Here is a 52,579-nt window from a genome sequence, read left to right as displayed (position 1 = left end):
ACCCGAAAACCAGACAAAACACGACATACCAAGAAGACTCTGTCGTGGTTTCGGCAATTCTTTGAGGCTCTGGAGAGGGAAATGTTGCAACCAGCCTGTCAGGTGATTACGGGAGGGTGAGCAAGTGAGGGTGGGTCAGATACTAGACCATAATTTTGAGTTTTTGTTTGCAACAATAAATGCGTTCAGGTGGGACGTGGTACAAGACCACGCCCCACCGTGTCCGAACGATGCGGGCTGACAAGTTGAGTCAGCCGTGGAGCAGTGGTTCCACCACACCGGCGCAGGCGCGAACTCGCCCGGCGTCGTCTTGCTCGGTGGTGAGCAAGATGTGGCTCACGGGGTGGCCGTAGCGAAGGTCGCGAACGGCGCTTTCGAGCTGGCTGGACGTGATGGGGCCGCCGATGGAGACAGCCGCCCACGCCCGAGTGCCGGCCTGGTTGAAGCTGGCCGACCCAGCGGCTTCGTAGCTCCCGGGGGAGGTATCGGGCAACGGCACGTAGGTGACGCCGGCGGCTTCGTAGGCCTTGGCCAGGACGGCGTTGGCTTCGGGGCCGCGGTCGGTGAAGCTGTCCAGCACGTAAATCCGCTGCTCAAGGCCGGCGCTCGTGAGGAGCGCCCGCCACTGGGCTGCGGCTACGCTGCCGGGTGAATCGCCGTCGCCGGCATTGCGCGGGGCAGTGCGGGCGTCGATCCAGAACGATTCGAGGTTGCCGGTGGCGTCGAGCGTCTTCAGGTAGCTGATACGCCCTTCGTCGTTGGGGAACCAGTCGAAGACCTGGTTGAGCACCAGGCTGGCGCGCAAGCCGTTGCATTCAGCCGTCCGGAACTCGTCGGCCAGCTGGCCCTGGGTAACGTAGGGACCATCGTAGATCACCTCGGTCACCAGCGAGCCCTTGAGGCGAGCCAGATACTGCGAGGCGGCACCGGAGCCGGCGGGAGCGCTGGTGAGCGCCGCCACGGCAATGGTGTCGCGGGGCGGAATGCAGCCGGCGGGCGGCGCCGTAGGCCGCGGATGGACCGGAGCGGACGGGCAGGGATGAGCCTTGTGACAGATGTTGATCGTGTCATCCTGGTTCCAAAACCACGCGCCCACGAACCCTGGGGTTGCTATCACTGCCGCTACGAACAGCACCCGGAGCCAGCGGCTCGGCAGGAGCCAGGCGGAACGGGTCTTGGTCTGCGGGATCGCCGGCACGGGCCTAGGGGTGTGGGGCGTGTGACCCGACATGCGGATCACTCCTCTCTGATCTCAAATTGTCAGTCCGGGGCGGCGGGATGCCGCTTCGGGATGCATCGTTGGACCAAAACATATTACAATAAAATTGCTAATTTGTCAATTTTATAGCATAAGAATTACTTACACGAGCGGCGATCAGTTGAAATCTGAAAATTGACCGGCTGAGGGAGCTTGGTGGTGCGAACGATGAGGTAGCGGTTGGTGACGGTTTGGGCCACCGCACAGGTGATGGTGGGGGTGATTTCGCTCAGATGCACGGTACTGCCGGCGGGGGTGGTCTGGATGCTGATAACTTTGAGGCCGTAGCCGGTGGTGGGCATGGGGCCGAGGCTGGCGCCGATGACGTCCGCCTGCGCGAAATCAACGGGGATGAGCGGCGGCAGCGTGGCGAGGCCGGCGTGCGTGGTGCGCCAATAGGCCTGCCAGTCGGCGTGGTCGGCGATGTGGGCTTGGCCGCGGGCCGGTAGCGCGACGCGGGTGTCGCCGTCGACCAGGATGTCGAAGGCGGCCCGGGTAGCGGCCGGGCGCTGGGGTGCCGTCGAAGGCGTGGGGCCTACGAACGTGTGCCGGCCGTCGCGACAGGTGGGTGGGGTGGTTTGGGCGGCGGGTCGGCCCGCGGCCACGCAGGCGGCGTACGAGTCAATGCGCGCGGTGGTGCCGGCGTGGTACCCGAGCGCGGCTAGCGCTGCGGCGGCCGCCAGTTGTGGCCAGCGGTGGCGGCGGAGGTACGCTTTTGCCCCCATAGCGGGCTACAGCTCGGTCGACAAATCGGGCAGTTTGGCGGCTTTGGTTTCGATGAGGGCGATGAGTTGGTCGACGAGCGCCACCGGGTCGCGGTCGAAAATAATGCCGGTGCGGGCGCGCTTGGCGGCCTTGAGCACGTGCTCCACCTCTTCGGTCATGCCGCCCGAGCCGAGCAGCACGCCAATGGGTTTGCGCTCCTCGATGGCGATGGTGAGCTCGTTGAGCGTGCCGATGCGGCCGCCCACCATCACCACGGCGTCGGCACTGCGCACGAGCAGCAGGTTGCGGCCGGTGTATTCGAAGCCGGTGAAGAGCACAGTGTCGAAGGCGTCGAGCGGGAGCTGATATTTTTTGACGTGCGCCAAGCGGCTGGAGGCGGGCGAGAAGCCGATCGAGCTGATGTCTGTGCCGCCCTCGATTTTGGCGGCCTTGGCGGCGTAATACGGCAGGCCGCGGGTGGCGCCGGTGAGCACGAGATGGCCGCGGCGCACGATCTCACGCGCCACCTCAGCTACGAGGCCTTTGGCCAGCTCGACGCTGTCGCCGCGGGCCGCGCCGGAGACGCAGATCTGGTAGCGCAGGTCGTGCTTACTCATGGCGGGTGAGCACCTCGGGCTTGATGACGGCGTTATTGAGTTTTTCGAGCAGCTCGTGTTCGAGTACTTTTTCGCCAAAGTAGCGGGCAAACACTTCATTCCACAAGGCCTCACGGAAGTGGTACAGGTAGCGGTCTTCGTAGGCGATGGCGTTGGAGTAGCCGAGCGAGATATCCATGAGATTGAAGGTAATGGTGTCGTGCGCCGGCCCCTTAGGTACCGCCACGTAATCGAGATTTTGCCAGAACTTCAGCTCGGGATCGATCTCGTACAATATGTCTTCGGCCCGCCGCCAGTGCAAGTCTTCGGGCTGCACGTGCGGCTCGAAAATCTCAGGATGCACTTCGGTGGTGAGCTTGCCAAAGTAACGCTGAATGACGCGCCAGTGGATGTGCGCGGTGTCGGTGATTTTGACATGCGCCGGATCGGCGATGAGGGTGTCAGAGATAATGGCGCCGAAGTTCTTTTTGGCTTGCATAAGCTTAAAGAACGAGCTGTAGAGGCGGATTTCGTTAAAGTAATGAAAGAGGAGCGGCATCACCTTGAGCGTGACGCCGGTCATGTGGGTCTCGGTCATGGGCATCACGGCGATGGCGCCCATTTCCTTGGAGTGGGTGATGTTGTGGCGCTTTTTTTGAATGAAGTGCTCGGCGATGTCGCCCCATTTGCTGGCGGCGAAGGGCACCACTTTAATGCGGCGGTGCTCGAAGTCGGCTGGGGTGAGGTCGAGGTAAAGTTTGTCGAAGTCATTGAGGAATTCGGGGGGTTCGGCGAAACGCAGGGCCAGGAAGAGCTCGAAAATGTCTTCTTCTTCGAGTAGGCGTGACACGAGGTGGTGGCCGAGGCGGTCCATGATGGCCATGGGCGGCATGCGGCGCAACATTTCCTTGGCCTTGTCGACCGTGAGGAACCAGCCGTCTTTGGGCAGCGGGGCGGCTTCGGCGGCCTTAACGATGAGCGGGATCATCTCGCGTAGGTCACTGGGGTCGGTGCCACCGATGGCGCGGGCGAGGTGGTCGTCGTGCTCCCCTACTTTTTTGATAAGTGCGGCGTAGAGCTCGGGACCGGTGGCGCTGGGGCTGAGCCCCAGCTGCTTGGTGCGGTGCGCGGCGGATTCGGCGATTTCGGCGGCCAGGCGCACGTCGAGGCCTTTTTGTTGGGTGCGCAACTCGAGCTGGTGCAGCGCGTGGTCGAAGAGCGGCTCTTTGGCCTGTAAAAAGCGGCCGATGGTGGACATTATTTACCCTCCAGGTTGCTAATTTTGAGCTTCATGCGTTTGATGCGGCTGGTTTTGAGAATGCCGGTTTTGGCGCCAATTTGGGCCACTACGCTCGTGGCATTGGCGCTGGCGAGCGTGAGCGCGTCTTCGACTCCCAGGCCCTTGGCGAGTGCGGAGACAAATCCGGAGCCGAAGGCGTCGCCGGCGCCGAGACGGTCGACCACTTTGACCTTCTGGTAGGCGCCGGCCTGGTACAGCTTGCCGGCTACGGCGGCGTATGAGCCGGCGGCGCCGTTGGTGCCGACCACATACGGGCACACGCCGTCGGCGCGGCGAATGGTATCGGAGAGGCTGTCGCCGCCAAACAGGCCGCCCAGCTCCTGCGCGTTGGCTTTGAGCACGGTGATGAGCGGCAGGAGGGCGCGGAGTTTTTTGGGCTGGGCGAGCTCAGCGCCACCGGGGTCGATGGCCACTTGGATGCCACGATTGTTGGCGTGCTTGAGCAGCTTGCCGAGGAGGTCAAAATTGCCGGCGAGCGAAGTGATGTAAAACCAGTCGGCTTCGAGCGTGCGGATGGCGACGTCTTTGGATCCCAATTCGTGCGAGGCGCCGCGGTGCACGAGCACGGTGCGTTCGCCGCCGGGGGCAAGCAAAATCGTGGAGTAGCCGGTAGCGCGTTTGCTGTCGTAGGCAACGTGCTCGGTGACTACGCCTTCGCGGCGCAGCACGCGCAGCACCTCAGCGCCGGCGGGGTCGTGGCCGATTTTGCCAATGTATTCGGCCTGCAAGCCCTGCCGCGTGAAGGTGACGGCTGCGTTGGTGGCGCCGCCGCCGGTGTCGAAATGAATGCCTTCGACGTCGATTTTGGCGCCCAGTGGGAATTGCTCCACATAGTCGCGGGTGCGCACATCGCGGCGAGCGTGGAGAGCCTTGCCGGTCAGGAACACGTCCTGAGTAGCGGCTCCAAATGTGAGAATTTTGACATTCACCTCGTGCATTGTATCTAGAATACCAGTTGTGCTTTGGGAATAATAGGCTTTCGTGAGGGGGCGTTTTGACACAAAGTGTCATTTTTTGCCGATGCAGCGGCGAAGTGGGGGTGTGCGAGCGCGTTACAAGTTATTGACATTTTGGCTCTATTGTGCTAATGTATGGCCAGTGTGAGGGTGCATTTTCGAATCAACTCTCCACGTACCGCGGCCACCCAGCTTGGGTGGAACCACCGCTACAACTCGATCGAGAAGAGGCTTTACGTGTTCGAGCCATCCGCCAGCTCGCCTCCCCGTCACCGCCGCCCGCGGGCGCCGCTCAACTGGATACCCGCGGCCATCGTTGCCGCGGCCATCGTGCTGGCCGTCGCTGGCTCTGTGGCGACGGCGGTCTTCGCCTACAACCAGCCGCCGGGACCGAACGGCCGGCCCGCCTACCCGACGCTCGGGTTCAGGGCCCCGACTTCGGCCCCCGCGGTCACGCCCTCCGACTCCCTGGTGCCGGTCTCGGCCTGCACCGAGGCCCAGCTGGCCCAGCGGGTGAAGTTCGACCTGCGATACCTGCTGGGGCCGGACGGCGTGTACGCGCTGTTCATCAACCACCAGGTGCAGGGCATGGACGGCCGGCCGCTCCTGGACGTCGGCGACGCCGCCAGCGCTATGGAGCGCCAGGTCGGAGACGGCCAGCAGGTGCTGACGCTGCACCTGGCGCCGCACCTGCGGGTGTTGTGCGTGAAGGCGCGTTTCACCGGGCCGGGCGCGGCAACGTTCGCTAAGCAAGTGTCAGACGTCGTCATCGACGGCTCCCCCACCACCGACCTGATCGGCACTGTGCCGTCCAAGACGAACGAGGTTGACGTGCTCCTGGTGGGTGCCGGCTGAACCACCTCTTTTCGGCGAGCGCCGGGGACCCCCACGGGTCCCCGGCTCAACCCGGATTTATAGTCCCCTGCCGCCTCTTTGCCGAGGCGGTATTTTTGTACTTTGGCTTTATGTGGCTATAATAGCCTGCGTGCCAAAGCGGCATGCACGACGTAGTGAGGGGAGTTTGGCAGCATGAGGCGAGAAGAATGGTGGTGGATTATCCCACTGGGGGCGATCTTTGCGGCTGGCATCTTGATCGTGGCCGAGCCGAAGACCAATGGGCCCGGCCAAATTGCGCCGCTCCCGCCGGCGCACGCCTACAGCGCAGCCCAGCTGAGCACCTGCCACGCCGATCACTCGGTGCAGGTCAGGGTGAAGCCCAGCGGCGGCCAGCCCAAGGTCTCGGTGGACGCCCCCGCGGCTCAGCGGAACGCCGTGAAGCAAGCGGCGGTGTTCCAGGGCGATGCGAACAGCATTTCTTGGGGCGTCAGCGATGAGGAGCTCACGCTCTGCGCGATAAGGGTGACGTTGACCTCGGGCGTGACCTTTTCCAAGGACCTGACCATGAGCGGCGGCCAGTATCCGGCGCCGGCCGGTAAGGCCTTCGCCCAACTGGTATTTGTGGGGTATTACGTGCCATAGGTCCATCGGGAATCATGGCTGACAGGTTCCGTTTGGTCTGGGTCTCCTCACGAAGGGGACCTGGGCCGGAAAGGTATTTATTTATCCGCTGTTTGTGATTTGGCTCGGGCTGGCTATAATAGCCGGCGTGCCATCGTGGCATGCACGACGAATGGAGAGGATCAATCTCCGTGGAACGACGAACCAAAATCGCTGGGGTTGGTGCGGGACTGGGGCTGGCGACACTGCTGCTCGCCGGCTGCTCGACTGGTACCGGAGGTACCAGCGCCACCGGCTCATCGCCGGCCAGCGCGGCCGCTTCGACCAAGGCGGCCCAGCCGAAGCCGCCGGCGGCCCCGACGGGGAAGGCGTACACCGACGCCCAGCTGGCCGAGTGCCGAGGCCACCTCGACGTGACGGCGACGGCGACCGTTGCCTTCGACGACGCCACGTCGGTCGACGTGGCGGTGACGCCGCCGGCCACCAAGGTGGCGGCTCAGCAGGCTCTCACCGTGTTCGATGTGACGCCGCAGCTGGCACACTGGGAGACCGGTCCCGATCTCGTGATCTGCGACGGAACCGTCTACCTGAACCCGGGGAACATCCAGGTGCCGCTCAAGCCCGGGCGCACGGTGGCTGGTTGGGGCCCGGGCCGTGGCACCACCATCGCCAAGGTCGTGCTCCGGGGTCACCTCACGCTGGTGAAACGGGGACAGGGAGGCTGACACTGAGCCACTAGATCATTCGTTCGCCGCTACAAGGTCCGGGTCTCCTCACGAGGGGGACCCGGACCGGGAACGCACTTATTATTTTTTGGTGCTTTGGCTTGCGCTGGCTATAATAGCCGGCGTGCCATCGTGGCATGAATGACCGAATTGAGAGGATTTTGCGTGCCTCTGTTCTCTTCGCCGGAGCCTCCGACACGACGCTGGAAAGGGTGGGTGGCATTCCTCGGCTTGGCTGCAGCGTTCGGGATGGCGAGCCTCTCCATCTGGCCGGGTGACGACGGCCGTGGTGGCGCCGCTGTGACGCCGCCGCCGATGCCCGCGGACTGCCCCGAGCAACCGAATGTGTCGCTGCAAGTGACACTGAATGCTCGGGGCCGGGCCGGCGCGCCGGTGGTGGCCGTACCTGGCCACGGAGCGACGTACGCTACGCGAGCGCAGCGAGCGATCACGATCAATCTCACGCCGACTGAGGCAGCCTGGAAGGTCCGCGACGGCTCCGATCTGCGTCTGTGCCGGGTGAGCGTAACGCTCAATCCGAACCAGCGTGGAGCGGCGCAGGAGACGCTGTACCCGGACTTCTCGCGGGGCAGCTTCCCAGCGCCCGATGACTGGAAGCTATGGCACATCGAGGTGGTGGCGCAGCTGGATTAAGCTGAGCCTGGACGTCGATGTAACGAGAGTAAGCCGATTCGAGCGAGGAGATTCGCACGATGCGCACGAGAACTTCGGTCGTGATATTTGCGACAGTAGGCGTGGTTGGCGGGCTGATCTACGGCGCTGCCACTAGCGACAAAGGCCAGGGGCTCAAGCCCCAGCCCTACACCGCCCAGCAACTGGCCGACTGCCGGCTGCACGGCAATTTCACGGCTGTGGCCACGCCCAGTCGAGACGGCGTCGTGAGCGTGACGATCACGACAACCAATCCGCAGGACCAGGCCAACGGCCGGCTAGCCATCGAGCTGGGCGGCGACCGCCGGCACATCACTTGGGTGGCACACAGAAATCTGGTGGTGTGCGACGCTGACGCGGTCCTGGATCCGCCGGGGGCGGATACGGTGAGCGTGACCGCCTTCGAGGGCGAATACCCCGCGCCGGACGGCTCTGAGATTCGGCGCTTCACCCTGCACGGCCGGCTCACGTAGCGGCCACGGCCCGGATCTCCTCACGACGAGGTGGGAGATCTGGGCTGTAACCATTTTTAGGCCTGTTTTGATACAATGATCGGCGTGCCAACGCGGCATGTACGACGAACAAAGGGGCGAGAGGTTGGTTCGGAAAACTTGGTTGATGGTGGCGTTGCTCGCCATTTTCATCAGCACCGGGTTGTCGATTAGCTCGGTTGGGCCGCCGGGACATGGGCCGGCGCCAAAACTGCCGGCCGTCTGCGCCAAGCCGGCGAACTTCCATGCCAGTGGGGTAGTGCGGCCAAACGGCATCGGCGTGATCACCTATGCGCCGCCGGCCGGCAGCAAGGTAGTCGGGTCGCGCGTGCTCACGGTCAACCTGCTGAGCGACCGGGTGGCGTGGCAGGCGCAGGGCGGCCTCACCATCTGTGCGGTGACGGCGATAGTGCGCGTGAAGAAAGGCGCCGATTACCACACTGACAGGCTCTCGCTCTCCGGCGACACCCCAACCAGCGGGAAATTTGGGACACAGCCGGGAGTGACCCTCCTGTCGGTCGACCTGGTGGGCTACCTCAGGTAGCAGGCTCTTCGTTTTCTCATGGTCTGGGTCTCCTGCGGGGGACCCAGACCCGAAACGCAATTATTCGGGGTCGACGGGAGCGGACTGCTCCTCGCCGGGGCCTTGGCCGGCGGAGCCGAAGCTGTCGATTTTGGCTTCAACTACGGCCTGAACGGCGGCGATGACGTCGGGCATGAGCTTGACCACAGCGTATTCTTTGGGATGGTCGGCGAGTACTTTTTCGAGCGTCACGCGGAAGGTTTTGCGCAGGTCGGAATTGATGTTGATCTTGGAGATGCCGCGGGCTACGGCGCCGCGGAATTGCTCGTCGGGCGTATCGGAGCCGCCGTGGAGGCTAAAGTGGGCATCAGGGGCAGCGGCTACAATTTGCTCCAGCAAGCCAAGGTCGAGCTGTTTTGGCACCGGATAGCTACCGTGGAGGTTGCCGATGGCGACGGCGTAGGTGTCGATACCAGTGGCGGCGATGAAATCGCGGGCTTCGGCGGGTTTGGTGAAGAATTTTTTGATTTCCTCGTAGTCGATGGCTTCGTCGTGCACATTGGAGCTGCCGCCAAAGTAGTGCGGCTCGCTCTCGACGAGGGCGCCGGTGGTTTTGGCGTATTCGACCACCTCTTTGGTGGCGGCGGTGATTTCGGCCAGCGAGGCGTCTGTTTTGGCTTGGGAGAAGTCTATGTGGATGAATTCAAACCCGGCGTCGATGCCGGCTTTGGCCGCGGCCACGCTGGGCGAGTGGTCGAGATTGAGGTACATTTCGACGCCGTATTCGGCAACGTAGTTGTCGACCAGGCAGCGGATATTAGCCAGGCCCATGGCTTCAACCTCGCCTTGCGACACCTCCACGAGCACCGGCGCCTGTTTGGCGGCGGCGGCGCGGGCCACGCCGATGAGGGTCTCTTGGTTGTCGATGTTGAAGGCTCCCAGGGCAAATTTTTCCTGGCGGGTGCGGGTGTAGAGCGTGCGGGCGGCGGCGGTGTTGGACATAATGATACCTGATCTCGCTTAAGCTGATCTCATTGTGCCGTGTTGGTGATTACTTCGCAAATTTGCGGGCGATGGCAAGCGACAGCGCGTAAATGGCGCCGTAGCACAGGTACAGCACGAAGGTGAGCAGGCCGAGGTCGGTCTTGGTGTGGATGTGGCCGGCGGCCAGGCGCACGATGCCCTGGGCGGCGGCCAGGCCGAGTGCCACGGCCACGATGGTGGCGATGAGCACGCCGCGGCCGAGGCGGCGGGTGGCCAGAAGCGAGATCACGAACAGGCCGAGCCCGTAAATGCCAGCGGTGACGACCAGGCCGGCGGCCAGCGCCAGGCCATGGTTTTTCATGACCGGCAGCAGTCGACTAGCGTGCCCGCCGGCCCAAAAGGCAGCCATGCCGGCGGCAAAGGTTAGGAGATAAAGCAGATCGGTCGGAACCAAGACGCGTTTGGCGGAGTCGGCCATGCAGAAGTCCTCATTACTGAATGATTACTGAATGTGACTACTTTACGCCTTGCGTTTGCGAAGGTCGAGAGCTTTGGCGGCAATATTGGCGGCGCTGAGGCCAAAATGCTCGAGCAGCTCGCTCGGCACGCCGGATTCGCCAAAGCGGTCGAGCATGCCGATGCGCGTCATGGGCACGGGATGGTGGTCGGCCAGGGTTTCGGCGACGGCGCCGCCGAGACCGCCGGCGATTTGCGCCTCCTCCACGGTGAGCACGGCGCCGGTTTTGCGGGCGCTGGCCACGATGGTGACGGTGTCGAGGGGTTTGATGACGGCGGCGTTGATCACCTCGGCCTCGATGCCCTTGTGGCTGAGCTTTTCGGCGGCCACGAGCGCCTGGTACACCATGGTGCCGCAGGCGACGATGGTGAGGTCGTGGCCAAACCGCAGCACCTGGGCCTTGGCGAGCGAAAACGGCGACTTGTCGGTGGTGATGATAGGCGACTTTTCGCGCGCCAGCCGGATGTAGGCGGGGCCGTATTTGGCGGCTAGCACCAAGGTGGCTTTTTCGGCCTCCACGGCGTCGGCCGGCACCACGACGGTCATGTTGGGTAGCACGCGCATGAGGGCGATGTCTTCGAGCATCTGGTGGGTGGCGCCGTCGGGGCCGACCGAAACGCCGGCGTGCGCACCGACGATTTTGACGTTGGTGTCATTGAGGCAGATGGTGGTGCGAATTTGCTCCCAGTTGCGGCCTGGCGAAAAGGCGGCGTAGCTGGCCACAAACGGGATTTTGCCCGCTAGCGCCATGCCGGCACCGAGCGTCACGAGATTTTGCTCGGCCACGCCGACCTCCACGAAGCGCTCGGGGTAGCTCTTGGCAAAATCGATCATGCGAGTAGATTCGGTGAGGTCGGCGCAGAGGGCTACGACGTTTTTGTTGGTGTGGCCGAGCTCGAGCAGGCCGCGCCCGAAGCCCATGCGGGTGGCCTCTTGCTTGACCTCTTTGGAGAACAGATTGGGAACGAGATGTTGCTGCGGCTCAATCATAGCTTCATGATACGGCTTGGTGAGGGAAAAGACAAAATGCTTACGGTGTGCCCATGAGTGGAGCTGATAGACTGGTACGATCAATCTGCAGCACCTGCTTGATGTGACGCACATCGGTCCGGAGGGTGGCTACATCGATGTCGAGGTGATCGAGATGATCCTCGATGCGGTCAAAATGCTGATCGAATTTCTTCATGGTGGGTTCGAAATTATCTTTGATGAAGCTGTTGAATTGCTCGATCACATAATCGGTCCCCTCTTTCACGCCCTCCTGGATCATTGCTCGAGTGTGCTCGCGCTCGGCAGTAAAGCGCTCATCGAGACGATCGTCTAATAATTGTTTGATATCTTCAAGCGTAAAGTTTACCTGCGACATGGTGTTTTCCCTGTATGGTCATGGTCATTTTCTCGCATAGTTTTCTCCCCTCTTTGGACCATCTATGATACGGGATGGGGCGCAGGAAGGGTCAAGGCTTGATTTTAGTCCTGCAGGCCGAGCCAGGTCGCGACTACGCTTAAAAGTATCCAATATTCGATGATTCCCACCGGGATGGCCGGGATAGGCGCCCATCGGCTGCGTCGGTAAAGCTGGTATTGTAGCCAAACGAGTATGATGGCGCCGATCAGGTATGGCAAGCCGAGGGTGGCGATGAAAAGGGCGCCGGGGACATTGGGCGCGAGGAATCCGGTGGCTGCTTTGAGGCCGCCAAGTCCGAGCCAGATGATGAAGAAGCCATTGGCGGGCAAGAGAGCCCAAAAGAGGTATTGTGACAATTTGGGGTTATTCATGCTCGCTGCGAATTTGACCGCCCAGGGTGCGCAATTCGCGCAGGGCGATGCGGGCCTGGTCGGCCTTGGCCGGGGCGCCGGGAGCGTCCATGAAATAGCCGTGGAAATGGTAATCGCCCTCCATGTAGTCGACGCCTTTGCCGGCGATGGTGTGGGCCACGATGGCGACGGGCAGGCCGGCGATGGTTTTGGCCAGATTGCAGGCGTCGATGATGGCCTGGAAGTTGTGGCCGTCGATCTCGATGACGTACCAACCAAAGGCGGCGAACTTGGCGGCGACGTTGCCCAGCGGCATCACGGCGTCGGTGGGGCCGTCGATTTGGATGTTGTTGCGGTCGATGATAGCGGTGAGGCCCGAGAGCTTGTATTTGGCGGCGAACATGGCAGCTTCCCAGATGTTGCCTTCGTCGAGCTCGCCGTCGCCGGTGATGACATAGACATGGCTGCGGCTGCCGTCCATGCGCAGCGCCAGGGCATGGCCGGCGGCTTGGCTGAGGCCGCTGCCGAGCGGTCCGGAGGTGGATTCGAGGCCGGGTAGGCGCAGGCGTTCGGGGTGGCCCTGCAGCCGCGAGCCGAATTTGCGCAGGGTGGCCAGCTCCTTGACCGGGAAGTAGCCGGCGCGGGCCATGGTGGCGTAGCGCACGGGCACGGTGTGGCCGTTGCTCAGGAAGAGGCGGTCGCGGCCCTCCCAATCGGGCTGCTTGGGGCGGTGATCCATAATTTCGAAATAAAGGGCCGTAAAGATGTCGGCCAACCCCAGCGGACCGGCGCTGTGGCCGCTGCCGGCCTCGACGAGCATGGTGATGATATCCTCGCGGATTTGCTCGGCCTGGAGCTCGAGTTGCTTGTGCGTCATACCACAACCATAACCTTTTCGGCCGAATTTGGCGAGGGGCACCGGGCGGGGCGCAGGGCCCGGCCCGGTGCCGAGATGATCCCGTCGCTACGCTGCCGGGGCCGTCCACTCGCACTTGGCTTCGTGAGGGTCGGGGATATACTGACGCGTGACCGGGGTCTTACCCACGAACTCCTTGATCCAGCATTCCAACTCCCCCGACTCTCCGCCCATGGGTATAACCTTGACCCTAACGGTTTCGCATGGCCACACCGGTTCGGACGTGGGGAGTTCCCAGTACAGCGCGTTTCTCTTGGAGTACGGATTTGCCATCGTGGTTTCGGCCGGGTCTTCGGTGACGCGGCCGCCGATCCAGTACGAGACCCTCATACCGGTGTATCTCCCGGTATATTGTCCCGCTACCACGATGTCGACGGGCTCGCCGGCCGGATCGGCCTGGCAATCGGTGGTGGTCTGGCCGTTGCCCGGTCCCGACCCCGGCTGAGTTTGCACCTGAGGCAGGACTGCGACGGCGGCGATGGCGGCGACGAGGACGACAATGCCTTGCGTCAGCCGGGAGTGGCGCCTGACTTTGAGCATGGCACTCCTAGATAGGGGCGGGGATAGCAATGAACGAGCAGGCAGTGCGACGGGACAGAGCGATTTTAGCTGATTATGGCGCGATTAACAGTCTAATTTGGCTGCTACTCGATCTGAATGGCCGCGAGAACATGTGTAATGATAAAAATCGTAGCGTAAGCGGCCAGCTGAATGAAGAACAGTACCAATGCGAAATAAATCCCCACTACCGGGTGCGCGTGGAGCGAGAGAAAATAGCGCTTGGTGGCTATTAAATACCCGCCTGCCCAAGCCAGGCTGAGGCCGGCGAGCGCTCCCCCGATGGTGAGAATGGCGGCATAATCGACGCCTTTGTACACCACGGGGATGCGCAAGGTTTGAGTGCAAATTGCTAAGCTTATCAGGCCGGCGGCGACCAATAGCGGGCCTGCAACCCGGCGGCTGCTGGGGGCGTCGTATTCATGATGGGGAGTGGATTCGAGCTCTGGAGCACTCATGCATTAAGCATAACTGGGTTTGGCGATTTTGGCGAATGGCTTTACCAAGCCAATCTCATGAGACGCCCTCGGCGATGGCCTGCACGGCGATGTAGGCCATTTCGGGGTCGGCGGCGTCTTGGATGAAGCTGCCGACGTCGAGGAGGTTGGCGCCGGCTTCGACGGCCAGGCGGGCGGTGGTTTGGTTGAGGCCGCCGTCGACGGCGATCTCGAGGTCGGGGTTGATGGCGCGGGCTTGAGCGATTTTTTCGAGGCAATCGGCGCGAAATTCGCCGCCGTTGTGGCCGAGGCGGCCGGTGAACACCACGAGGTGGTCGATGGTGGGCAAAATGTCTTTGACCTGTTCGATCATGGTTTCGGTGCCGACGGCTAGGCCGACCTTGATGTCCATCTCGCGGATTTGGCGGAAGAACGCTTCGCGATCGAAAGCGGCTTCGTAGTGCACGATCACCAAATGGGGCTGCAAACTGATGATATTTTCGATTTGGCTCTCGGGGTGGACCATCATGAGGTGCAGGTCAAAGGGCACGCCGTCGATGTCGTACACCTGGCTGAGGCCGACGGTTTTGACGTCGGTGAACACGCCGTCGCCAGCGTCGATGTGCAGGCGGGTGGCAAAGCTTTTGACGTTATCGATGCGGCGGGCGTAGTCCTGCGGCGTGGTGGCGTTGATGGTGGGGGCGATTTGGGCCATGGTATTTGCTTTCCGGGTGGTATATAAACGTACCAGCAGCATAACGCTTTCGCGAAGAACCTGCACCCCTACCCCATCGCACCCAATCGTTCCGACATCCGAATACTCCCGCCACTGCGCCGAGACCTCCGAAGGAGGCGTTGAACCATGGGCTCACTCACACTGCTGCTCGGCACCCTCGCCGGATTGATTACGGCGGGTGCAGCGGTCTTCAAGAAGACTTTCACTGTTCCGGACGGATGCCAAGGCATCAACTTCCGCAATGGGCGTGCGACGCGCGAACGGACCAAGGTTCGGCGCGGCACGCTGACCCAAAAAGCCGTATGGGAAGAAGGGGAGATTCTGGTCCACACATCCGGCAAAATCGTCTGGGGTCTCCCTGGGCGCGACAAACTCCGGTGCGAACAGATTGAGCATCGCAGCACCGACGACAGGTCCTTCGCGGTTGAGGTGGGCAACGAGCTTGTTTACCTCACCCGTATCAACATGGTGCACCGTCTCACACGAGAAGGCCTGATCAAAGCCCTATGCCAGGCGCCGCAAACGTACGCCGCGCTTACGAGCAACTTCTTCCACGGCGTGGTCGGCGATGTGCTCAGCACCAAGCCACACGATGGCGACCGTGAGAAGCTGCGCCGGTTCTTTCTGGAGGCCGCCCAGGCAAGTCGCGAACTACTCGAGCTAGGGGTGGACCCCACCGTGATAGTTATGGCGGAGTTCAGCCCGGGTCCGCAGACGCAGATGGTCCGGGTGTACCGGGAGTTCTTGTCGCTGGCCCGCAGGGTTGCCAAGCGCCTGGGGGTGGAACCCGAGGAGGAGGATTAACCCGTGGCCACGCGCCACAACGACCACTTGAGGCTCCCCGGACAATGGCGTCCGGGGAGCCTCCTAAGCGTTCGGGGGTTAGGCGTAGAGGTCGTCGATTTGCTGGAGGCGGCGCTCGTGGCGTTCGTCGCCGGAAAACGGCTCGGCCAGCCAGGCGTCCACGATGGCTAGGGCGGTGTCGGTGTCGACCATGCGCGAGGGCAGAGCGAGCACGTTGGAATCGTTGTGCTCGCGAGTGAGTTTGGCGCCGTCGACGCTCCAGATCACCGAGGCGCGGATGCCGCCCACGCGGTTGGCCGCGATGGCCATGCCCTGACCCGAGCCGCAAATGAGAATGCCCCGGGGGTCGTCTTCCTCGCCCAAAACCTTGGTGGTCACGGCGTAGGCGTACTGCGCGTAATCGTCGGCGGGGTCGAGGGTTTTGGCGCCCTCGTCTTCGACGTCGTAGCCGGCATGCACGAGGTGCTCGCTGATGATGTTTTTGAGTTCGTAGCCGGCATGGTCGGCGCCCAGATAGATCTTCATGGTTATAGTATTGGGCAATCTGGTGGTAATTGTAAAGTTTGGGGGCGCGCCTGCCCCCGGTCGGTGGGGGCAGGCGCGGGTTCGGGGGTGAGGCCGGCTAGGCGGCTACGAGTTCGGGTTGGTCGAGCCGCGCGTGGAGGTTCTCTTCGAGCCGTTCGTAGTTGAACTGCCCATCGAGCACGCCGAGCCGGAAGGCCTTGAGCTCCTTCGGCGTGAAGCGCTCGGCGATGCTGCAGAACCATGCGACCGGGTCCAGAATGCCGGTCCGCTGGGTCTCGGCGACGAGAGCGCGCCACTTGGCGGCCTGGATGGCGAAGATTGGCGTCCGATCTCCGAGATCGTGATCTCGCTTGCTGTCGTAGAAGTGCACGTCGGGGCAGTGGCTACACAACCCCGGAACTACGCAGCCGCCCGAGTCGCTGAAGCTTGACTTGAGGCCGACGGCGAGAACGTCGTTCACCGTTCTTGGGTCGGTGTACTGAAGATAAGGCATTGCGAGCCTCTCCCGGTGGTTGAAACAGGGCCCTCCTGGGCGCTGTTGTGGGTACTGTCCGCGCGGTGCGATGTGACGGCGCAAGACAGGATTATTTTAAGCATTAGTGGAATGTACGTCAAAAGGGCTGGTTCGCACCCGCCCCGGGTAGAGGCGGGTGCGCTCGGTTTCGGGTCGGGCTGGCTCCCCAAGGCTAGGCAGCGACCAGAACGCCGTTGGCGGCCTCCTTGGCGGCCCGTTGAGCCGCGGCTTCGGCAGCTGTGCGCTCCAGGACGCTCAGGTCGAAGGCTCCTCTCAGCACAGCCGTCTTGAATGCTTTGAGCTCGGGCTCCTCGAACCACGGAGCGAAGGCTCCGAACCAGGCCTCCCGGTCGAGCGCTTGGATCGCCTTGGCCGCGGTGATGTGCTGCGCCCACTGGCTTGGCGTGTAGTTGCACGACATCACGGCCCTGGGTCCGGTCCAGAGGTCGCTCCGGAGGTGGATTTGACCGCAGGGCAAGTACTCTGGAGTGCGTATGCAGAGTACTACGTAGATGCAGCCGGCGGAATTGCTGTCCGGCGGCTTGAAGCCGTGATCGATAATGCATGTTCCCGTTCTGTACACTTGGGGTACCCTTCTGAGCGAGGAGGCCATGCCGGCCTGGACTGACCGAGTACCATACCTATTCGTTCTAGGACGGTACACCGCTTATGCTAAACGGGGTCGGGGAGGGCGTCAATGAATTCTTGAGGCGGATTAGGCGATGGTTTTGCCCACATTCAGCACCTGCTCCACGAGGCGGTTCGAGTAGCCCCACTCGTTGTCGTACCAGGCCACGACCTTGAGCAGGTTGCCACCGACGACGTTGGTAAGAGCGAGGTCGACAATGCCGGAGTGGGGGTTGCCGATGAAGTCGCTGGATACAAGCGGCTCATTGGTGACGTCGAGAATGCCCTGGAAGCGCGGGTCTTTGGCGGCGGCCACGAGGGCCTCGTTGACGCCTTCTTTGGTGACGTCCTTGGTGGTGACGAAGGTGAAGTCGCTCAAGGAGACGACGGGAGTGGGCACGCGGATACTGAGGCCGTCGAATTTGCCCTTGAGAGCCGGGAAAGCTTTGGCCGCGGCGGTGGCGGCGCCGGTGCTGGTAGGCACAATGTTTTCGGCAGCGTTGCGGCCTTCGCGCACGTCTTTGCTGGGCGCGTCTTGGAGCGACTGGCTGGCGGTGTAGGAGTGCACGGTGGTCATCATGGCTTTTTCAATGCCGAATTTTTCTTCGATCACAACGGCTACGGGCGTGATGCAGTTGGTGGTGCAGGAGGCATTGGAGACTACCGTGTCTGTGGGGCTGAGGTCGTGCTCGTTGACGCCGATCACAAACGTGCCGACACCCTCCCCTTTGGCTGGGCCGGAAATTACGACGCGCTTGGCGCCGGCTTGCAGGTGTTTACTGGCGTCTTCGACCTTGGTGAAGCGGCCGGTGGACTCGATGACGACGTCGACGGCCAGGTCTTTCCAGGGCAGCAGGGCGGGGTCTTTTTCGGCGGTGACGCGGATTTTTTTGCCGCCGACGATCAGGCTGCCCTCGTCGTGGCCGACTTCTTCGTGGAAGGTGCCGTAGTTGGAATCGTGTTTGAGGAGGTAGGCCAGCACGTCGGTGCTCGTGATGTCGTTGACGGCCACGATCTCAAGTTCGGGGTGACCTAGGGCAATTTTGAAAGCGTTGCGGCCGATGCGACCGAAACCGTTGATGGCGATTTTGTAGCTCATAGTTGGTATTTGTGATCCTTTGTTGGGTCTACCATATAAGCTTTAGGGGTTTGGGGCAAGTGATCGGCTGAACTCGAACTCTCTGGATTCAAAATCAAACGTGACGCGAAAATGATTAAAAATCCGTTCTGCTCAGCCAAGCCCGCCGCTGTGCAGTCGGCGGCGGTCGGCTCGACCGCCTGATACACGAACCACACCCCGATCGGACCCTGCGCAAGGAATGGGTCGGGGCGTTCGACATTTTAGACGAAGCGCGGCCCGTTCGCCCCGGGGTTTCTGGGGCGAACGGGCCGATGCGGGCGGCTAACCCGCGATGTGAGCGCGATGACCAGGCTGGAGGCTGTCCGCTCTGCTAGAGACGGTTGGCTATGGCCTGGATGACGCCGGCTTGCAGCAACAGGAATACTGCGAGCGCCGAGTGCCTTGCGGCCCGCTCGCTCCCGGGGTATGGGGCGAGCAGGCCGCGACGGACTGGTGGTCCGCGTAGTGCAGGAGCTCCGGCGGAAAGGAGATCAGCCGATCAGGCCGCGACGAGCACGATGCCCGTCGTCGCCGGGTGGATGCCCGGCAGCAGCATCGTCGGAGTGCTGACCGAGGCCGGGTTGGGACCCCAGGGGCCGGCGAGGACGCCGCCGTGACTGGGTTCCGGCAGGCTGACCTTCACACCGTGGCCGCCAGTCCACTCACTCCAGTGGGCACTGACGAACTGGATGCCCTGCACGAACAGCGTGATCGGCCCGCCGATGATGCCGGGGATGGTGAGCTTCCCGTCGTTGAAGCCGGCACACGAGACGACGCCGACGAGGATCCAGATGCCTGCGCGGGTGAACCACTTCTCCATCGGATAACCCTTTCGAACTAGCGCGAGAAGCTCCGGCCTTGTGACCGGAACTGTGGTGCACTGGAACTGATCAGAACATCGATCGCAAGAGACAATAACCTTTAAGGGCAATGTTCCCCTTTCTCGAGGCCTGGGTTCCGCTAGTTTTTATACTGCTTTTTGTGGCTTTCTACAAGCCTAAGCGCGATAAATTACCACCATTTGTCGGCTTGGGCGCGGTCGGAGCACTCGCGGATGACCTTCCAGGCGTCGTCGGGGCCGGTGATGCCGCGCACCAGGGTGCCGCCTTTTTTAAGGTCTTTGTAGTGGGTGAAGTGGTGGGTGATTTGCTTTTTCCACTGCTCGCCGAGCTCGTCGACGTGCTTGATCTCGCCGTAATGGCGGTCATCGGCGGGGACACAGATGATTTTGTGGTCGTTTTCGCCGTCGTCCTCGAAGTCGACCATGCCGATCACGCGGGTTTCTTCGATCACGAGACCCATGGGCAGGGGCTCGCCGGTCACTACAAGTACGTCGAGCTCGTCGCCGTCTTCATCGAGGGTTTGGGGGATAAATCCGTAGCTGGTGGGTTTGGCAAAAATGCCTGGCTCGACGCGGTCGAGGGCAAAGAAGCCCGCTTTGCGGCGCCATTCGACCTTGAGCGTAGAATTCTTAGGGATTTCGATGACGGTGGTGACATACTCACCATCCTTGCCGAAAGCGAGGTTGTTGAAGGGGTAGCCCATGGTTCTCCTGCGTGGTTATCGCCTGTATTTATACCATGGTGAGAGGTTTGTGAGAATGCCTATTTTCGGCGGCGGGGCGGGGCGACTATGGTGGTTACGCATTAAAGTGAGGAGGAATTAGTATGGTAACGACTATTATTTCGTGGATTATTTTGGGGGCGCTGGCGGGCTGGATTGCCTCGATGCTCACCGGCACCGGCGAGCGTGTGAACGGCTGGATGAACGTGGCGATCGGCGTCATTGGTGCGTTCATCGGCGGGCTGATTTTGCAGCTGCTGGGGGTGTCGACCACCGGCGGGTTTAGCCTGGGCAGCCTGCTGACGGCCATTTTGGGCGCGGTGATTTTGCTGTCGCTGGTGCGGGCACTTCGGCGCGATACGGTTTAGCCGGCTTTCGGTCTTCGCGAAAACCGCCCTCTGTGTTGGGGGCGGTTTTTTGGGGATTGCGGTGGGTACGGCCAACCATGGGGTTGTCTAAAGTTTGGACAGCGGTTCGAATTTTGAGCTCACAATATACTTAAATGTCTAAACTTTAGACTACTCCACCTTTGCGAATACTTTCGAGTGCCTGTCGACCGAAAGTCGCCGAAGTTACTGCGTGAGAGGCGGCTGTTCGGCGGCGATGGTGGAGTCGCCGAGCACTTCGCCGCCAGGCGGTGGGGTGGGATCGGGGCTGGGGAGCACCGTGGGCTCGGGCGACGGCAGGGGCAACTCGGGGACGGCCAAGGGGGTCACCGCCACCGCGACGCCCGCGGCTTTGGCGGTGACGGCCGGTAGTTTGGGCACGGCCTTGGGCTTAGCCGCCGCCGGGCGTCTGGTAGCGGCCGCCGCCACTCGGCCGGCCGGCGGCGATGCCGGAGCGGCCGGCACGGGCGAAGGCGAGGCGCCGGTAGGCGTGAGGGTGCGTACGATCTCGGTGGTCGGCGCGGGAGCGGGAGCGGCATGGGTGCGATTCCAGATGAAGGCCACGGTCTGCTGCCCAGCAAACACGGCCAACGCCAGCCCCAACACGAGCAGGGCGATCAGAGCCGGCGGCATGTGGTGGCGAAAAAAATCACGGCGGAGCTTCATGGCTCGCCGTATTCGCTGGAGGTCGCGCGGGGTGAGGTAGCGGGGCAACTGCCCAATCGGAACGCGTACACTTTGTCCGTCCTTAAAGGCCAGCCAAATCAACTGATCGGTCTCAATGCTGTAGTTTGCCAACTCGCTCATGCTGACAATATATCATTAAAAAAATCCCCCGGCATTTGGATAAAGTTACGAAGAGAGGTATTTATAGGCTAACCAAACGCCTAAAAGCCCCCCGACAGTACTCAAAATAATCGCCTGCAGCGAAAAATCGCTGCCGCCCCACAAACCTGGTAAAAGGCCTCCGACCGTGCCGCCGATGGTGGCCGCTAACAGATAAAGGCTACGGTTACTCATGCTTTTCTACGACGTTTTGGGGCTTACCTTGGCGCCAAGCGTGGATATTGGCAATGGTAACGTCGCGAATGCGCCCCAGAGCCTCAAACGAGTTGTAGGCATTGTGGGAGGTAATTAACACATTGGGGAGCTGGCGGAGGATATCGATGCCGAGCACGTGACGGGCGTCGTCGCCGAGCTCGTGAGCACTCAGCAGCGTGAGTTCATCGGGCAGGCTGAGGAGCTCCTCGCCTTCGAGGACGTCGAGGCCAGCTCCGGCGACGTGGCCGGAATTGAGCGCCGCAATGAGCGCCGGGGTGTCGATGAGCGAACCGCGGGCGGTATTGACGATGAAGACACCCGGCTTCATCTGGGCGAATTGCTGGGCACCCAGCAGGTGGTGCGTCTCGGGCGTGGCGGGCGCGTGGAGCGTGAGGTAATCGGCGGCGGCTAGCACCTCGGGGAGCGGTGCGTAAGTGAATCCTAGCTCGGTGGCGGCGGCTGGGTTGGGGTACACGTCGCAAGCGATCACGGTCATGCTAAAGCCGCGGGCGATGCGGGCCGCCTGGCGGCCGATGCGGCCGGTGCCGATGATGCCGAGGGTTTTGCCGGCTAGCTCGTGGCCGGTGAGCTTGGTGGGCGTCACGGTTTGGGCCCGCACCGAATGAGCCGACAGCATCAGCCGGCGCGAAACGGCCATCATGAGCAAAAAGGCGTATTCGGCGACGGTGTCTTGCCCGTAGGCCGGCACGGTGACCACGGCAATGTCGTGCGCGGCGGCGTAGGCCAAGTCGACATTGTCGTAGCCGGTGGTGCGGCAGGCTATGAGTTTGAGCTTGGGCAATGCGGCCATCACCTCGGCGGTCACCTGGCTGGTGACATGCACCGAGATTACTTCGGCACCCGAGGCCTCGGCGGCTGTGAGGCCGGCTTCGGACATTGTCAGCTCGAATTCATCGGCTAGACCGGCGCGATAAGCGGATTGATCGAGCTCATGCACGTCAAAAAAAGCAAGGTGGGGTTTGGTCATTGGTGGTCAGGGTTTTTTAGCTTTGCTACGAGATAATCGCGAAAGGCCGGCGCGATTTTGGGGTCGTCGAGGGCCACATCGACGATGGCTTCGAGGTATTTTTCTTTGTTGCCGGCGTCGTGCCAGTGACCCTCGATCACGCGGCCGTAGACAGTTTCGTGCTTAGAATACGCATTGATGGCATTGGCGAGCACAAGTTCGCCGCTTTTATCGGGCTCGAGGGCCTCGACGTACTGCATCATTTCGGGGGTGAAGACGTATCCGGCCACGGAGGCATAAATGTGTCCATTGTGCGCTGGGGTTTCGTCGGGCTCGGGTTTTTCGAGCAGGCCGGCGAGCTCAAACGTGTCGTCGTCGACGGCGTGCTTGATGTCGGCCACGCCGTAGCTTTTGGCGCGCGAAGGATCGACCGGTACGAGCGAGATGACCGGTTTACCGAACCGTTCGAAGGTCTCCACGAGCTGGACGGAGCGGGGCACTTGGGAGTTGAAGAAATCGTCGGCGAAAAGCACGAGGAACGGCTCGTGGTTGAGCAAGTGAGCGGCGTTGAGCACGGGCGTAGCGTTGCCGTAGGGGCCTTTTTGGCGCAGGTAGATAAAGTTGCCGAGCTCGGCCACTTGCTCCATGCGCTCGGCCAGCTCGGTTTTGCCATCGTTACGCAATTTTTGCTCGAGCTCGTACTGGTGATCGAAGTGATCTTCGATGGTGCGCTTGTTGGCGCTGCCGACGATGATGATGTCGGTGATGCCGGCGGCCACGGCTTCTTCGACCACGTATTGGATGATCGGCTTATCGATAATGGGCAGCATCTCCTTGGGCATGGCCTTGGTCATGGGCAAAAACCGCGTGCCGAGACCGGCAGCGCAGATGATGGCTTTGGTAATTTTTTTGGGCATGAATCGGCCTCCTAATGCATGGGTATTCTACTACAGATGGTCGCCAAATGCCTGTGATGTTGTTTCGAGTAGGCGCTGGTGCCAGCGGCGATGGCGGCGCGACTCGAGCGTGATGAGCAGCGCATCCTTCAGATCACGGCGGAACTGGCGGTCGAGCGGCGCCACAAAGGTGGGGTCGGCGACGGAGATATTGAGCTCTTCGTTGAGCACGAGCGAGCGGTTGTCGAAGTTGGCCGAACCTAGAGTAGCCCATTGATGGTCGACGGTCATTACCTTCACATGCAGCACGGTGCGCTGGTATTCGTAAATTTTGACGCCGGCATGCATGAGCACTTCGTAGTGAGCGCGGCCGGCGTAGAGCGTGGACTTGTGGTTGCTGAGCGGGCCATTGGTGAGCACGCGTACATCGACGCCCCGGGCGGCGGCGGCACAGAGCGCGGCGATAAACTGCGGGCCCGGCACGAAGTAGGCGGTGGTGATCCACAGCTGCGTGGTGCTGGCGGCGATGGCGGCGGCAAACAGCCGCTCGATGGGCGTGGGCCGCGGACCGATGGCACTGGGGGTGGTGAGGATGCTGAGGTGGCCGGCCTCCTCGGGAGCATGGGCCGGCGGCGCGAGCACTTCGCGGGTGGATTCGGCCCATTCGTCGGCGAATCCGGCGAACAGGTCGAGGCACGACGGCCCCTCCACGCGGCAGTGCGTTTCGCGCCAATGCTTGGGCCCCGAGGCGTCGCCGTCCCATTCGTCGGCGATGCCCACGCCGCCGGTGAAACCGAGGCGGCCGTCGATGAGCAGGATTTTGCGGTGGGTGCGGTAATTAAACCGGCGCAAGTGGCCCATGCGGATCGGCCGAAACCATCCCACCCGCACGCCGGCGCGCTCGAGCTGCCCGACCATGCGCGTGCTCATGATGGCGCCGCCGACGGCGTCGATGAGCACGCGAACGGTCACGCCGGCCCGCGCGCGTTCGCAGAGGGCGTCGGCAAACTGGGTGGCCACGCGGCTGCGCCAGTACACGTAGGTGACAAATTCGATGCTGGTTTGGGCGGAGCGAATAGCCTCGAGCATGGCGGGGAAAATCTCGTTGCCATTTTGCAGCAGGGTGATCCGGTTGCCCGCGCGAAATTTGGCGCCGGTGGCGGTTTCAAAGGGTTTTTGGTAATTCGTCATGAGAATGGTAAATGCTTGAGCTTATTCTACGCTACCTGCAGGTAGATGGCACCGTTTGGCCAGCCGCCAAGGTGCGCATCCAGGCCAGGGTGTCGCTAAAGCTGTGCTGCATGGCGTCGTAGTGGGTGGTGTTGGGGTAGGCGTAGTATCCGACCGGCCCCACGCTCGAGCTGCACAGCAGGGGCAGGGCGGCGGTTTGCTGGGCGGGCAGCACCACGTTGTCGCGTGCGCCTTGGTTGATGCGCTTGGCGCTGGGGGTGGGATCGTCGCCCACGGCGTTGCCCGCGAGCACTTTGGCGAATTCGGGGAAGCCGGCCGCTAGTGTACCGGTCCCGGCGGCGGCGATAAATTCGGGCGTATAGAGGCCCACGGGGGTGTGGCCCCAGTAGGGCAGGTCGGTGTCGATGCAATGGGCCACGACCTCGGCGACGAGACTCGGCTGGCGGCGCGGCAGCAAGATGCCGGGGTAGCTCTGGTGGTAGTAATCCTCGTAGCTTACGAGCACGTTGGGGCCAAACCAGTTGATGTTGGCGCCGTGGGTGATGTCGGTGAGTGTCTGCTCCACGCTCATCACCGGCCCCCAGCCCACCACGCCCAGCGGCCGGACATCGGGGGCGTAGCGGGCGGCGATTTTGTCGGCCCAGAAGGCCGCGTGGCCACCCTGGGAGTAGCCGGAGAGGAAAATATTGGTGCTACTCAGGCGATTTTTGGCTTCCGGAAGCCTTCGCAGCGCCCGCACGGCATCGAGCAGGGCCCGACCCTCGAGCTCACCCACCATGTAGTGGTGCAGGCGGCTGGGGTCGCGTAGGCCTTCGTAGTCGGTGGTGACGACCGCGTACCCCTGGACGGCGTAGGCGCTCAGGTGCGAGTCGTAGCCGCCCCAGGCGCCGGTGGCGGGGTTTTCGAGGCTGGGCGCGCACTGATCGCCGATGCCGGTGGTGCCGGGCGCGAAGGCGAGGGTGGGCAGATTGCTGCTGTCTCCAGTGGGCAGGTAGGCGCGGCCGTACTCCGTCACAAATTCCCCGCCCGGCAGCTGCGACTGGTACTGGAATGTGACCTTGGTGACGGGACTAGCTTCGTTCGGCACTCCGGCCGGAAAATTGTGATGGATGACGACGGTGGTTTTGGCGCTGTCGAATTGCTCGACGCTGTCGACCGCTACAACGTTTCCGGGGGCCGGGCGGCTCTGGGTGGGTATCGCGGGCGTGGCGCCGGTGAAATCGGGCGCGGGTACATGATTGTTCCAGAGCACCACGACTGCCTCAAAGAGCGTGAGCACAAGCACGAGTATCACCGCCGGACGCACTCGGTAGCGAGGGGCTGAACCTTTTTTGGCTTTGGGATGCCATTTTTTTAGTTTCATGCTAGTGATGTCCCTGAAGTTTAAACGTCAGAATATCCATGCGCACACCGTCTACTATTGCCTCTTCTACAAATTTAAACCCTTGGCGCTCGTAATAGCTACGGTGATCGTGAGTGGCAATGGTGACCGACTCGGCGCCACAGGCAGCGAGCAGTTTGAGCATGCGCGAAAGCAGACTGAGGCCGGTATTGGCGCCGCGGTAATCGGGGTCGACATAGAGCCAAAAAAGCTGCGCCGGGCCGGTTTTGGGCGCGGCGCCGATGGCGTAGCCGATGATGCGGCGGCCTTCGCGGGCGGTGAGGACAATGCGCCGCGGATCGAGAGCGGCGCGCAGCAGGCGGTGCGGGGCGTGGTCGCGAATGACCCGGCGTTGGACCGAGTCGGGAAAGTAGGTGAAGTGAGCGCGCACGGCCTCGGCAAACAATTGATGCAGGCTGATGAGCGACCGGACCTGGGCCGGGGCGATGACGATACGGGTCATGAATTCTCCTGTGGCCTATTCTAGCAAAAAACGGTAGGTGTGACCGCTGGCGATGGTGGCGAGAATGGCGGCATGAGGCGCAAAGAGCGGTATGGGCAGCGCCGCGGGGTCGCACCAGCGCCATTCGGAGCAGCGGTCGGGCTCGGCTAATTTTGGTTCCTGAGGGCCAATATCCACGCGGAAGGTGAGATGAATGTAATGCGCGTCGCGCTCGGGATAGAGGCCGTCGGTGACGGCCACCAGCTGGGCGGTAGCGGGCGCGATGGTGATGCCGAGCTCCTCGTGGATTTCGCGGGCGATGCATTCATCGGCGCGCTCTAGGGGCTCCAGATGGCCGCCGGGTAGCGCCCATGTGCCGTGGCCAAAGACGTTTTTGCGCCGTCCGAGCAGCAGCTTGCCGTCGCGCACAATGTAGGCCTCGCAGCCGACTTTGATCGTGACCGTCACGCCTACTGGTCGGCCTTGGTGCTGGAGCCAAAGCGGCGCTTGTGGCGCGACTGCGTGCGCCGGTCGGCTTCGCGCTTGGCGAGGTTTTTGACTTCGTCCATTTCGGTGGTGAGGTCGTCGATTTTAACGCCGTGTTTCTCGGCGATGCGAACGAGCGTACGCATAATGATGGCGATTTCACGCTCGGCTTGGATGTCGGTTTCGTAGTCGAGCTGGGAGCGGATTTCGGATTTTTGCGAGGCGCGGTTTTGGCTAATCATGACGAAGGTGGAGAGGAAGATGGCTTCGAGCGATACCACCATGGTGAGGAGGCCAAACGGGAACGTGTCGAATTCGTATTGGTGACCGAACGTGCCTAGGCCGGCGGCGATCCAGAAGCCAAACCAGAGCACATGGAAGTATACGAAGATCATGTTGCCGGCAAAGGCAGTGATGCCATCGGCGAGCCGGTCGCCGAAGTCGCGGAATTGGCGGATGTATTGATTGGGGTTGATGAGGGCCACGGGGGACTCCTTACTTAATGACGACGAGTACGAAAATGCCGACAATGAGCAAGGCGGCGAGCACGGCCAGGGCGTAGTTTTGGGTTTGGTCTTCGCGCAGTTCGATCTCGCGCAGGTTGCGCGCGGCGAGTACGTAGCCGGGGTGCTCTCCACCGTTGTAGACGAGGACGGTTGCGAGGCGGAGGCCGGGAGCCGGCTCCCAGGTGAAGCGATTCTGCCCATGGGCGCGAGCATAGGCAAATGCGCCATCCGGAGGTACAGGCTTGGCAGAGCCAAATTCGCCGTTGAAGGCCGCGAGGCCGCCGTCGCCCCGGTAGGTGATGACGATGGGCTTGAGGCTGGCGACGACGTCTACCGGCTGGTCGCCGACAATGTCGGCTGGGGCCGTGCCCTTGGCCATGGCGGCCGCGCCGTCCTCGGCGAGCTGGATTTGCGGGTCGTTGGCGCTCTGGCGCAGGCTCTGCTGAACAGAGACGAAGATGAGCGCCGTGAGGCCGAGGGTGAGGGTGAAATAGAGGATGCCGGCCTGATTAATAGCGGACTTGGTGAAATTGGGAAGCCTCATAGTGACGCCTTAATTATGACTTGTATTATACGCTACCGCTTAGCGCAGATGGTCCCCCGCAGTCACTCGGTTCGAGTGACTGCGGGGGACGGTGATCAGTCGCCCAGGGTCACCAGGCTAGCATAGCTCTTATTCGTGTTTGGGTAGGGCCGAACGCCGGCGGCGGTGCTGATGGCGGCAACGGACATGCCGAGTGCTCTCAGTAGGCCGGTGGGGTCCTGCCGGGCCATGGCCAGAGCGGTGAGATGCGGCTCCAACATCTTGGAGGTTCCGGAGTAGTTGGAGACTACTCGCGCATCGATTGATACGGGTGGCCGGCCTTCCGCCGCCGCTCGGATGTCCTCGTCTGCCTCGCGTTGTCGCTGAGGGTTGAAGAGGTACGTCTGGGTGAGCTGGTTGTGTACGAGCGCCAGCCGTCCGTCGGCGACCATGATCTGGCAGCCGGCTGCGATCTCGGGGTGGTCGCTCAGGAAAGCGTGTTTTTGTGCTGGTGTGTAGTGGGCCAGCTCGGCCAGGCTGACGCCGGTCGCCTCGAGGAGCACATCGAGCAGGGGCTGGTTGTTGAGCAGAGCCTCTATTTCCGCCCTCTCGTGTTCGAGGAGGGATGGAAACAGTCTCACGATGCCATGGTTGTAGCCTGGATAGGCTATACCAAGGATTTTAACCCGCTTCATGGATTCGGGATCCTGAGCCCCAGTTGTTGGTATGTCTCCCTGACTCCAGTGGGGAGCGAACTGACGTACGACGTCCATGAAGTGGCGGGGTTTGAGTGCGCGCTTCCCTTTCAGCCTCATGTAGGCGGCCATCAAGGCCCGAATCCCATCAAGCATGGTTGCGGTCCGGTAAGCGGCCTCGAGGCCTTCTGGAGAGGCGGGGGTTAGCTTGCCCGACACCAGTTGCATGAGTTGCTGGTTGGCGTAGGCCTCGAGAGCCTCACACAGTTTCAGAAGCTCGAAGAACGCCACCTCGCTGGGGTTGGGCGCTCCAGGGTCGTTCGGATCGTCCGTGTAGGTACGCGTGCTGTTGTCCCCAAATACGCCCGGCAGCTCCAGGACGGGCTGGCCCTCCCAGCGGACGGTGGCGGTGGGGACGTTCCAGCGGACGAGCGACGCGAAGGTGTCGCGGTCTGTATGGCCAGTGCCGGTGCGGTCGGCGACGGCGCCGAGGTATTCTCGGAAGGTGTAACTACCGTTTCCTACGCGCATGATGTCGAGGAGCCAGCCGGGATCTTGATCGAAGGTGTCCCTTCTCTCTTGATCATGCCGAAGGGCTCCTGCGCCCAGCAGCCCGAGCAGGGTGACGGCCTGCTTGGCCTCGACAGGGTTGAAACTCCCGGGGTCTGGAACGAGAGCCAAGGCCCTCACTAGTTCCCGCGAGAACGTGGTAGAGGCCACATGGCCGGCTAGAATGTGTCGATTGAGCGTTGCGGCCCGCCGCGCTTCTCCTTGCAGTGCCCCTAGCCAGGCTGGCATGCTGATGGGTGTAGCCTTCGCGGTCATGCATTTCCCCCGTTGCAGAGGTGCGGCCCAGGGACTCCCCGTGAGGCCTAACGAAGTGCTGTTGCGCTTATCCCGCCGTTATCTCCAATCTGTATTGAGCCGGGATCGTAGCATCCTACCATAGCAGCTTGTCTCCGACGAGCAGATGGTCATGCGTTTATGCCTAAGCTTGCATAAATTGCTGGCATATTATATATTATGCGGCGGTTTGGGCGAGCTGTGAGTTTCTGATTATTTTCGGAGATTGGCAGCTCGCTCTAACAGCGAGGTCCACAGTGTGGACATATGGATGCCCTTGGAGGCAGATGTGACAACCGAACATTCCGACTCGACCACGACCGGCTCCGAGCAGGCCATCGACCCCGAGCTGCAGCGGCGCATCGACGAAGCGAGGGCGCCATGGGCGCGGTTGGCCGGCGCTCGTGGACCAGGCAGCAAGGTGGAGATCGCAGCCACCGAGCGGCTCAGCGCGGCGCAGTCGGTGATCGAGGAACTGGTAGCCAAGCTGGCCGCCGTTGGCGCACAGCTCAAGGCGGTCGGTCGGGTGAGCCTCCAAAACGGGCTGCTGCGGGAAAGCCTGAACGCCGAGCAGCTGCGAGCCGGCGGCCTGTCGGTGCTGATTGAAGGCTTCTATCTGCCGCTGGCAGTTGCGGGGCAGATCGCCAGCCGCATCGGCGGCAACATCCGGGGCTTCACGTACGACATCGATGCCAGGACGATCGGATTCACGGTGGGCGACCAGCTGCTCGTCAAGTGCATCTTGCCCAGATCGATGTTCTCCGACCCCAGGGTGAAGATCACTGACCCGGCGAAGTCCTCTACGGTCGGGTTCGCCGTGGACCGCCAGGGCCTCACCGGCGATCAGCTCGATAAGATCGTGTTCATGTTCGGTCCCAAGGTGGAGCCGGAGCAACCGGGCAGCCACCTCGACGCTCGGGGTGTCTACCTCAGCTGCACCGACCCGAGCTGCGAGCAATGCTCCGAGCTGCGAGTGATCGCCGGCAGTCTGCGCCAGTGGGCCAGCGGGGTGGTCGGGGAGGAGCCCTCGAGCACCGTCACGGATCTCCTCGGTTTCAACCCGTCGTTTGGTCAGTAGGCCTGCGGCGGACGTCTCGGAGGGGTGGCAGCGCCGCCACCCCTCCGAGACGCTGTTTTGACGGCTTTTATGGAACCTAGTTGGTTCCTTTTTTGTGCCTAGCGAGGCGGGTGGGCTCGTTTTAGCGAATAATTAACCCCATTCAATCGTCGCCGGCGGCTTGTCCGAGATGCGGTAGACCACTGAGGCGATTTCGGAGACTTCGTTGGTGAGGCGGCGGGAGACAGCGCGGAGGAAATCGTAGGGCAGCTCGGCCCACTCGGCCGTGAAGCCGTTGACGCTCCAGATGGCCCAGAGGGCGAGCACCAGGCCGGTGCCGGCGTCGTCGCCCTTGGAGTAGGTGTGGTGCGAGTGGGTGACGACGGCGCCGGCCTGCCAGACGGTGTCGTAGAGGCCGGCCTGGCGCAGCTCTTCGAGGTAGATGCCGTCGGCGGCGCGGGCGATGCGCAGGTTTTCGGCCGTGACTTCGCCCTCGATGCGCACCACGAGGCCGGGGCCCGGGAATGGGTGGCGGACGAGCAGGGCTTCATTGGTGCCGAGGCTGCGGCCGATGGCGCGGGCGGTGTCTTTGACCATGTCGTCGAGCGGGGTGAGCTCCTTGTAGGCAAATTCGAGGCCGGCGTTGTGGTGGAGCTTGATTTGGGCTTTGCGGGCGCCGGTTTTGTGGCCGCCGCCGGATTCGGTGAGGTCGGTGTAGAGCGTGCCTTGGGCAATGTATTCGGCGCCGAAGGTGGCGGCTTCGGCCTCGAGTACTTGCCTGTAGACGCCGCGCATGGCCACGCGTTTGTCGTGCATGGCGGCGTGGCCGGCCAGAGCTCCCAGGAATTCATCGGTGGCGTCGTGGATGACGAGGTCGAGGTCGCCGAAGTATTGGTGCACGTTGGCCTCATCGTCGGGGCGGTCGATGCCGCGGATGTAGACGGCGCGGATTTGCTCGGGCTTTAGCGCTTTTTGCAAAATGGTGGCCACCACGGCGCTGTCGCTGCCGCCGGATAGGGCCAGGAGCACCTTGCGCTCCCCTACTTCTTGGCGTACCTCGGCGACTTTGCGCCCGGCGGCGTCGTCGGCCGGGAAGCGGTCCTTGGCGCCGGCGATGCCAAACACGAAGTTTTCGTAAACTTTGGCGCCGTGCTCGGTGGCGGTGGTTTCGGGGTGGAATTGCACACCCCAGAGGTGGCCGAGGCGGCCAGCGGCCACGGGCGAATTGTCGGTGGCGGCGAAGATTTGGATTTGGTCGCCCGGCTCGATGCGGTCGCCGTGGCTTTGGAGCACCTTGCTGCCGTCGGGGATGCCCTCAAGCAGCGCCGTGGGGTCGGCCGAGTAATGCAGCTCGTGCACGCCAAATTCGCGCCGCGGCGACGGGGCCACGGTGGCGCCGTGGTGTGCGGCCCACATCTGGAAGCCGAGGCAGATGCCGAGCACCGGGACGCCGAGCTCGTAAATGGCGGCGTCGAAGGGCGGGTTCTCGCTGGCCGAAGACGGCCCGCCCGACACGATAATGCCGGTGGGAGCGATGCGCTTCACGTCCTCGGCCGTCACCTGCGACGGGTCGGCCACGAGGCAATACACGCCGAATTTGTCGAGCGTGAGCTTGATGAGGTGGTCAAATTGGCTACCCATGGCAAAGAGCAAAAAGACCTCGTGGGTCTGGCGCAATTGCTTCTCGGCGGCGATTTCTTCGAGAATTTCGGCCGTGACGTCGGTGAGCGTGTTGATCATGCGGTATCCTTCGTTTTTAAGCGGTCGGCAAACTTTTTTCGTAGTTTAGCTAATTTGGGGTTAATTACCACCTGGCAGTAGCCTTGGTCGGGGTTTTTGGCGTAATAATTTTGGTGCTCGGGCTCGGCTTCGTAGAAGGCCTCGAGCGGTTTGATTTCGGTGACGATGGGATTTGGCCAGAGTTTTTGGGCTTCGTTTCGGGATTTTTCGGCTAGGCGTTGTTGTTCGTCGTCTTGGTACAAAATAATGGAACGGTACTCGGGGCCGAGGTCGTTGCCCTGGCGATCTCGCGTGGTGGGGTCGTGGATAGCCCAGAAAATATCGAGGATGTCGGCGTAAGTGATGACAGCCGGATCGAAAGTGAGTTTGACTACTTCGGCGTGGCCGGTGGTTTGGGAAGCCACTTGCTCGTAGTTGGGGTTGGGCACATGCCCGCCGGCGTACCCGGAAATGCTGCTTTCGACGCCCCTGATCATGAGATAGGCGGCTTCGAGGCACCAGAAGCAGCCGCCACCGAGGACGATGGTTTGGGTAGGGTGGGTAGCTGCGGTCATATTTGTAGTTTACAGATGGGTTTCTTGGTTGTACACTTCCGGTGTGATTGCTACACAAACCTCAATGATGATGGCCATGATGATGCGCCGCTCAGCGGAGGTTTTGTCGTAGCGTAATCACGGTTCGATCGCAACGCCAGCCTCCGCGCCGCGGGGGTTTTTCGTGTCCGACGGAAACGAGGGGGAGCTCGATGCTTCTGTACGATGGTCCGCCGATCCGCGTGGAATACTTCACGGACTGCATCAACACCGGGCGCGAGGGACGCAACGCCGAAGCCCGCATGGCGGGAGCGGTGTGGCGCGAGCTCGGAGCGCCCACGTCATTCGTCCCGATGCAGTACCCAAGCGACGGCTTCGAGGCAGCGATGACGCTGGTCGACATCGCCGACGAAGACCGGGAGAGCTCGCTGCAGCCCCGCCAGGGCCGCACGATCATTCTGGGCAACGCCGCCCCGCGCGCGACGACGTTCGGCCAGTTCCCCAACGGCCGGGAGTTCGTCTGGTGCGAGATCGGCGACACGTTCGGGCTCTTCACGCTCCCCAATCGATTCCTGTCGCTGGCCCACCGGCTCGGGCTGGTGCAGAAGGTGTATGTCCTCAACGCCCCCAAGGTGGCGGAGTGGGGGATGCGCCAGGGCTACGTGACGCCCGAACAGGCCGCGGACATGGTGGATACGCCGTTCCGGGGGGCCAAGTTTGGCGCGCGAGCGGCGGGCTGGGTTCTCCAGCATCGGCACGAGGTGCCCCACGAGCGAGTACTCAACCTCGGCACGCCATCACCGCCGGCCGGTCTCGTTGCCCGCATCGACACTGAAGGCTTCGGCAACGCCTTCCTGGACGTACTGCCGGGCGATGTCGGCTTCACGGTGGGTGGACGGCTCCAGCTCGCCATCGACACGTGGGTGAACTGCTACGCGGGGTTGTCCGACATCCCACCGGGCGAGGTCGGCATAGTGCCCAGCAGCTCCGGCTACGGACGCGACCGGTTCCTGATGGCCGCCCTTCAGGGCGGCAGCCTCGAGAAGCACTTCGGCCTCGAGGTTGGCGACCCGTTCCTCGACCCGTCAATGTTCGCGCGCACTCTCGTGCGCGCCTGATCCCCTCCGCTACCCCGTCTACGACTACGGCATCCCACCTACCGGGAAGAGACCGCAGCCGTAGGCAGGGCTCTTCATTTTTGGCTTTGGAAAAAGAAAACGGACCGCACCCGGTCCGTTCCTAGATAGTCTTTGAAGTCTCGACTATTTGATACCTGCAGTACCCGTGCCAAAAGGAGCAAACTCTACCTTTTGTGCTTTGATCGCGGCTCCACCCCGACTATCTGGTCTCTTTGTAGCATGAGCGGAATGCAGGCGTCAACTATTGCAGCTCCAGCAGATCCCACTCAATTCGATTTGATGGCCCTCGAGCCCGAAATGGCGCTTCTGCGCCAGTCGTTCGAGCTGGTTGGCGATGGCCGGCTCGAAGAAGCCGAAGCGCCGGCCGCAGGTTGTGCAGACCAGGTAGTAATGGCGCTGTATGTGCGGTGGGCTGAGTTCGACTTGGCCGTCTGGTAAGCGCCGGGCTACATTTATATGAACGAATAGCTCAACCGTGCGATAAATTGTGCGCTGGCTGACCCTACCGGCTAGAATATTGACGAGGTGCGCGACAGAGCAGGGCCCAGACCTCAAGAGTGTTTCATAAACCTCATTGCGAGGGCCGGTCCAGCTAATATGCCGGCGAGTAAATTCAGCATGAAGGCTATTAATAGGCCACATAGTTTGTGAGCATACCTTATTTTTGACAATTTTTGTCAAAAATCGGCGATGCAATCGGAGCTACGCTCCCCATAGCAGATTTAGAATAGTACTAACATTTGCTGCAAGGTATCTGGTATTATCGTCGATGGTTTGCACCCGCAGCCATCGATCCACGAGGGGAGCCACATTGCCACACCGGGCGCACAGCGGATTCGTGGTACTCACTTGTGCTGACTGGGCGAATACGTCCCGGTTCGGCCACGTACTTGAGACGGCCTGGCATGGCTTAACGCGCCGGCATAGTCGTATCCGTGAGCTCGTCACCTTCGTGAAGCAGCATCCGGCAAACCCATCCAAAATCGACCCACACATCATCCGCAACGAGGGCCCGATCGAGATCATCGCCCAGCCGCCACGGCTGATGGCACTGACAGTCCTGAACCCGACGGTGCTCGGGCCGAACGCCTGGGTGCTTGTGATCGACATTCACTCCGATTGTGCCGGGTTCTCGGCGGCCCATCCGGAGCACCACGGCGACCAGTACCAGGCCCAGCGCGATCTGACGCTCCGGCATGTCCAGCGGGTGGCCGACACCTTGGCGGTGAACAACGGTCATCCGATGATGGTCATCGTCAACTACACCTGGTTCGACTCGCATCGAACGGTGCTGCGAGCGGAAAGGCTTTGCACAGTGCCGAGCCGACCGCATCTGTTCGACGACGGCTGGGTCACCAGCGCTCCGCCGGCGATGGCGGATTTGTTCCGACAAGTTTACGCCGACGCCGCGTAGACCCCTCACCCACCCCACTCGTCTGTCTGCAGTGATGCGGACGGGCCGCGAGCCAAGGAGGTGGGTTTTCGCGTTAGTGGAGCGGTCGATCAGTGAAAATGGTGAGATGGGGAACGGCCTTGAGAGCCTGCGCCGGCTGCTCGGCGATGGGCAGGTCGGTTTCGAGACGGTCGAGCACCGGCCACTTGGCCTCGCCGGCGGCGTACGCCACGGCTTCATTGAGGTGCTTGAGCGCTCGGGGCGTGGTGGTGAGGCGCTGGTACTGGCCTCCGTCGTACGCGCAGACGAGGCCCGGTGCGGTGACGGCCGGGCTGTGAGGCAGAATGCCCGAAGTGTGGCCGTCGAGTCCGATACCGAGCAGGCCCAGCACGTGGTCGGCGGTGTCGAATTGGTCGGCAAGGAACTTGGCAAAGGCGGCGGCCGTGTCGGACTCGGACGCGCCGGTGAGCACGGGGTGCAGCGTGGCGCCAGGAAGCTTGAGGCCGGCGACTTCAAGCTGGTGCCAATTGGAGTCGGCATGGCCGGGCGGGCCGTAGCGTTCGTCGATGAGGCTGACGGTGAGGCTGCTCAGATCATGGCCGCTCAGAAGCGATGCCGTGGCCACGGCCGTGGCGATGCCCGACCCGCCCGAAAGCAGCCATAGCACACTGCGGCCGTCGGCGAGTTGGGCGAGGATTTTGGCGGCCAGATACGCCGCGACGGGCTGAGGCGAGGAGGCAGGAATGAATTCGAGCTGCATGCGGTTATTTGGCCGGCTTACTGTCGATGTTCACCAGCCAGTTGATGCCATATTTATCCTTGAGCATGCCAAAAACATCGCCCCACATCTGCTTTTCGAGCGGCATGGTGACATGGCCGTCTTCGCTGAGTGCCTTGAAGTAGCCGGTGAGCTTCTCGTGATCGTCGCCGGACAGACTGAGGCTGACGTTATCGCCGAAGTTCACCGTGCCGCCGGGCATCCCTTCGGAAGCCATAATGGTGAGGTCATCGCTGGTAAGCGCAGCGTGCATAATTTTGTCGGCGTAGCCTTCGGGCGGGTTGGGGAAGTCGCCAAAGGTGCTCAGATCGAGCTTGCCGCCAAAAACGGTGTGATAAAATTCCATCACTTCTTTGGTGTTGCCGTTGAAGGTAAGATAGGGGTTTAATTTGACGCTCATGGCTTGGGCTCCTTGTTTGCTAGGGCATGATCCCACGCTATGACGGGGCGGCGCAATGGTGATTTTGTGCTATAGTGATTTTACATAAGGCTTCGGCCTCCGAGGACTCCCTTAGCCGGGGGTCCGATTTAATTCCCGAAGCATCATCCGAGCTAGCCTCACCTGGATTTGAAAATAATTTGATGCGGCCAGCACGTAGAGCTTCCGCACAAGCCGCCGCGCATCGATAGCTCGTTGTTGAGTCACTAATGCCGAATACTTGGTGCTTTCGTACTAAGCGGCACGGCCCAGAGCATATGACGTCCGAATTGTTGCATGATCAGAACCGGCCTTAGGAATGTTGTCGTGTCGCCATTTTGCTCGCGCCCCACGTTGATACCCAAACGTGCATACCAAACTTCGCGCGGGCTACTAAACAAGATGGCTTCCGGAGCATCATTTAGTTGCTCCATTTGAGCGGTCCATGACTGGAATAACTCGCTTCTCATATCTGAATCCTATCATAAAATCGAACAAAATGCGAACATATCAGTGCCCGCCCTCCACGCGGAAGCCGAGTTTTTTGAGCTGCATGGCTAGCGACGCTTCCATGGCTTCGGCCTGGGGCTGGGAGCGCACGCGCGGGAGGTGGGCGAAGAGATCGCGGCGCAGACGGCCGCGGGCACCACGCTTGAAGGGACGGGCAGCGTGGAAGGCCGCGAAGCCGGTGTTGTGCTGGGCGAGGCGCTCCTCGGGGAGGTACCAGGTTTGGCCGACGTAGACGTAGTTGGGGTTGCGGTCGAGCTCGATCACATAGACGCCGAAGGTGCGGGCCTCGGTGATGCGGCGGAGGCTGGTGATGAGGTCGAAGCCGAATTCGAAGTCGTCGCGGTGGCGGCTGAGGTAGTCGTCGAACACGTCGTAGCGATAGAGGCGCTGGGGCACGATCTGGTCGGGCGGGTCGAAGAGGTAGTCGAGGAGGATGGGCTTTTGGGCCCGCACAAAGGCTATGACCTGCGCGCGCCAGGCGGCGTCGGTGTGGGTGGTGCGGATGAGTTCGGCGGCCATATCTTGATTATGAACTATTACGGAACCTTGCAATTAAATTATTTTTATGTTATAAAATAGCGGTCCGCACAACTTCGAGCACTCCATTGGAGAGTGATTTTTCCGTGACCGAACGTTCTCGTGGGGGTATACGTGTCATCGAGACCGAACTCGTATCCGCTAGCGAAGGTCCGTCCTTCATACTGCGTTCCAATATGGAGGGCGCGAAGGATGACCTCCGGCGTGTACGAGAGGTATACATGCTCAGGCTGAAGGCATGGGGAATTCTCCCGCCCGAGGCGCGGCGACGCACTGTTGCCGGGCTGGTGATCCAAATGCTCGATGAGGTCCTCGGCAACGAGGTGATGCACGCCTGGGACATCTACCGCACAAATCCAGGCTGCTCGTCCCATGACTTCCAGGACGCCTGCCAGCAGCTGCTTGCTTGCCGCGGGATCGAAATGACCCCCGGCAAAGACTAAGGTTCACGGCACCGCGGATCTCCCGGCTACCGCCCCTGCGGGGAACGGTGGCCGGGGACCACCCGAACGCTCAAGTTGTTTGAGACTTGAGCCTTCAGGCGGTTATGATGGGGTCATGAAATCGCGCGCGCTTCGCTGGCTGTATGTTTATAGCTTCCTCGATGACTTTATTCTGATTTATCCGCTGTACCAGCTAATGTTTGTGGCGCACGGGTTGAGCGTGGCGCAGATATCGTGGCTGTTTGTGATTTGGTCGGCGGTGTCGATCGTAGTGGAAGTGCCGACGGGCGTGCTGGCGGACCGGTTCTCGCGCAAAAATTTGCTGGCTGTGGGGCAAGTGATACGGGCCGCGGGGTACGGGATGTGGCTGCTGGTGCCTAATTTTTGGGGCTACGCGGCCGGGTTCGTGCTGTGGGGGATCGGCGGGGCGCTGCATTCGGGCACGTACGAGGCGTTGGTGTTTGACGAACTGAAGCTCGTGGGGCAAGAGAAGCAATATGTGCGAGTGAACGGCCGGCTGGCGAGCGTGTTCTTGGTGGGCCAGTTGATAGCGGTAACGCTGGCGGCAGCGGCGATTGGGCTGGGATACAACGGCGTGCTGGTGCTGAGTATTGCCACGGTGCTCGTAACGGCCGTGGTGGCGTACAACATCCCGGAGGCGCCACGGCAGGAAGAAACGGCGGATACGGGGTACTTCGCGGAGCTGGCCGAGGGCGTCCGGGAAGCGGTGAAGAACCCGGCGGTGCTGCGGATTATTATGCTGAGCGGGTTTATTGTGGCGATTTTTGGATCGCTCGAAGAATACACGCCGATTTTCTTCCAGGCGGCTGGCGCGTCGCTGCAGACGGTACCGCTGTTGGAGGCCGCGCTCGTGCTCGTGACGGCTACGGCCAGCGCGCTGGCACACCGCGTGGAGCATTTGGGGACGCGGCTGTTTATGCTGCTATTGGCCGTCGCCGGGGTGTGTTTACTGGCGAGTGAGGGTGGACACGGCGCGGGTGGCATCGTGCTGGTGGTGGCGTTTTTTGGCCTGATGAAGCTTTTAGAGGTGATCTTCGATGGTCAGCTCCAACATTCCATCAAGGGCCGGATGCGCGCTACTATCACGTCGGTGGCGGGGTTTGGGGCGGAGTTATTGAGCATTGGGATTTATCTGGCGTTTGGCGCGGTGGCCGAGACGCGCGGAACGTTTGCGGCGTTTGGGGTGTTTGGGGCGGTGACGGTGCTGGTGGCAGTGGCGTATTTGGTGGTGGGCCGGCGGGTGTTTGCGGTGCGCTAAGATCGGATGCGCGTATGTATGAATGTCACAATGGCCTGGTAGTGCTGGGCGCAGACGAAGATGTTTACGAGGATGAGCCCCGGGAAAATAATGAAGTTTTCGACGAATTTGCCGGTGGCGATGCGCAGAGATTTGAGCGGTGGGAAGCCGAATTTTAATGGTATGGGCAGAAGCCACGGCACGCCTTCTTTGGTGAACGTGTCCATGACGAGGTGCGAGACTACCCCGATGAGAAAGGCTTTCCAGACGAGGTCGATATCGACGTGGGGCATGAGGGGATGGATGAAGACAAGCAGCCAGTGCGCCAGCCAGGCCAGCAGGGCGGCTCCGAGCAGCGAGTGCGTGAGAAACCGATGGCCGCCGAGCAGGCGGTCGGTGAAGCGGCCAAAGAGCTTGCCGATGGGCAGGTTGCGCCAGAAGGGGGCGGTGGGTTGGTCGATGTCGGGCGCGATGCCGCCGATTTGGTTGGCCAAGATGGCGACGAGCACGGTGGCGAGGGTGATGTTTTGCGGCAGCGGCGTAACGGCCACGGCAATGGCCAAGGCGGTGAAGGCGGCGGTGTCGTGGGTGCGTCCGGTCATAGCATTAGTAGTTTAGCACTCGTGAAATAATTGCGGCTTGCGAGCGAGCGAGGAGAACGACTTTGTTCTCCTCGCTCGCCCCGTCCCCGAACAGTCCTACCCCTCTGAAGGACCGGGCGGGGAGTCTAGGCGGCCGGCTTGGCGCCGGCGCCGGTGTGACCAGCCCTGGGCCAGCGCACGTCGTACGCCCAGCCCAGCTGCTCGAACCAGGCGATCAGCCGTGCCGAGATGTCGAGCTGGCCGCGCCCCACGCCGTGTCGGGCGCAGGTTTGATCGGCGTGGTGCGAGTTGTGCCAGCTTTCGCCGAAGCTCACGATCGCCAGCGGCCAGAAGTTGGTGGACTTGTCGCGAACCGGGAACGGACGCTCGCCGATGACATGGCAGACCGAGTTGACCGACCAGGTGATGTGGTGCAGGAAGCTGATCCGTACCAGACTGGCCCAGAAGAAGGCGGTGAGCGCGCCCTGCCAGCTTTGCGACCACAGCCCGCCGATGAGCGCCGGGCCAAACAGCGTCACCGCCAGCCACAGCGGGAACTGGTGGTCGACGCGGGCGATGTCCTTGTCGGCCAGTAGGTCGGGGGTGAAGCGCTCTTCGTTGGTGCGCTCGCGGTTGAACAGCCAGCCGATGTGCGCGTAGGCCATGCCCTTGGCGACGGCCCGGGCACTGGTACCGAAGCGCCAGGGCGAGTGCGGGTCGCCGTCGCGGTCGGCGTGGGCGTGGTGACGACGGTGGTCGGCCACCCAGCGGATGGGCGAACCTTGCACGGCCAGGCTGCCGGCGATCGCCAGCGCCACGCGCAGCCACCGCTGGGCCTTGAAGGCGCCGTGGGTGAGGTAGCGGTGGAAGCCGACGGTGACGCCGAGCCCTGAGATCACGTAGAACGTGAGCGCGAGCGCGATGTCGCGGGCGCCGAGCCCCCAGCCCCAGGCCACCGGGATGGCGGCCATGAGGGCGATGAATGGACCAAGCACGAGGACCCATAGGATGGCCTGCTCGTAGTTCGGCCGCTTGCCATCAATTTCGGGCTTGACGCCCGGGGGATCAGAGGTGGATTGGGTTGTCATGGAGGTCCCTTCGGGCCGGGGACGTACGTTTCGGCAACGATTTGCCGAAGCCTCTTCATAATAGCAGTTTGGGCGTCGAATTATTGCCTAACGAGGCCAAATCTGTTACCATGCCTGGGAAATGACGAGCAAAGCTGAGAACAAGCAAGAGCGTGGTGTGCCCGCAAACGAGGCCTCGACCTTGGCGTTGCTGCTAGCGATGGCCGATACGACCTGGCGGATGTTTACGCCGCCGGCGCTGCTGGTAGCGGGCGGGATTTGGTTTGACCTGCACCAGGGCACCAAGCCGTGGGTTACGATCGTGGCGGCGGCGGTGGGTCTGAGCCTGTCGGTGTTGCTGGTGCGCAGCCAACTGAGGAAAACGGCATGAATCTGTGGCTAGCCGAAGGTCCGCATGTGAGTCTGCCCGCGGAGCATTTGTTTGATATTGGGCCGATTCATATTCTGAACTCGATGGCGCTGGGTGTATTGGGCACGGCAGTGGTGCTGGCGCTGTTTTTCTACACGCGCAAAAAGGTGGAGCAGCGTAAACACACTCGCCTGTCGGTGGCGGTGCTGTGGCTGTTTGAGATTTTGCTCGGGACGGTCGAGGAAGTACTCGGCGACCGCAAAATGGCCGTCAGGCTGGCGCCGCTGGCCATCACGATGTTTGTGGTGATCTGGATCAACAACTGGTTTGGCCTGCTGCCGTTCGTGGGGCCGCTGACGTATCACGGCGAGCCGTTTTTCCGCGGACTGGCGACCGACCTGAACTTCACAGCCGCACTAGCGGTGATTACGATGGTGACGGCGCAGATTTGGGCGATCCGGGCGCACGGATTTTTTGGCAACCTGGGGCGGTATTTCGCCAATCCCTTCACTAATCCGATGGGCGTGTTTGAGGGCTTTCTGGAAATTATCGCAGAGTTTTCGCGCCTGATTTCGCTGGCTATGCGGCTGTTTGGTAATATCTTTGGCGGTGAGGTACTGCTGGCGGTAATGGGCTTCATTAGTGCTTATGCGGCGCCGGTGGCTTTGCCGCCGTTTTTGTTCCTGGAGCTGTTCGTGGGCGCTATTCAAGCCTACGTGTTCTTCATGCTCACCGTTGTTTTTGTCTCGCTGGGCATAGCCCGCCACCATGAACCTGCCACCTCCGATGATGCTTCAACCATCAAAGAGGCGGCGCCGGCCTAAGTGTTACACGCTCATGAGAGCGCACTTCGTGCTGCTCTGGCCCTGGGCCGGAGGCGAACGGATTGCATCATCATGAGTATGTAACTCAGGTTTGGTAGAAACACTACATTAAATTTAAGGAGCAATCTTTACATGGATTCCCTCGCATTTGGTCTGACATATTCAATCGCCGGCGGCTTGGCTGCTGTGGGCCTCGGCCTCGTCGGCGCGGCTGCGGTCGGCGCAGTCGGCCGTAACCCCGACGCCCTCGGCAAGATCCGCACCATGATGATCCTGGCCATGGGTTTTGTGGACGCGCTGGCCATCATCGGCCTCGTGGTCGCGCTGATCATTAAGTTCCTGAAATAAGGTAACAACGCATGATATTTCTAGCTGAAAGCGGAGGTATCGGCAGCCTGTTCACGGCCCTGGGGCTGAATGTGCAGTCGTTGGTACTCAATACGCTGGCTTTCCTGGTGATCGTTTGGGTCCTGGGTAAGTTTGTGTACCCCTCGCTCATCAAGGCGCTCGACGCCAAAAAAGACGAGCTGGAGGCGGCGGTGCGGCTGGAGCGTGAGGCCAAAGAAGCGCTTGAGCAAGCCTCAAAGCAGGCTCAGGGCGTAGTGGCGGAAGCGCGAGCCTCGGCGGCCGAGATTTTGGACAGCGCCAAGGCCGATGCGACGGCCCAAATCGAAACGGCCCGCACCCGTGCAACCGAGCAGGGCGAACGGCTGCTGGCCGAGGCCAAGGAGCAGGTGGAGCGCGATGTGCTCGCCGCTCGCCGTGAGCTCAAGGCCGAAACGGCCAAGCTGGTGGCCGGCGCCACGGCTGCGGTGCTCGGCGAGAAGCTCGATAGCGAGCACGACCGCACCTTGATCGCCCGCTCGCTGGAGGGCAAATAGCCATGGCCAGCCGCTTCGACGTCGCGGGATATGTGGCTGAGCACCTCGGCGCTGACCGCCGCCAGACCGTGCAGGCTGCGGCCGCCTGGCTGGTGGACCATGGCCAGAGCCGCGGGGCCCGCTACTTGGCGCGCGATGTGGCGGGCGTGCTGGCGGCCGGCGGCTACGTGCAGGCGCGCGTGGTGACGGCCCGGCCCTTGAGCGCTGAGGCTCGCAGCCATGTGGAGGCTTACGTGAAGCAGGCCACCGGAGTCCGCGAATTGGAACTCGAAACCGCAATCGATCCAGCGTTGATCGGCGGTATTATTATTGAAACTCCCGGCCAGGCCTTGGATGCCTCGGTCAAAACCAAGCTGGCCCGCTACGTAACCGCGGCGGGCGACAGAAAGGAAGCTAGCGTATGAGCGATCTCAACGTCAAAGAATTAAGCAGCGAGCTTCAGGCTGCCATCGAGGGTCTGCGTTCTACCGAGAATTTGCAGGAAACCGGCGTGGTGACGCGTGTGGCCGACGGTGTGGTGTGGGTGTATGGCCTGCGCGGCGCCGGCTATAGTGAAGTGCTCGAGGTAGAAACCGACAGTGGCGTGCCGGCCCGAGCGTTCGCACTCAACCTCAACGAAGACGAAGTGGGCGCGGTGCTGCTCGACAGCGAGACTGGCGTGCGCGCTGGGGCGCAGGTGAAACTGAGCGGCCGCATTTTGGAAGTGCCGATCGGCCAAGAGCTGCTCGGCCGCGTGGTTGACCCGCTGGGCCGACCGATTGATGGCCTCGGCGAGATCAAAACCAGCCAGACCGGCCTCATCGAGCGGCCGGCGCCGGGCGTGATGGCGCGCAAGAGCGTGCACGAGCCCCTGGCGACCGGTCTCATTGCCATCGACGCCCTCGTGCCGATCGGCCGCGGCCAGCGCGAGCTCATCATTGGTGATCGTCAAACGGGCAAGACGGCCATCGCGATCGACACCATGATCAACCAGGCTCGTCAGAAAACCGGCGTGGTAAACATCTACGTGGCCATCGGGCAGAAGTTCAGCAAAGTCGCGGCATTAGTGGAGAGACTAAAAAGCGAAGGCGTGATGGACCAGACCATCGTGGTGGCTACGAGCCCGAGTGATCCGGCGGCGCTGTTGTACCTGGCGCCCTACGCGGGCACGGCCATGGGCGAATATTTCCGCGACAACAAGCAACATGCGCTCATTATTTATGACGACCTCTCCAAGCACGCGGTGGCCTACCGCCAGATGAGTTTGCTGCTGCGGCGTCCCCCGGGCCGCGAGGCTTACCCCGGCGACGTATTCTACCTGCACTCGCGCCTGCTGGAACGCTCGGCTAAGCTCAGCGACGACCTGGGCGCGGGATCGCTGACGGCCTTGCCGATCATTGAGACCCAGGCCGGCGACATTTCGGCCTACATTCCGACGAACGTGATTTCGATCACCGACGGGCAGATTTTCATGGAGTCGAACCTGTTTTACCAGGGTATTCGGCCGGCCATTTCGGTTGGTTTGAGCGTGAGCCGCGTGGGTGGTAGCGCCCAGACCAAGGCCACCAAGAGCGTGGCGGGTAGCTTGCGCGTGGAGCTGGCGCAGTTCCGCGAACTGGCGGCGTTCTCGCAGTTTGCCTCGGACCTCGACGAAGACACCAAGCGCCAGATCGACCGCGGCCGGCTGCTCACCGAAATTCTGAAGCAGAAGCAATACTCGCCACTGAGCGTGGCCGAGCAGGTTATCATGCTGCTGGCAGCCACCAAAGGTGCTTTCGACCAGATGCCGACCGACAAGGTGAATGCGGCGGTGCACGATTTGCTCAGCCGCATGAAGCAGCACCACGCCAAAGTGGTGGAGACCCTCAATGAGGGCGCCAAGCCAACGGACGAAACCGTGGCGGCGGTGGTGAAGGTGGCCGAGGAAGTCGCCAAATCGTTTAAGGTAAAGGCTTAGGCGCGTCATGGCATCCTTGCAGATCATTAATCGGCGCATCCGCTCGGTGAAGAACACCCGCCAGATCACCAAGGCCATGCAGATGGTGGCGGCGAGCAAATTGCGGCGCGCCCAGACGGCGGCCACGGGCCCGCAGCTGTACACGCAGGCGGCGCGCGAGTTGCTGCACAATCTGGGCGCCCAGAGCGTGGCGACCACACATCCGCTGTTTGCGGTGCGGCCGGTGAAGCGCGAGCTGGCGATTCTGGTGGCCGGCGACCGGGGCATGGCCGGCGGGTACAATGGCAACGTGGTGCGGGCGCTCGGCCGGCACATTCGCGAGACGCCAACGGCCGAGCATTTGGCGATCGCCATCGGCAAGCGCGCGGCTCTGAGCGTGGCGCGGGCCCGCGATGTGGAGCAGGTGGGTAGCTACGACATTGACGTACCGGATAAAGCCACGAACATCGTAATCCCGGTGCTCGAGCAGATCACGGGCATGTTTGAGCGCGGCGAGATCGACGCGGTGCACATTGTGGCTACTGACTTCGTGTCGACGGTGAGCCAAACGGTGAGCGTGCGGCAGCTGCTGCCGATCACGCCGCCCGAAAAGGCCGGCGCGCCTACCGAGAGCGCGATGGAACCGTCACCCGAGGAGCTCATTGGCCTGGTGGTGCGGCGCGTGCTGGAGGCCGAGGTGCTGCAGGCGGTGCTCGAGGCCCGGGCCAGCGAGGAAGCCTCGCGCATGCTAGCCATGATGAACGCCTCGGACAACGCCTCGGACATCATCGGCGACCTCACCTTGGTATATAACAACGAACGACAGTCTAAAATTACGCAAGAGATCTCGGAGATTTCCGCCGGGGCAGAAGCGATAGCGAAATCATAGGAGAACTATATGGCAACTGACACGAAACAATTAGGCAAGATTATCCAGGTGGTCGGCGTGGTGATCGACGCGGAGTTTGAGGGCGGCAAGCTGCCGGCCATTTACGACGCGCTCGAAATCGATCACGACGGCCGCAAGCTGGTGCTCGAGGTGGCTCAGCACCTGAGCGAAACCACGGTGCGGGCGATTGCGCTCAGCTCCACCGACGGACTCAGCCGTGGCACTGAAGTGCGCGGCACGGGTGCGCCGATTAGCGTGCCGGTGGGCGACGCGACTTTGGGGCGCATGTTTAACGTGATCGGCGAGGCCATCGACGGCAAGCCGGCGCTCAAGGACCCGCAGCTGGCGCCGATTCACCGCGAACCGCCGTCGCTCGAGGAGCAGAGCGGCAAGATCGAGATCCTGGAAACGGGTATCAAGGTCATTGACCTGATCGCGCCGATGGCCAAGGGTGGCAAGGTGGGCCTGTTCGGTGGCGCGGGCGTGGGTAAAACCGTGCTCATCACCGAGCTCATCAACAACATCGCCAAGTTCCACAGCGGCAACTCGGTGTTTGCCGGCGTGGGCGAGCGCACGCGCGAGGGCAACGACCTGTACCACGAAATGGCCGAAAGCGGTGTGCTCGACAAGACCAGTCTGGTGTTTGGCCAGATGAACGAACCGCCGGGGGCGCGGCTGCGCGTGGCGCTTTCGGGCCTGGCGCTGGCCGAGGGCTTCCGCGACCAAGGCCGCGACGTGCTGCTGTTTGTAGACAACATTTTCCGCTTCACGCAGGCGGGTTCGGAGGTGTCGGCGCTGCTCGGCCGCCTGCCCAGCGCGGTGGGTTACCAGCCCAACTTGCAGCAGGAGATGGGCGCACTGCAAGAGCGCATCACCTCGACCAAGACGGGCTCCATCACCTCGGTGCAGGCCGTGTTCGTGCCGGCCGACGACCTCACCGACCCAGCGCCGGCCACCACGTTTGCGCACCTCGACTCGACCATCGTGCTCAACCGCGCGCTCACCGAGCTGGGTCTGTACCCGGCCGTGGACCCGCTCGACTCCAGCTCGACCATTTTGGACCCGGCCATGGTCGGCGACGACCACTACAACACCGCCCGCGACGTGCAGCGCATGCTCCAGCGCTACAAAGACCTGCAAGACATCATCGCGATCCTCGGCATGGACGAGCTCAGCGACGAAGACAAAAAGACCGTGGACCGCGCCCGCCGTTTGCAGCGATTCCTGACGCAGCCGTTCCACGTGGCCGAAGTGTTCCTGAACACGCCCGGCAAGTATGTGAAGCTCGAAGACACCATCAAGGGCGCGCGCGAGATTCTCGACGGCAAGCACGATGAGCTGCCGGAAAGCGCCTTCTATATGAAGGGTGGGATTGAGGAAGTTGTGGCTTTGCATAAGGAAAAAGATGCTAAAGAGAAGGTAGCCAAGTAGTTTCTATGCTCTGCTACGAATCAAACTCTTGGCTTCTCAGCGAACTCTCCCCTACTCTTCCTTCGAAGCTCAGGGTTGTCACGCGCTTCGTGCGCCAAGAGTTTGATCCTTCGCTCTACCTCATTGCTTTACTGGGAGAAAATTTGTGAGCTCCATGAAATTCGAACTACTCACGCTTTCCGGGGCTAAATTCCAAGGCGAAGCCGAGGAAGTGCAGCTCACCACTACCAGCGGCCAAATGGGCGTACTCCCCCACCACGAGCCGCTTGTGGCACAGGTGGTGCCGGGTGCGGTGACGGTGCGCACCGGCAAAGGTGCACCCGAGGTGTTTGCGACGTACGGCGGTTTGCTCGAAGTCACAGCCGATCACGTGCGGCTACTGGCCGACGAAGCCGACCACGAATCCGAGCTAGTGGCCGAAGAAATCGAAGCCGCGCTGGCCGAAGCCAAAGAGATGCGCGACAAAGCCAAGGACAAGACCGAGCTGGCCAATGCCCAGCAAATGATCGACCGCAGCCAGGTGCGGCTGGGCGTGGCGCGCATGCGGCGGACGCATCACCGGGAGCGTCCCCCGCAGGGTTAGTTTCCTACAATTTGATGGATTTAAAACCGGAGTTACTTCCGGTTTTTTTCATTTTCTCAATCTCTGTTTCGGATATCCTAATAATTTCACTTAAAACACGACTAAAACCGGTTTGATCACGCTCCGACAGTTTTTTGTCTGGTTCTGATTGGCCCTCGAATGGGATTGTTATGAGCGTTATGTCGCCACGAGTGCTTGATTCTACACTGTCCCTCAGGGCAATTACTCTACTCAGCGTTTCGGGTTCGAATAAACCACTATAGCGGTCAATATATAAGTCCAAAGCTGCTAAGGTTTGCTGTATGTAGCGCAGCATTTCTGCAAAGTTCTTGTACGTAACTTTTGTCATGTCAACATGTTGTAGCTGGAGGTAACTGATCATGTACATTTTTTGCATGAGACTAGTTAACAAGCTGATCTCTGCTTCATTTGCATCAACTAGTGCGTATGCATCCACATTTAAGTGATCTCTTAATTCGTAACTAATGGTTCCTAAAAGGCTTCCGAGCTCGCCTTCAATCCGCCTCAGGCCTTTTGCAGGTTGGTCGCCATACCGCTGGCGTTCGTATCTATCTAGCAGCTTATTAACTATGGAGACGGAAAGGCCGAGAATAAAAAAATCAGTTCCCAGGTTAACGAATATCGAGTTCAAAATATTTGGCGCCGTAAGACATGCAAGTAGGAAGCACAATATTGCTAGCTCGGACCCAATATAAAATGCCCTCTTAATAAGGGATTCGCTTATTTTTCCCATAAGTGATTGTAGCATCAGGCTATGGTAATAATTTTAGCTAGGCGTGAAGGTTGGTTCACCGGTCAGAGACTTAATAATGTTCTGAAATTATCCATTTCCTCGCCCGAAGGTTGGTACAGCTCTGAGACATTCAACTTGAACATTGGTGTCTTAAATATTTCTTTTAACTTCTGTCTCTCAACATCGTCTATACCAAATGCTCTTACCCCGGTTTGATCATGATATTTTATATTCAAGTTGTTAATAAATTCCCTGTCCTTCTCCTCAGGCAGCTTATCCGCTGATTCTTTTAGGGCCTTGAGTAGTGGAGTGGGCGATAGTAGATCCTCTATGGCGCACTTTTCACTATAATTTTCGTCTTTGCTGACAATTTTAATCTCTCCATTTTTATCGCGGCTAATTCGTTTTAAGTTTACTTCACCATTATCCTTTAGCTCTGCGGCCTTTTCTGGATCTGTGTCTATAAGAAAAACAATATTTGACGGTTTTTTATCGGCTCTAAAGTAGTAATCCGAGAATATTTTAAATAGCCTAATTACCTCGTCGCGGCCACGAAGGGGGATGATCTTATGTTTGTCAAAATGGATCTCGATATAATTTTTATCTGTCGGGCCCTCGCAAAGAACAAATTTTGTATGAGAATCACTCTCTGCCCAAGTTCCGAGCGACGATAGAAAATCAAACATCATTCTCATTTCATACGGAGCCTTTTGCTGGGCGTCTTTATCAAGAAAATCTTGAATTTTACTCGCGACTATACTTCTTCCACTCTCGGAGTCCTTCATAAGAACTGCGCAACCATGAATTAACTGGGCTATCCAGCCATACCAGTGAGTAGTAAACGCAATACTAGGCCCCTCTTGAGTGAGGCCTCTCAGCTTATCGAATTGCTGTATTCTCGACCCTGCGTCGACAGAAATTTCAGGTTCATCAATCGCAAGTATCAGTTTTTCTCTCTCCTGAGGTTCGAGATTGCCGATCATAACGATAATAAAGTCGAGAAAAGCTCGTCGTCTCTGACCCGAGCTCATATCTGATATACCTATGTCTTTTGTACTAGTACGCTTTGTCAACTCACGGTTACTAAATAATGCTTGGGCGGCAAGCTCGCTAATCTGCTTTTCGGAAAGATTTGAGGAAACACCCGTTCTTAAATTCTTATAGTTATATCCCTCATCAACTGCCTGAAGCTTTTTAATGACATCTGTATTTAGGTATTCGATTACCATATCGTTTATATGGCTAGCTATGGTCGCTTGTTTACCCTTAACTTCTACCTTGGTCCCTTGGATTAATTTGGTAATTTCCCCCACTACGCCAGACCCCTTTATGAACTCAGTGGTCTTAGAGTTAATGTTGGTACCGCTGTCAATGTCGACTTCTGCACTTACATAAATGTATTTAAACGATGTAAGAATAAATTCCTTTACTTTTTCACCTAGCGCATCTGTCTTGGTGATCCTTCCATCAAAAAGGGGCGTAGCATTGTCTTGAAAGCGCATGCACGATATATAAACCTCCGTGCCCGAGGTATGGTATTCTTGATTTTTTGCGAGATCTTTAGAATTTTTCTTGAGCGCTTTTATCTCGTCGGCCGTAAAGTATTTTGCCAAGTCTGCATCGGTGCAGGCCACTATTGGTGCCACACCGCATTGATCTTTACCGGATTTTGTAATTTTATTCCGCACCCAGCCTTGGTCGGTGAAGAATGCGTTAAGCGCCTCAAAAACAGAGCTTTTCCCTACGCCATTTTCACCAATGAGGCCAACAAAATTTTCGCCACCAAAAAATAATGGCACTATCTGGATGGGTCCGTAACATTTAAAGTTTCTTAGGGCTACGGCTACGATTTTAATAACGAAGCTCCTGCGTATTCTAGATATATCTTACCCTTCTGACGGGTTTATGCCTATCGTGCTTATACGTATTTTAGTAAGGCTAACTTATTATGTTACTGTTCGAACCTAACTCTAAATCCAAAGGCAGGCGAACAAATCTGTGATAGTTTTCTTTAGTTCATTCCAATCATCGAAGTCTTTGTGCATGGTAAGCGTATTATACCAAACAAATACCGAAAACTCCTCTCGTTTGTTATAATCACCCCATGTTAAAAATTGTGGCGGCTCAGCCGCTGGAACTTACTGATGAGCAGAAGGCTCGGCTGGAGAAGCTGGGTGAGGTGACGTATTTTGATACGCGCGCGAGTACGGCCGATGAGTGGCTGGAGCGGGTGCGGGGGTTTGACGTGATTTGCACGGGGACGTTTGGGGTGCGCGAGAAGTCGGAGGAGTTGCGGGACACGTTTGTGTCGCTGCCGCTCGTGGGGGTGGGCTGGGCGCGGCCCGGGGTTTTGAAGGAGCGTGGTGTGGTGATTTCGAACAGCCCAGGATGCAACCGGTACGCGGTGGCGGAATGGATTGTGGGGATGCTGCTTACTGCGATGCGGCATTTGGACGCGTATCTGAACGTGCGGGAGCTGCCGTTTGGGCAGTTGCCGGCCTCGGGGATGGGGTTTGGCGATAAGCAGGTGACGATTTTGGGGCACGGGAATATTGGGACGATTGTGGGCGCGGCCTGCGCGGTGTTTGGGGCTCGGGTGCGGTATTTTCGGCGCGGGGATGATTTGGCGGCGAGCGTGAAGGGCGCGGATATTGTGGTGGACGCGTTGAGCGTAAATCCGGAGACGGATGATTTGTTGAACGGGGAGTTTTTTGGCGCATTGAAGCGGGGCGCGATTTTTGCAACGGTGTCGGCGGGCAGTATTGTGAATCTGGACGTGATGTTTCGCGCACTCGATGACGGCACGCTTCGCTGCGTGATCCACGACGCGCAAACGCCGGGTGATACGGCCGACCCGGTGTATCGGCGGCTGCGCGAGCACGAGCGGGTGTACGCGACGCCGCATATTGGGTATAACAGCGACGTGTCGCGGCACATGGGTAATGAAATGATGATTGAGAATATTGAAGCTTGGGTGGCAGGCAAACCGATTCACGTGGTGGGGTAGAAAAGGCTAGGCGCCGGTGGCCCCATGGGGCCACCGGCGCTGTCGCTCACCTCTGAGTTGCTGCCACGATCACCAGCTGGTCATCGCGCCAAGGTTGCCGGGGCTGCGCCAGTCGTTGGGCGTGACGTACGCCGCGAAGATCGGTACCGGCATCCCGGGCTCATGGATGGTGACCAGGAATGGGCCATCCACCTCGTAGTAGTTGTCGTCAGAGCGACCACCGAGGAGGGCTCCCATGGTCGTGACCTCCATGGCGCGGGCGCCGTACTCGTTCATGCCGAATCGCACTCGCTGGGCGGCCTGCGCGACCTCCCAGTACTCGCCCCCGACGGAGGTGGTGCGCAGGCCTTCGAGCCATGCGACGTCCGGGTATTCCTGCAGCTTGACCATCGGGACGACCGCGCCCTGGTACGAGCTGTCGACCGGTGGATCGATCTCGAAGTTGACCAGCCGGCGTCCTTCCTCCATGAGGTCGAACACCGAGCTGGGCGCCGAGCGCACCACCTGCAGCCTGAGCTCTAGGTTGTTCTGGCCTGGGACCCTCACCACCGGCTCACCGCCGGCGACGGGCACCACCAGACAGTTCTGGCCGGACCCCTTGAGCTGGAAGGCCGGGTAGCTGGCGCCCGCGACGAGGAGGCTGCGCCTCGTGGCGGGCGACAACCAGTCGATCTGAACGTTGAGCACACCGGCCATACCGAACTCACTGTTACCGGGTTCCCAAGCCGGCAGCTGCAGGTCGGAGAAACCGGCGGCCGCCAGCTGGTTGTTGATCTCCTCGGCGGTCAGGGCCGCGAACGCCTGCACGAACTGCTCCAGGAAGGGCAGCTCGTTGACATACGGTGGCAAGGTGCCGAGCAGGTGGTTTTGCATCGCATTCACCGACTCGCTCAGTGGGCGGCCGGTGACCGGCTGGGCCGCCTCGAGGCACCCGGCGATAGTGAGGGGGCTGAAGGTGAGACTCATGTCTCCTCCAAACTGGATCAGAAGCGGGACTGCAATATAATACAATAAATATTAATAAACTTCAACGACTTGAACTTTTGGCATAATTATGCCATTATAGAGCTTCGAGGTGTACTTTCCCAACGCTGTGGTTTGGAGGATCAATGACTCGTCGCCTTCCCGCTCCACTCCCCCACTTGATCGCACTGGCTATGCTGGTGCTCATGTTTTTCTGCCTGACTCCCCTCCTGCAGGTGGTCTGGGTGGTCGCGATAATGGTTAGCGTGGTATAGCCCCCTCAAAACAAAACCTGCATTTATTTCGAGATTTTGTTACGCTTAATTGCAAATGCGTAAAACAAATATCACCAACGAAGAAAAGATTCTTTTAAAGGAATATGCCAAAACCTCCCCACTCATCCTCATA

66 protein-coding genes are annotated in these 52,579 nt (G+C 60.8%); 24 read left to right on the top strand and 42 right to left on the bottom strand.

What is annotated here, in order from left to right:
* Positions 1 to 250: 250 nt before the first annotated feature.
* The 5 genes from VMT30_06125 to VMT30_06105 form a co-directional block, all read right to left on the bottom strand.
* The gene (locus tag VMT30_06125; protein HVQ44516.1) at positions 251 to 1,231 is read right to left on the bottom strand and encodes a hypothetical protein; all 981 of its coding nucleotides are present in this window, start codon (positions 1,229 to 1,231) and stop codon (positions 251 to 253) included.
* A gap of 125 nt (positions 1,232 to 1,356) precedes the next feature.
* Positions 1,357 to 1,983, bottom strand: coding sequence for a protease complex subunit PrcB family protein (locus VMT30_06120; GenBank protein ID HVQ44515.1), 627 nt, complete (start codon positions 1,981 to 1,983; stop codon positions 1,357 to 1,359).
* 6 nt (positions 1,984 to 1,989) lie between these two features.
* Positions 1,990 to 2,580 carry a hypothetical protein gene (locus VMT30_06115; GenBank protein ID HVQ44514.1) on the bottom strand — a complete coding sequence of 197 codons (591 nt, stop codon included), beginning with the start codon at positions 2,578 to 2,580 and terminating at the stop codon, positions 1,990 to 1,992.
* Positions 2,573 to 3,817 (bottom strand): hypothetical protein, encoded by a 1,245-nt coding sequence (locus VMT30_06110; GenBank protein ID HVQ44513.1) that lies wholly within the window; start codon positions 3,815 to 3,817, stop codon positions 2,573 to 2,575. The genes VMT30_06115 and VMT30_06110 overlap by 8 nt, the downstream gene beginning before the upstream one ends.
* The gene (locus tag VMT30_06105) at positions 3,817 to 4,788 is read right to left on the bottom strand and encodes a carbohydrate kinase family protein (GenBank protein HVQ44512.1); all 972 of its coding nucleotides are present in this window, start codon (positions 4,786 to 4,788) and stop codon (positions 3,817 to 3,819) included. The genes VMT30_06110 and VMT30_06105 overlap by 1 nt, the downstream gene beginning before the upstream one ends.
* A gap of 162 nt (positions 4,789 to 4,950) precedes the next feature.
* On the opposite strand from VMT30_06105, the gene VMT30_06100 reads away from it, so the two are divergent.
* The 6 genes from VMT30_06100 to VMT30_06075 all read left to right on the top strand — a co-directional run bounded on the left by VMT30_06100 (position 4,951) and on the right by VMT30_06075 (position 8,705).
* On the top strand, positions 4,951 to 5,670 hold the full coding sequence (locus VMT30_06100) for a hypothetical protein (GenBank protein ID HVQ44511.1): 720 nt from the start codon (positions 4,951 to 4,953) through the stop codon (positions 5,668 to 5,670).
* 174 nt (positions 5,671 to 5,844) lie between these two features.
* On the top strand, positions 5,845 to 6,294 hold the full coding sequence (locus tag VMT30_06095; protein ID HVQ44510.1) for a hypothetical protein: 450 nt from the start codon (positions 5,845 to 5,847) through the stop codon (positions 6,292 to 6,294).
* 170 nt (positions 6,295 to 6,464) lie between these two features.
* Complete coding sequence (locus VMT30_06090) at positions 6,465 to 6,998, top strand: hypothetical protein (protein HVQ44509.1); 534 nt, start codon at positions 6,465 to 6,467, stop codon at positions 6,996 to 6,998.
* Between the two features lie 165 nt (positions 6,999 to 7,163).
* A complete protein-coding gene (locus tag VMT30_06085) occupies positions 7,164 to 7,652 on the top strand; it encodes a hypothetical protein (protein ID HVQ44508.1) in 489 nt (162 codons plus the stop codon).
* A 59-nt stretch (positions 7,653 to 7,711) separates the two neighbouring features.
* Entirely contained in the window at positions 7,712 to 8,143 is a 432-nt protein-coding gene (locus tag VMT30_06080; GenBank protein HVQ44507.1) for a hypothetical protein, read from the top strand.
* Between the two features lie 124 nt (positions 8,144 to 8,267).
* The gene (locus VMT30_06075) at positions 8,268 to 8,705 is read left to right on the top strand and encodes a hypothetical protein (GenBank protein HVQ44506.1); all 438 of its coding nucleotides are present in this window, start codon (positions 8,268 to 8,270) and stop codon (positions 8,703 to 8,705) included.
* A gap of 60 nt (positions 8,706 to 8,765) precedes the next feature.
* Here the strand turns inward: VMT30_06075 and VMT30_06070 are convergent, their stop codons facing one another.
* The 9 genes from VMT30_06070 to VMT30_06030 all read right to left on the bottom strand — a co-directional run bounded on the left by VMT30_06070 (position 8,766) and on the right by VMT30_06030 (position 14,569).
* A complete protein-coding gene (locus VMT30_06070; GenBank protein ID HVQ44505.1) occupies positions 8,766 to 9,686 on the bottom strand; it encodes a class II fructose-bisphosphate aldolase in 921 nt (306 codons plus the stop codon).
* Between the two features lie 49 nt (positions 9,687 to 9,735).
* Positions 9,736 to 10,146, bottom strand: coding sequence for a hypothetical protein (locus VMT30_06065; GenBank protein ID HVQ44504.1), 411 nt, complete (start codon positions 10,144 to 10,146; stop codon positions 9,736 to 9,738).
* Positions 10,147 to 10,188: 42 nt separating this feature from the next.
* Entirely contained in the window at positions 10,189 to 11,175 is a 987-nt protein-coding gene (locus tag VMT30_06060) for a transketolase C-terminal domain-containing protein (protein ID HVQ44503.1), read from the bottom strand.
* Between the two features lie 40 nt (positions 11,176 to 11,215).
* Positions 11,216 to 11,551 (bottom strand): hypothetical protein, encoded by a 336-nt coding sequence (locus tag VMT30_06055; protein ID HVQ44502.1) that lies wholly within the window; start codon positions 11,549 to 11,551, stop codon positions 11,216 to 11,218.
* A gap of 104 nt (positions 11,552 to 11,655) precedes the next feature.
* Complete coding sequence (locus VMT30_06050) at positions 11,656 to 11,964, bottom strand: hypothetical protein (protein ID HVQ44501.1); 309 nt, start codon at positions 11,962 to 11,964, stop codon at positions 11,656 to 11,658.
* On the bottom strand, positions 11,957 to 12,820 hold the full coding sequence (locus VMT30_06045; GenBank protein ID HVQ44500.1) for a transketolase: 864 nt from the start codon (positions 12,818 to 12,820) through the stop codon (positions 11,957 to 11,959). The genes VMT30_06050 and VMT30_06045 overlap by 8 nt, the downstream gene beginning before the upstream one ends.
* An 87-nt stretch (positions 12,821 to 12,907) precedes the next feature.
* Entirely contained in the window at positions 12,908 to 13,399 is a 492-nt protein-coding gene (locus VMT30_06040; GenBank protein ID HVQ44499.1) for a hypothetical protein, read from the bottom strand.
* A 104-nt stretch (positions 13,400 to 13,503) separates the two neighbouring features.
* A complete protein-coding gene (locus tag VMT30_06035; protein HVQ44498.1) occupies positions 13,504 to 13,875 on the bottom strand; it encodes a hypothetical protein in 372 nt (123 codons plus the stop codon).
* A 55-nt stretch (positions 13,876 to 13,930) separates the two neighbouring features.
* Entirely contained in the window at positions 13,931 to 14,569 is a 639-nt protein-coding gene (locus VMT30_06030) for a hypothetical protein (GenBank protein ID HVQ44497.1), read from the bottom strand.
* Between the two features lie 147 nt (positions 14,570 to 14,716).
* Between VMT30_06030 and VMT30_06025 the strand changes: the two genes are divergently transcribed.
* Positions 14,717 to 15,394: a hypothetical protein gene (locus tag VMT30_06025; GenBank protein HVQ44496.1), complete on the top strand. Its 678-nt coding sequence runs from the start codon at positions 14,717 to 14,719 to the stop codon at positions 15,392 to 15,394.
* A 78-nt stretch (positions 15,395 to 15,472) separates the two neighbouring features.
* Here the strand turns inward: VMT30_06025 and VMT30_06020 are convergent, their stop codons facing one another.
* From VMT30_06020 to VMT30_05995, 6 genes are all read right to left on the bottom strand, one after another.
* A complete protein-coding gene (locus VMT30_06020) occupies positions 15,473 to 15,919 on the bottom strand; it encodes an RpiB/LacA/LacB family sugar-phosphate isomerase (protein ID HVQ44495.1) in 447 nt (148 codons plus the stop codon).
* 97 nt (positions 15,920 to 16,016) lie between these two features.
* Positions 16,017 to 16,412: a hypothetical protein gene (locus VMT30_06015; GenBank protein HVQ44494.1), complete on the bottom strand. Its 396-nt coding sequence runs from the start codon at positions 16,410 to 16,412 to the stop codon at positions 16,017 to 16,019.
* Positions 16,413 to 16,605: 193 nt separating this feature from the next.
* Positions 16,606 to 17,016: a hypothetical protein gene (locus VMT30_06010; GenBank protein ID HVQ44493.1), complete on the bottom strand. Its 411-nt coding sequence runs from the start codon at positions 17,014 to 17,016 to the stop codon at positions 16,606 to 16,608.
* A 132-nt stretch (positions 17,017 to 17,148) separates the two neighbouring features.
* Positions 17,149 to 18,159, bottom strand: a complete 1,011-nt coding sequence (gap, locus tag VMT30_06005; GenBank protein HVQ44492.1) for a type I glyceraldehyde-3-phosphate dehydrogenase — start codon at positions 18,157 to 18,159, stop codon at positions 17,149 to 17,151.
* 520 nt (positions 18,160 to 18,679) lie between these two features.
* The gene (locus VMT30_06000) at positions 18,680 to 19,000 is read right to left on the bottom strand and encodes a hypothetical protein (GenBank protein ID HVQ44491.1); all 321 of its coding nucleotides are present in this window, start codon (positions 18,998 to 19,000) and stop codon (positions 18,680 to 18,682) included.
* 191 nt (positions 19,001 to 19,191) lie between these two features.
* On the bottom strand, positions 19,192 to 19,725 hold the full coding sequence (locus tag VMT30_05995; GenBank protein HVQ44490.1) for an inorganic diphosphatase: 534 nt from the start codon (positions 19,723 to 19,725) through the stop codon (positions 19,192 to 19,194).
* 122 nt (positions 19,726 to 19,847) lie between these two features.
* Here VMT30_05995 and VMT30_05990 point away from each other — a divergent pair, with 122 nt between their 5' ends.
* Entirely contained in the window at positions 19,848 to 20,111 is a 264-nt protein-coding gene (locus VMT30_05990) for a GlsB/YeaQ/YmgE family stress response membrane protein (GenBank protein HVQ44489.1), read from the top strand.
* Between the two features lie 204 nt (positions 20,112 to 20,315).
* On the opposite strand, the gene VMT30_05985 is transcribed toward VMT30_05990, so the two are convergent.
* The 11 genes from VMT30_05985 to VMT30_05935 all read right to left on the bottom strand — a co-directional run bounded on the left by VMT30_05985 (position 20,316) and on the right by VMT30_05935 (position 29,082).
* Positions 20,316 to 20,936, bottom strand: a complete 621-nt coding sequence (locus VMT30_05985) for a hypothetical protein (protein ID HVQ44488.1) — start codon at positions 20,934 to 20,936, stop codon at positions 20,316 to 20,318.
* Between the two features lie 45 nt (positions 20,937 to 20,981).
* Complete coding sequence (locus tag VMT30_05980; protein HVQ44487.1) at positions 20,982 to 21,149, bottom strand: hypothetical protein; 168 nt, start codon at positions 21,147 to 21,149, stop codon at positions 20,982 to 20,984.
* A complete protein-coding gene (locus VMT30_05975; GenBank protein ID HVQ44486.1) occupies positions 21,142 to 22,158 on the bottom strand; it encodes an NAD(P)-dependent oxidoreductase in 1,017 nt (338 codons plus the stop codon). Before VMT30_05975 ends, VMT30_05980 begins: the two co-directional genes overlap by 8 nt.
* Positions 22,155 to 23,054 (bottom strand): UTP--glucose-1-phosphate uridylyltransferase, encoded by a 900-nt coding sequence (locus VMT30_05970; GenBank protein HVQ44485.1) that lies wholly within the window; start codon positions 23,052 to 23,054, stop codon positions 22,155 to 22,157. The genes VMT30_05975 and VMT30_05970 overlap by 4 nt, the downstream gene beginning before the upstream one ends.
* 30 nt (positions 23,055 to 23,084) lie before the next feature.
* Positions 23,085 to 24,224, bottom strand: a complete 1,140-nt coding sequence (locus VMT30_05965; protein ID HVQ44484.1) for a phospholipase D-like domain-containing protein — start codon at positions 24,222 to 24,224, stop codon at positions 23,085 to 23,087.
* Positions 24,225 to 24,255: 31 nt separating this feature from the next.
* Positions 24,256 to 25,587, bottom strand: a complete 1,332-nt coding sequence (locus VMT30_05960) for a lipase family protein (GenBank protein HVQ44483.1) — start codon at positions 25,585 to 25,587, stop codon at positions 24,256 to 24,258.
* A gap of 1 nt (position 25,588) precedes the next feature.
* Positions 25,589 to 26,068, bottom strand: coding sequence for a GNAT family N-acetyltransferase (locus VMT30_05955; protein ID HVQ44482.1), 480 nt, complete (start codon positions 26,066 to 26,068; stop codon positions 25,589 to 25,591).
* A gap of 15 nt (positions 26,069 to 26,083) precedes the next feature.
* Positions 26,084 to 26,515 (bottom strand): NUDIX domain-containing protein, encoded by a 432-nt coding sequence (locus VMT30_05950; GenBank protein ID HVQ44481.1) that lies wholly within the window; start codon positions 26,513 to 26,515, stop codon positions 26,084 to 26,086.
* Between the two features lie 2 nt (positions 26,516 to 26,517).
* Positions 26,518 to 27,018: a DUF1003 domain-containing protein gene (locus tag VMT30_05945; protein HVQ44480.1), complete on the bottom strand. Its 501-nt coding sequence runs from the start codon at positions 27,016 to 27,018 to the stop codon at positions 26,518 to 26,520.
* 10 nt (positions 27,019 to 27,028) lie between these two features.
* Complete coding sequence (locus VMT30_05940) at positions 27,029 to 27,583, bottom strand: hypothetical protein (GenBank protein HVQ44479.1); 555 nt, start codon at positions 27,581 to 27,583, stop codon at positions 27,029 to 27,031.
* Between the two features lie 95 nt (positions 27,584 to 27,678).
* The gene (locus VMT30_05935) at positions 27,679 to 29,082 is read right to left on the bottom strand and encodes a hypothetical protein (protein ID HVQ44478.1); all 1,404 of its coding nucleotides are present in this window, start codon (positions 29,080 to 29,082) and stop codon (positions 27,679 to 27,681) included.
* Between the two features lie 307 nt (positions 29,083 to 29,389).
* Here VMT30_05935 and VMT30_05930 point away from each other — a divergent pair, with 307 nt between their 5' ends.
* Positions 29,390 to 30,178 carry a hypothetical protein gene (locus VMT30_05930; protein HVQ44477.1) on the top strand — a complete coding sequence of 263 codons (789 nt, stop codon included), beginning with the start codon at positions 29,390 to 29,392 and terminating at the stop codon, positions 30,176 to 30,178.
* 132 nt (positions 30,179 to 30,310) lie between these two features.
* Here the strand turns inward: VMT30_05930 and guaA are convergent, their stop codons facing one another.
* Positions 30,311 to 31,897 carry a glutamine-hydrolyzing GMP synthase gene (guaA, locus tag VMT30_05925; GenBank protein HVQ44476.1) on the bottom strand — a complete coding sequence of 529 codons (1,587 nt, stop codon included), beginning with the start codon at positions 31,895 to 31,897 and terminating at the stop codon, positions 30,311 to 30,313.
* Positions 31,894 to 32,451, bottom strand: a complete 558-nt coding sequence (gene msrA, locus VMT30_05920; GenBank protein ID HVQ44475.1) for a peptide-methionine (S)-S-oxide reductase MsrA — start codon at positions 32,449 to 32,451, stop codon at positions 31,894 to 31,896. Before msrA ends, guaA begins: the two co-directional genes overlap by 4 nt.
* Before the next feature lie 191 nt (positions 32,452 to 32,642).
* On the opposite strand from msrA, the gene VMT30_05915 reads away from it, so the two are divergent.
* The 3 genes from VMT30_05915 to VMT30_05905 all read left to right on the top strand — a co-directional run bounded on the left by VMT30_05915 (position 32,643) and on the right by VMT30_05905 (position 34,983).
* Positions 32,643 to 33,548 carry a hypothetical protein gene (locus VMT30_05915; protein ID HVQ44474.1) on the top strand — a complete coding sequence of 302 codons (906 nt, stop codon included), beginning with the start codon at positions 32,643 to 32,645 and terminating at the stop codon, positions 33,546 to 33,548.
* Between the two features lie 249 nt (positions 33,549 to 33,797).
* Positions 33,798 to 34,007: a hypothetical protein gene (locus VMT30_05910; protein ID HVQ44473.1), complete on the top strand. Its 210-nt coding sequence runs from the start codon at positions 33,798 to 33,800 to the stop codon at positions 34,005 to 34,007.
* A 400-nt stretch (positions 34,008 to 34,407) separates the two neighbouring features.
* On the top strand, positions 34,408 to 34,983 hold the full coding sequence (locus VMT30_05905) for a hypothetical protein (protein ID HVQ44472.1): 576 nt from the start codon (positions 34,408 to 34,410) through the stop codon (positions 34,981 to 34,983).
* A 73-nt stretch (positions 34,984 to 35,056) separates the two neighbouring features.
* Here VMT30_05905 and VMT30_05900 read toward each other — a convergent pair whose 3' ends face one another.
* The 4 genes from VMT30_05900 to VMT30_05885 all read right to left on the bottom strand — a co-directional run bounded on the left by VMT30_05900 (position 35,057) and on the right by VMT30_05885 (position 37,187).
* Positions 35,057 to 35,722 carry a 6-phosphogluconolactonase gene (locus VMT30_05900; GenBank protein ID HVQ44471.1) on the bottom strand — a complete coding sequence of 222 codons (666 nt, stop codon included), beginning with the start codon at positions 35,720 to 35,722 and terminating at the stop codon, positions 35,057 to 35,059.
* A gap of 4 nt (positions 35,723 to 35,726) precedes the next feature.
* A complete protein-coding gene (locus VMT30_05895) occupies positions 35,727 to 36,140 on the bottom strand; it encodes a VOC family protein (protein HVQ44470.1) in 414 nt (137 codons plus the stop codon).
* Positions 36,141 to 36,385: 245 nt separating this feature from the next.
* Complete coding sequence (locus tag VMT30_05890) at positions 36,386 to 36,628, bottom strand: hypothetical protein (protein HVQ44469.1); 243 nt, start codon at positions 36,626 to 36,628, stop codon at positions 36,386 to 36,388.
* A gap of 40 nt (positions 36,629 to 36,668) precedes the next feature.
* A complete protein-coding gene (locus VMT30_05885) occupies positions 36,669 to 37,187 on the bottom strand; it encodes a GIY-YIG nuclease family protein (protein ID HVQ44468.1) in 519 nt (172 codons plus the stop codon).
* A gap of 239 nt (positions 37,188 to 37,426) precedes the next feature.
* Here VMT30_05885 and VMT30_05880 point away from each other — a divergent pair, with 239 nt between their 5' ends.
* Both VMT30_05880 and VMT30_05875 read left to right on the top strand, forming a co-directional pair.
* Positions 37,427 to 37,648 carry a hypothetical protein gene (locus VMT30_05880; GenBank protein HVQ44467.1) on the top strand — a complete coding sequence of 74 codons (222 nt, stop codon included), beginning with the start codon at positions 37,427 to 37,429 and terminating at the stop codon, positions 37,646 to 37,648.
* Between the two features lie 115 nt (positions 37,649 to 37,763).
* A complete protein-coding gene (locus VMT30_05875; GenBank protein HVQ44466.1) occupies positions 37,764 to 38,927 on the top strand; it encodes an MFS transporter in 1,164 nt (387 codons plus the stop codon).
* On the opposite strand, the gene VMT30_05870 is transcribed toward VMT30_05875, so the two are convergent.
* Positions 38,924 to 39,508, bottom strand: coding sequence for a metal-dependent hydrolase (locus VMT30_05870; GenBank protein ID HVQ44465.1), 585 nt, complete (start codon positions 39,506 to 39,508; stop codon positions 38,924 to 38,926). The genes VMT30_05875 and VMT30_05870 overlap by 4 nt on opposite strands.
* 125 nt (positions 39,509 to 39,633) lie before the next feature.
* Positions 39,634 to 40,575 carry an acyl-CoA desaturase gene (locus VMT30_05865; GenBank protein HVQ44464.1) on the bottom strand — a complete coding sequence of 314 codons (942 nt, stop codon included), beginning with the start codon at positions 40,573 to 40,575 and terminating at the stop codon, positions 39,634 to 39,636.
* Positions 40,576 to 40,696: 121 nt separating this feature from the next.
* Between VMT30_05865 and VMT30_05860 the strand changes: the two genes are divergently transcribed.
* The 9 genes from VMT30_05860 to atpC all read left to right on the top strand — a co-directional run bounded on the left by VMT30_05860 (position 40,697) and on the right by atpC (position 47,447).
* The gene (locus VMT30_05860) at positions 40,697 to 40,945 is read left to right on the top strand and encodes an AtpZ/AtpI family protein (GenBank protein HVQ44463.1); all 249 of its coding nucleotides are present in this window, start codon (positions 40,697 to 40,699) and stop codon (positions 40,943 to 40,945) included.
* A complete protein-coding gene (gene atpB, locus VMT30_05855; GenBank protein HVQ44462.1) occupies positions 40,942 to 41,748 on the top strand; it encodes a F0F1 ATP synthase subunit A in 807 nt (268 codons plus the stop codon). Before VMT30_05860 ends, atpB begins: the two co-directional genes overlap by 4 nt.
* Positions 41,749 to 41,880: 132 nt before the next feature.
* A complete protein-coding gene (gene atpE, locus VMT30_05850; protein HVQ44461.1) occupies positions 41,881 to 42,096 on the top strand; it encodes an ATP synthase F0 subunit C in 216 nt (71 codons plus the stop codon).
* Between the two features lie 11 nt (positions 42,097 to 42,107).
* Positions 42,108 to 42,629 (top strand): F0F1 ATP synthase subunit B, encoded by a 522-nt coding sequence (gene atpF, locus VMT30_05845; protein ID HVQ44460.1) that lies wholly within the window; start codon positions 42,108 to 42,110, stop codon positions 42,627 to 42,629.
* A gap of 2 nt (positions 42,630 to 42,631) precedes the next feature.
* Positions 42,632 to 43,033, top strand: coding sequence for a F0F1 ATP synthase subunit delta (locus VMT30_05840; protein ID HVQ44459.1), 402 nt, complete (start codon positions 42,632 to 42,634; stop codon positions 43,031 to 43,033).
* The gene (gene atpA, locus VMT30_05835; protein HVQ44458.1) at positions 43,030 to 44,565 is read left to right on the top strand and encodes a F0F1 ATP synthase subunit alpha; all 1,536 of its coding nucleotides are present in this window, start codon (positions 43,030 to 43,032) and stop codon (positions 44,563 to 44,565) included. Before VMT30_05840 ends, atpA begins: the two co-directional genes overlap by 4 nt.
* Before the next feature lie 7 nt (positions 44,566 to 44,572).
* Positions 44,573 to 45,433 carry an ATP synthase F1 subunit gamma gene (atpG, locus tag VMT30_05830; GenBank protein HVQ44457.1) on the top strand — a complete coding sequence of 287 codons (861 nt, stop codon included), beginning with the start codon at positions 44,573 to 44,575 and terminating at the stop codon, positions 45,431 to 45,433.
* 9 nt (positions 45,434 to 45,442) lie between these two features.
* Positions 45,443 to 46,864 (top strand): F0F1 ATP synthase subunit beta, encoded by a 1,422-nt coding sequence (gene atpD, locus VMT30_05825; GenBank protein ID HVQ44456.1) that lies wholly within the window; start codon positions 45,443 to 45,445, stop codon positions 46,862 to 46,864.
* 154 nt (positions 46,865 to 47,018) lie between these two features.
* Positions 47,019 to 47,447, top strand: a complete 429-nt coding sequence (gene atpC, locus VMT30_05820) for an ATP synthase F1 subunit epsilon (protein ID HVQ44455.1) — start codon at positions 47,019 to 47,021, stop codon at positions 47,445 to 47,447.
* A gap of 4 nt (positions 47,448 to 47,451) precedes the next feature.
* Here the strand turns inward: atpC and VMT30_05815 are convergent, their stop codons facing one another.
* Entirely contained in the window at positions 47,452 to 48,216 is a 765-nt protein-coding gene (locus VMT30_05815; GenBank protein HVQ44454.1) for a hypothetical protein, read from the bottom strand.
* A gap of 47 nt (positions 48,217 to 48,263) precedes the next feature.
* Positions 48,264 to 50,051 carry a hypothetical protein gene (locus VMT30_05810; protein ID HVQ44453.1) on the bottom strand — a complete coding sequence of 596 codons (1,788 nt, stop codon included), beginning with the start codon at positions 50,049 to 50,051 and terminating at the stop codon, positions 48,264 to 48,266.
* Positions 50,052 to 50,305: 254 nt separating this feature from the next.
* On the opposite strand from VMT30_05810, the gene VMT30_05805 reads away from it, so the two are divergent.
* Positions 50,306 to 51,208, top strand: a complete 903-nt coding sequence (locus tag VMT30_05805) for an NAD(P)-dependent oxidoreductase (GenBank protein HVQ44452.1) — start codon at positions 50,306 to 50,308, stop codon at positions 51,206 to 51,208.
* A 69-nt stretch (positions 51,209 to 51,277) separates the two neighbouring features.
* Here VMT30_05805 and VMT30_05800 read toward each other — a convergent pair whose 3' ends face one another.
* Complete coding sequence (locus VMT30_05800) at positions 51,278 to 52,174, bottom strand: hypothetical protein (protein ID HVQ44451.1); 897 nt, start codon at positions 52,172 to 52,174, stop codon at positions 51,278 to 51,280.
* Positions 52,175 to 52,579 lie beyond the last annotated feature (405 nt).

The sequence above is a fragment of the Candidatus Saccharimonadia bacterium genome, assembly GCA_035544015.1.
Classification (GTDB): domain Bacteria; phylum Patescibacteriota; class Saccharimonadia; order UBA4664; family UBA4664; genus UBA5169.
The sequence above is the reverse complement of the archived record's forward strand: the minus strand, read 5'-3'. Positions and strand labels throughout refer to the sequence as shown.

Bases quoted from the DNA above. Each gene is read 5' to 3' on its own strand.
- VMT30_05915 (HVQ44474.1), top strand. From the start codon at position 32,643: ATGCTTCTGTACGATGGTCCGCCGATCCGCGTGGAATACTTCACGGAC.
- VMT30_06045 (HVQ44500.1), bottom strand. From the start codon at position 12,820: ATGACGCACAAGCAACTCGAGCTCCAGGCCGAGCAAATCCGCGAGGAT.
- atpC (HVQ44455.1), top strand. From the start codon at position 47,019: ATGAAATTCGAACTACTCACGCTTTCCGGGGCTAAATTCCAAGGCGAA.
- atpB (HVQ44462.1), top strand. From the start codon at position 40,942: ATGAATCTGTGGCTAGCCGAAGGTCCGCATGTGAGTCTGCCCGCGGAG.
- VMT30_06035 (HVQ44498.1), bottom strand. From the start codon at position 13,875: ATGAGTGCTCCAGAGCTCGAATCCACTCCCCATCATGAATACGACGCC.
- VMT30_05865 (HVQ44464.1), bottom strand. From the start codon at position 40,575: ATGACAACCCAATCCACCTCTGATCCCCCGGGCGTCAAGCCCGAAATT.
- VMT30_06040 (HVQ44499.1), bottom strand. From the start codon at position 13,399: ATGCTCAAAGTCAGGCGCCACTCCCGGCTGACGCAAGGCATTGTCGTC.
- VMT30_05955 (HVQ44482.1), bottom strand. From the start codon at position 26,068: ATGACCCGTATCGTCATCGCCCCGGCCCAGGTCCGGTCGCTCATCAGC.
- VMT30_06015 (HVQ44494.1), bottom strand. From the start codon at position 16,412: ATGCCTTATCTTCAGTACACCGACCCAAGAACGGTGAACGACGTTCTC.
- VMT30_05875 (HVQ44466.1), top strand. From the start codon at position 37,764: ATGAAATCGCGCGCGCTTCGCTGGCTGTATGTTTATAGCTTCCTCGAT.
- VMT30_05900 (HVQ44471.1), bottom strand. From the start codon at position 35,722: ATGCAGCTCGAATTCATTCCTGCCTCCTCGCCTCAGCCCGTCGCGGCG.
- VMT30_05975 (HVQ44486.1), bottom strand. From the start codon at position 22,158: ATGACCAAACCCCACCTTGCTTTTTTTGACGTGCATGAGCTCGATCAA.
- VMT30_06030 (HVQ44497.1), bottom strand. From the start codon at position 14,569: ATGGCCCAAATCGCCCCCACCATCAACGCCACCACGCCGCAGGACTAC.
- VMT30_06095 (HVQ44510.1), top strand. From the start codon at position 5,845: ATGAGGCGAGAAGAATGGTGGTGGATTATCCCACTGGGGGCGATCTTT.
- atpA (HVQ44458.1), top strand. From the start codon at position 43,030: ATGAGCGATCTCAACGTCAAAGAATTAAGCAGCGAGCTTCAGGCTGCC.
- VMT30_05805 (HVQ44452.1), top strand. From the start codon at position 50,306: ATGTTAAAAATTGTGGCGGCTCAGCCGCTGGAACTTACTGATGAGCAG.
- gap (HVQ44492.1), bottom strand. From the start codon at position 18,159: ATGAGCTACAAAATCGCCATCAACGGTTTCGGTCGCATCGGCCGCAAC.
- VMT30_05935 (HVQ44478.1), bottom strand. From the start codon at position 29,082: ATGACCGCGAAGGCTACACCCATCAGCATGCCAGCCTGGCTAGGGGCA.
- VMT30_06070 (HVQ44505.1), bottom strand. From the start codon at position 9,686: ATGTCCAACACCGCCGCCGCCCGCACGCTCTACACCCGCACCCGCCAG.
- VMT30_05985 (HVQ44488.1), bottom strand. From the start codon at position 20,936: ATGAGCGAGTTGGCAAACTACAGCATTGAGACCGATCAGTTGATTTGG.
- VMT30_05890 (HVQ44469.1), bottom strand. From the start codon at position 36,628: ATGAGAAGCGAGTTATTCCAGTCATGGACCGCTCAAATGGAGCAACTA.
- VMT30_06110 (HVQ44513.1), bottom strand. From the start codon at position 3,817: ATGTCCACCATCGGCCGCTTTTTACAGGCCAAAGAGCCGCTCTTCGAC.
- VMT30_06055 (HVQ44502.1), bottom strand. From the start codon at position 11,551: ATGTCGCAGGTAAACTTTACGCTTGAAGATATCAAACAATTATTAGAC.
- atpE (HVQ44461.1), top strand. From the start codon at position 41,881: ATGGATTCCCTCGCATTTGGTCTGACATATTCAATCGCCGGCGGCTTG.
- VMT30_05815 (HVQ44454.1), bottom strand. From the start codon at position 48,216: ATGCTACAATCACTTATGGGAAAAATAAGCGAATCCCTTATTAAGAGG.
- VMT30_05895 (HVQ44470.1), bottom strand. From the start codon at position 36,140: ATGAGCGTCAAATTAAACCCCTATCTTACCTTCAACGGCAACACCAAA.
- VMT30_06080 (HVQ44507.1), top strand. From the start codon at position 7,712: ATGCGCACGAGAACTTCGGTCGTGATATTTGCGACAGTAGGCGTGGTT.
- VMT30_06065 (HVQ44504.1), bottom strand. From the start codon at position 10,146: ATGGCCGACTCCGCCAAACGCGTCTTGGTTCCGACCGATCTGCTTTAT.
- atpD (HVQ44456.1), top strand. From the start codon at position 45,443: ATGGCAACTGACACGAAACAATTAGGCAAGATTATCCAGGTGGTCGGC.
- atpF (HVQ44460.1), top strand. From the start codon at position 42,108: ATGATATTTCTAGCTGAAAGCGGAGGTATCGGCAGCCTGTTCACGGCC.
- VMT30_05965 (HVQ44484.1), bottom strand. From the start codon at position 24,224: ATGACGAATTACCAAAAACCCTTTGAAACCGCCACCGGCGCCAAATTT.
- VMT30_05860 (HVQ44463.1), top strand. From the start codon at position 40,697: ATGACGAGCAAAGCTGAGAACAAGCAAGAGCGTGGTGTGCCCGCAAAC.
- VMT30_05840 (HVQ44459.1), top strand. From the start codon at position 42,632: ATGGCCAGCCGCTTCGACGTCGCGGGATATGTGGCTGAGCACCTCGGC.
- VMT30_06060 (HVQ44503.1), bottom strand. From the start codon at position 11,175: ATGATTGAGCCGCAGCAACATCTCGTTCCCAATCTGTTCTCCAAAGAG.
- VMT30_06050 (HVQ44501.1), bottom strand. From the start codon at position 11,964: ATGAATAACCCCAAATTGTCACAATACCTCTTTTGGGCTCTCTTGCCC.
- VMT30_05910 (HVQ44473.1), top strand. From the start codon at position 33,798: ATGCAGGCGTCAACTATTGCAGCTCCAGCAGATCCCACTCAATTCGAT.
- VMT30_05800 (HVQ44451.1), bottom strand. From the start codon at position 52,174: ATGAGTCTCACCTTCAGCCCCCTCACTATCGCCGGGTGCCTCGAGGCG.
- VMT30_05880 (HVQ44467.1), top strand. From the start codon at position 37,427: ATGCTCAGGCTGAAGGCATGGGGAATTCTCCCGCCCGAGGCGCGGCGA.
- VMT30_05995 (HVQ44490.1), bottom strand. From the start codon at position 19,725: ATGGGCTACCCCTTCAACAACCTCGCTTTCGGCAAGGATGGTGAGTAT.
- VMT30_06120 (HVQ44515.1), bottom strand. From the start codon at position 1,983: ATGGGGGCAAAAGCGTACCTCCGCCGCCACCGCTGGCCACAACTGGCG.
- VMT30_05980 (HVQ44487.1), bottom strand. From the start codon at position 21,149: ATGAGTAACCGTAGCCTTTATCTGTTAGCGGCCACCATCGGCGGCACG.
- msrA (HVQ44475.1), bottom strand. From the start codon at position 32,451: ATGACCGCAGCTACCCACCCTACCCAAACCATCGTCCTCGGTGGCGGC.
- VMT30_06115 (HVQ44514.1), bottom strand. From the start codon at position 2,580: ATGAGTAAGCACGACCTGCGCTACCAGATCTGCGTCTCCGGCGCGGCC.
- VMT30_05960 (HVQ44483.1), bottom strand. From the start codon at position 25,587: ATGAAACTAAAAAAATGGCATCCCAAAGCCAAAAAAGGTTCAGCCCCT.
- atpG (HVQ44457.1), top strand. From the start codon at position 44,573: ATGGCATCCTTGCAGATCATTAATCGGCGCATCCGCTCGGTGAAGAAC.
- VMT30_05940 (HVQ44479.1), bottom strand. From the start codon at position 27,583: ATGAGGCTTCCCAATTTCACCAAGTCCGCTATTAATCAGGCCGGCATC.
- VMT30_06100 (HVQ44511.1), top strand. From the start codon at position 4,951: ATGGCCAGTGTGAGGGTGCATTTTCGAATCAACTCTCCACGTACCGCG.
- VMT30_05870 (HVQ44465.1), bottom strand. From the start codon at position 39,508: ATGACCGGACGCACCCACGACACCGCCGCCTTCACCGCCTTGGCCATT.
- VMT30_05990 (HVQ44489.1), top strand. From the start codon at position 19,848: ATGGTAACGACTATTATTTCGTGGATTATTTTGGGGGCGCTGGCGGGC.
- VMT30_05885 (HVQ44468.1), bottom strand. From the start codon at position 37,187: ATGGCCGCCGAACTCATCCGCACCACCCACACCGACGCCGCCTGGCGC.
- guaA (HVQ44476.1), bottom strand. From the start codon at position 31,897: ATGATCAACACGCTCACCGACGTCACGGCCGAAATTCTCGAAGAAATC.
- VMT30_06125 (HVQ44516.1), bottom strand. From the start codon at position 1,231: ATGTCGGGTCACACGCCCCACACCCCTAGGCCCGTGCCGGCGATCCCG.
- VMT30_06000 (HVQ44491.1), bottom strand. From the start codon at position 19,000: ATGGAGAAGTGGTTCACCCGCGCAGGCATCTGGATCCTCGTCGGCGTC.
- VMT30_06020 (HVQ44495.1), bottom strand. From the start codon at position 15,919: ATGAAGATCTATCTGGGCGCCGACCATGCCGGCTACGAACTCAAAAAC.
- VMT30_05970 (HVQ44485.1), bottom strand. From the start codon at position 23,054: ATGCCCAAAAAAATTACCAAAGCCATCATCTGCGCTGCCGGTCTCGGC.
- VMT30_06025 (HVQ44496.1), top strand. From the start codon at position 14,717: ATGGGCTCACTCACACTGCTGCTCGGCACCCTCGCCGGATTGATTACG.